Raw genomic sequence first — 57,671 nt, 5'->3', positions numbered from 1 at the left:
CCGGATCTCGACCATCGGTGCTTCCTTGCCGCACGACCCCGGCTTGCGCATCTGGTCCTCGGGTCGCATCACGGTGTTGACCCCGAGTTCGGTCGAGCCGTACACCTCGAACAGCGACTCCGCCGGGAAGTTCGCCACGTACTGCTGCTTGAGGGCGAAGCTCCACGGGGCAGCGTTGGCGATCATCACCCGCATCGTCGACGTGTCGTACCGGGCCTTCGTGGCCTCGTCGACGTTGCAGATCATCCGGATCGGCGTGGGCGCCGCGAAGGTGGAGGTGGCCTCGTACGTGTCGACGAGGCGCAGCCAGTCGACGGGGTCGAACTTGCGCTGGAGCACGATGGTCTGGCCCATCACCAGACCGATCCCCATGAACCCGCCGGGACCGGAGTGGTAGAGCGGCCCGGTCGTGATGTACACGTCGTCCGGTCGGTATCCGATGAACTGGAGCAGCGCACCGGACTGGGCGGTGCTCGCCGCCGATCGTCGGAAGGCGCCCTTGGGCTTTCCGGTCGTGCCCGACGTGTAGATCATCGTGGCCGCCGCCTCGTCGGCCTGTGGCACGTCGGGTGGAGTGTCGGGAGCGGCGGCGACGAGTGCGTCGATCGGCGTCCCCGGACCCTCGCCGTCGAAGACGAACACGTTGATGACCTTCGGGATGTCGGCGCGCACCCGCTCGAACAGTGGCGCGAACTCGGCGTCGACGTACACGGTCGTCGCGTCGCTGTGATCCACCACGTACGCGGCCTCCTCGTCCGACAGTCGGTAGTTCAGTGGGACGGCGGTCGTTCCGATCTTGCGGGCGGCGTTGACCATCGTGACGAGGCCGACCGAGTTCTGGCCGCACCACACGACCTTGTCGCCACGCGTCACGCCGTGGTCCAGCAGTACGTGGGCGAGGCGGTTCGCCTCACGTTCCAACTCGGCATAGGTGAGCCGGCGCACGTCGCCGTTCGCCCGATCGTCGATCACCGCGATTTTGTCGCCCTGGTTCGCAGCGTGGGCGGTGAGGAAGTCAGCTGGGTCGGTGCCGTCGGCCATCGGTCAGATGTAGCAGGTCGACGGATCGAGCGGATCAGCGGGAGAACGCCGCCGCTGCCTGCGCCGAGTCGAGGTATTCATCGATGCGCACCACCTGCTGATCGCGGACCTCGACGAAGATCGCGGCGGGGATCTCCGCACTGCGGCCCTCGTCGAACGTGAGCCGCAGCACGTGGCGCTGGACGAAGCCCGTGTCGCCGATCGTGCGCTGGACGTCGCGGTACTCGATCGACGCCGTCCGCCCGATCATCCACTTCATGACCGCGAGGTTCTGGGCCTTCGTCTGCACGACGCCGTCGTTGTTGTGCCAGACCTCCACGTCGTCGGCCCACATCGACGTGATGGTCTCGACGTCCCCGTCCTCGATCGCGGCGAAGATCCTGTCGGCCAGCGCGTCGATCGACGGTCGGTCGTCGTCGGGCGTCGGCTCCATCCGACCAACGTAGTGACCGCCGGCCGGCGGGCTCCCGTCGGGATCAGGCCGACAGGTCGACGTCGAACGGCGGAATGTCGGTGACCGCGATCTCGGGACCCAACGTCGCGCCCTTCAGTTCCAGACGATCGCCGCTCCAGAACTTGCCGGGGTCGTACCAGTTCGGAGGCCGCTTCGCGTCGAGCAGGCCCATGCGCTCGTAGGTGATCGCGACGACCTCGGCACAGAACAGCGTCTCCAGGCGGGTCCGGCGACGCAGACGGCCCTTCACCCATCCGGTGGCGAGCGACGCCGTGGCGGGGAACGTGCGCCCGTCGAGTTCCGCGACGGTCGAGATGACCGCGTCCTCCATCGCCAACTCCTGCTCGGGCGTCAGGTCGATGTCGATCTGGCGCATCCACACCGCCTGGCCGTACCGATGGTGCCACTGTCCGGCGGCGTCGACGAGTCGGTGGAGTTGCGTCCCACGGTGTGTGATCCCCGCCCAGACGTCGGGGATCGTTCGTCCGAGTTCGGCGTGCCAGATCAGTGGCGGCAGATCGTCGAGCGCGATCACCATGCCGACGTGGTTGACCGGGCTGTTGGTGAACGCCCGGATCGCACGGTCTGCGGTCGACGTCCCTCTGAACAGCCAGACGTCGCCCGTGCGGGCGAGTCCGGCGGCCTCGTCGAAGGTCATCGACGACCGGCCCTGCGACGAATGTTCGGTGTCGGCCATCGGCGTCCTACGGTACCGAGCGATGAACGTGTGGAAGTGGGTCGGTCTCGCCGGCGTGGTGGGCGTCGCAGCGGTCGGTGTCGCCGCCGGGACGGCAACGGTCAAGCGCAGGCGTCGGGACTACGTCGAGGCGAACTCTTCGGACCTCCGCGACCGTCTGCACGCCCGCTTCGACGAAGCCGAGGCCCGCCGAGCAGGCTGACCGGGACACGGCCTCACGGCCACGACCGACCCCTGGAACCGAGGACCCACATGCCCATCGACTCCGATCTCGCGCTCTCCCGATCCGAACAGGACGAGATCCTCCGCACCGAGTGGAACATGCGGATCTCCACCACGTCTCCTTCCGGGCGCAGCAACGTCACTCCGCTGTGGTTCGTGTGGCACGCCGACCAGGTGTGGGCGTACTGCCGCGGCCAGAAGGTCGACAACATCCGGCGCGACCCGCGCTGCACGGTGCTCGTCGACTGCGCCGTCCGGTTCCGGGAACTGCGGGGGATCATGATCCAGGGCGATGCACGCGTCCTCGAGGACGAGGACGCCGAACGGGCCGAGGCGGATCTCGTCGAGGTCCGCCGGCTGTACGGGATCAAGTACCACGGCGGACACGGCGAGGACCCGGGGGCCGAACCCGTCCCGATGGCCGCATCGGCACGCGGCCGGAGTTGGCGCTGGGTGGCGATCACCCCGGTCAGCACGGTCACCTGGGACAACACCAAGCTGCCGTCACGATCCCGCTGAGTCACCGTCGTCGGAGCGGCCGGTGATGACGACACCGTCCGCTCGGAGTCAGTGCCAGGGCAGAGGCTGCACCGACCCGACGGGAGCACCGTGGCCGAGCATCCGGACGGTGACGGCATCGAGCACGTTGCGGTGCTCGCCGTCGACGTCGACGCCCAACTCGCGCAACAACATCGGCGTCACCGCACGCCGTACGTCGTCGGAGCCGTCGGCGATCTTCAGCGCGGCGGCGCGACCATCGGGGAGCCCGACGACCATCACGCCCGCTGCGCCGTCCTTGGCAACGAGGCCCGGAACGGCCTGCATCCAGAGGGTGGTGTCGCGATCGGTGCCGGCCACCATCGAGGGTGCGGCCGACATGGCGGCAGTGACGATCGAACCGGCACGGCGCATCGCTCCGAGCGAACGGGCCACGTCGACGAGGGGCATCACGTGCGTGGGCGCACCGCACCCGTCGACACCGACGTCGACGACCGACCCGCCCGAGCGTCCGGCGAGCGCGTCGATCCGCGCAGTGATCGCCTGCTGGAGCGGATGGTCGCGTTCGAGGTAGGTGTCGATCGGCCAGCCGTTGATCCGGCACGTGGCGAGCATCCCGGCGTGCTTGCCCGAGCAGTTCTGCTGCAACGGCGATGGCTCGACACCGGCGGCGATCGCAGCGACCCGCATGGTCGGTCCGGCCGGACGGTCGGGCGTGTTGGCGAGGTCGGCGACGCTCAGATCGTGACGGGCGAGGATCTCGAGCACGGCGTCGAGGTGACGCTGTTCGCCCGAGTGACTGGCGGCCACGACCGCGAGGAGCTCGGACGGAAGGTCGAGGCCGGCTTCCACCATGGCGTCCGCCTGGAACGGCTTGAGCGACGACCGCGGATACACCGGAACCTCGGGGTCACCGACCGACACCGAGACGGCACCATCCGCGTCGACGACCACTGCGGCGCCGTGATGGAGCGACTCGTCGACGTCGTTGCGCGTCGCGACCGCGATCGGTGCGAACGCCGACGAGTCGAACCGCGTCCCGTCGATCGGGACCGCCCCGCCGTCACCGGTCATCGCCGCCGCCGCAACGTGATCTGCTTGCCGGTCGGTTCGACCACCTCGGTCAGCCGGTTGTCCACGACGTCGTACCGCTGACCCCATCCGGTCACCAGCGCCTGGGCCATGGCGACCGCCGGAAGGGCCAGGACCGCGCCGATCGCACCCAGCAGGGCCGCGCCACCGATGGCCGCGCCGAATGCGAGTGCCGGGTGGAGTTCCATCGTGCGTGACGTGATGCGTGGTGTGAGGAAGAAGTTCTCGATCTGCTGGTACAGCACGATGAAGACCACCACGATGACCGCATCGACGGGCGAGTCGAGCAGCGTCACCAGGATCGGGAGCACGCCGGCGATGTAGGTGCCGACCACGGGCAGGAACTGGCTGAACAGCCCGACCCACAGCGCGAGTGCGATCGGAGCCTGCGTTCCCAACGACTGGAACAGGACCCAGTGCGAGGTCGCCGAGAGCAGCGCCAGCAGTGCTCGCGAGTAGAGGTAGCCGCCCGTCTTGTTGATCGCGATGTCCCACGTGCGCAGCACCACCTCCTGGCGGCTGGGGCGCAGGCGGGAACAGATCGCCCGTCGCAGGCGTGGCCCGTCGGCGACGAGGTAGAACGTGAAGAGCAGGACCGACAGGCCCTGGAAGATCACGCCGACGACGGCCAGCGACAGGCGAACGGCTTCGTCACCCTGGGCCTGGATGAACTCCTGCACACGGCCGTTGGGATCGTTGAACTCGTCGACGACCGACTGCGGGTCGACCTGGGTGCCGAACGTCGAGTTGACCCAGTCGACGGAGTCGGTGATGTAGGTCTCGGACTCGGAGAGCAGGTCGGCGACCTGTCGGCCGACCAGGGAGCCGATCGCGACGACGAAGACCAGGAAGGTCACGAGCACACCGAGGAGGATCGTCGCCGTGGCCGTGCCGCGTCGCCACCCGCGCCGCGCCAGACGATCCACACCGGGCTCGATCGCGAAGGTCAGGAAGACCGAGATCAAGAGCAGCAGCAACAGCCCCGACAAGCGGTGAAACACGTGACGGGCGACCATCGAGAGCAGGAAGCCGAGCCAGAAGAGCACGATCGCCGGCACCGCCCAGCGGGGGAGCATCCGGTCGGTCTGGCGACGGTCGAACGCTCGACCCGTCTCCGGGTCGATCCGCCTGCCCCAGTTGTCCCGCCGCGGGATCGGTCCGGTCGCGTCGTCGTCCCGGCGCCGCCGCCGTTCACCGGTGCCGTCCACGTCGTCCACGTCGTTCACGTCGTTCACGTCGTTCATGACATGTTCGTCCGTGACCGGTGCGTCGGTGGCGAATCCGTCGGTCGACACCGGATCGTCGTCGGGGTGGGCGCGACGGCGGCGGTCGGTGCTGCGGTCATCGCTCGTCACGCCACGGAAGGTACTTCGTGAACGAACGTTCGGGTGGACACGATCGGCGCTGCGCTGAGCAGCGGGCACCGATGTCTGAAATGGTGTGACGATGACGGACGTCGGTTCCGAAGCGAGCGGAGTGCGGGCGTGGCTGGGCGAGCAGGTGCGAAGCCGTGTCGTGGGCCCGCACGCCGACCTGCGCCATGCGGAACTGTTCGACACCGGCGAGCCCGGATGGTTCGTCGACGACGCTCCGATCCGACGGGTCCATGCCGACGCCTCGATGTTCGTCGGCGGGCTCCGTGCGTTGCTGTTCCAGTCACTCCACCCGCGGGCGATGGCGGGGGTGGCCCAGCACTCCGACTACCGCCACGATCCGTGGGGCCGGTTGCAGCGCACGGCGGACTTCCTCGCTGCCACGACCTTCGGTCCGGCGTCGCAGGCCGAGCGGGCGGTCGACATCGTCCACCGCGTCCACGACCGGGTGGTCGGGACGACGAGTGACGGCCGCGCCTACGCCGCCAACGATCCGCACCTGCTGCACTGGGTCCACATCGCCGAACTCGACAGCTTCCTCGCCGCTCACGACCGCTTCGGTGCGCAGCCGCTGGTCGGCGCCGATCGCGACCGGTACGTCGCCGAGTCGGCCGTGGTCGCCCGCGCCCTCGGCGTGATCGAGCCCCCCACGACCGAGCGGGCTCTGCGCAAGCACCTGGCGGAGTTCCGCCCGGAACTGCGTGGCACGCGCGAGGCGCGCGACGCCGCCCGCTACCTCCTCGTGCGTCCTCCGCTCCCCATGGCGGGGCGCGCTGCGTACGGCCTGATCGCCGCGGCGGCGGTGTCGCTGATGCCCGTCTGGACCCGCTGGCCACTTCGCCTGCCGTGGATGCCGGTGAGCGAGGCCACGCTCGGGCGCGCCGTCGGCGATGCGGTCACGAAGACACTGCGCTGGGCGATCGTCCCCGCCGACGTCCACATCGCCGAGTGACCGTCACGCGTCACCCTTCACGCTGACGCGTCCGACCGGGTCGTGCGGCCCCGGGGTCCTCGGTGTCCGGATCGGTCGATCGATCAGCTCACGTGCGAGCCGAGCCTCTCGCTCGAACCCGTGCAGGTCGGCGGTGGCACGCGCCTCCTCGGCGAGCGCGCTCGCAGCCGCTGCGTCACCGGTCGCCGAACGCACACCGGCCAGCAGACGGCGTGCGACCGTTGCTTCGAAGGTCATCTCGAGCTCGTCGGCGTCGCGGATCGCCTCGGTGAGGAGTTCGACCGCCTCGTCCGTGCGTCCGAGAGCAGCGGCCAGCTCACCCAGCGAACGCGAGACCAGACCGACCACCAGCGTTCCCGACGAGGCGATCCCGACGCGTCCACGGTACGGAGCGAGTTCGGCGAACAACCGGGCGCACAGTTCCGTCCGTCCGAGGTGTGCAGCCACCTCCGCCCGGCACTGCATCACGCTCATCCAGAAGTAGCTGCGTCGAATCGGACCCTGCTCGTCGAGGACCCGGCCGGCCGCGTCGTCGTCGCCGGCCATCAGGTGAGCGATCGCCAGACCCGCTCGCCAGGTGTTGGAGTGGGGACCGTCGAGCATCGTCGAGATCACCGGGATCATCGTGTCGAGGCGACCGGACTGGATGGCGATTCCTCCGACCTGGAGCGCCCAGGTCCCGTCGGTGTCGGCGTGGGAGTCGGCGTGGCGAGCGGCGAGCGCGTCGACGCGCTGGGCGAGCTCCGAAGCGCCACGTGCGATGTCGATCGCCAGGATGAACCGTTCGACGAGGAAGTCGAAGTACTCGATTCCCGTCGCGGGGACGAGACGACGGAGTCGGACGAGGCGCACGTGCGCATCCTCGACGCATCCTCGTTCCACCGCGCAGTACCCGGCGAAGAACTCGCCGATGAACTCGATCTCGGCGTCGCCCAGTTCCGATGCCAGGTCGATCAGTCGGTCGGCGATCACTTCACGTCGGTCGAGCGTGCCGGGTTCCCAGCGCGACACGAACTCGGCGTTGAGCGCGATCGCCTCCAGGATCGGCTCGCCGTGTTCGGAGGCGAGCCGGTTCGCTTCGGCGATCAGGTGGACCCGCCGCTCGTGATCGCCGGAGAACGACAGGTTCGAGGCGAGCGCCGCCAGCACCCGAACCCGTGCCGGGTCGTCGGAATCGAGCCGCGCCAACGCCCGCTCGCACACGTCGGTCATCGCCGGATCGACGTTGTCCGCGAGGATGAAGAAGAACCCCTGCACCGTGGTCAGCGACGCCGCCTCGGCCAGCATCAGGTCGTCGCCGCTGGCCTCGGCGATCGCTGCTCCCCGCTCGATCGCCTCGAGGAAGGTCAGGTCTCCGAACGCCCGACCGGCTGCGCCGAGTCCGAGCCACACGTCGGCGTGGTCGCCGTCGTGCGAGGTCGCGTGGCGGCGGTGCTCGGCGATCGCCGTGCGGAAGCGACTGCGCGCCGACGAGTGATCGGGCGACTCCGTCCGTCCGTCGCCCAGGTCCTCTCCGCTCGTTCCTCGGTTCGTGTCGTGGCCCGTCAGTGCCGTGAGGAACGGTTCGCGGGCGATGCGCAGGACCGCCCCGGAGGACACGGCACACACCGATGTCATCGACGCGATGCCGGCGAGCAGCCCGACCTCACCGATCACGGCACCTCGACCGACCGTGCGCAGCGACCGGCCGTTCGACGTCACCTCGAACTCTCCGTCGACGACGACGAAGCACGAGTCGACCCGTTGTCGTTCTTCGACGATCGATGCGCCGGGTTCGACCGGCGTGGTCTCGGCCGCCCGGGCGACGCGCTCGAGCACCGGCGACGGCACCGACGCGAGCATCGGCAACCCCGACATCAAGGCCATCTCCGACACGGGAACGTGGGCCTCATCGTCGGCACGGCGCAACGAGGTGACGCTGAAGACGGCCAGGGCCGCGAGGACCGCTCCGAGTGCGGTCAGTGCCAGGCGGACGTCGCCGAGGGCCAACGTCACCTGCGCCAGCAGCGAGCCGGCGATCTGACCGGCGGCCGCGACGAGACCGATCACTGCGAACAACGGGCCGAGTTGACGCGGATCGGTCGAGCGTTGGAGAAGGGTGCGGCTGAGTGCGTCCATCACCGCCATGCAGACGCCGATCGCCGGGAGGACGACGAACACGACGGGCACCTCGAGGCGCAGCCCGAGGACGACCGTCAACAGGGCCGCGAGCATCACCGCCCCCATCAGTGCCCCACGCAACGCGGTCCGACGAACCACCACGGTGGTGATGACGGTGCTGGCCAACGCCCCGCCACCCACGAGGGCCCCCAGGTATCCCGAACCGCCATCGCCGAGTTCGAGCACCTCGAGCGCCAGCACGACGAGCAGCACGTCGAAGCTGCCGACGACGAGGTTTCGTGCGGCGGCGACGCCCAGCACCCCCTTGGCCCACCCCCGACCGCGCAGCATCGCACCGGCCCGGCCGCGCACTCCGTGGGCGGTCGTCGCGCCGCCGCTGCGTGCCGAGCGGACGACGGTGCCGGGCCGCCAGGTCGTGGCGATCAGGCCGATTCCCGCACCGACCGCTCCCATCGCGAACACCGCCTGTGGGCCGCCGAATCCGGCGATCACCCCGGCCAGCAACGACCCGACCAGCGCGCTGGAACTGTCGCAGTGCGTGACCCAGAGGTTCCCGCCGATCAACGCGTCGGCGCTCCGTGCGACCTTGGGAAGCAGCGCTGCCGTCGTCGGAGGGATCGCAGCCGTGACCGACAACCCGACGATGACGAACGGAGCCACCACCGGCGACGGCGCGCCCAGCGCAGCCACCAACGCGGCGATCCCGTAGGTCCACACCTGGATCGACAGCGCACCGACCCGCACGCTCTGCGTGCGCCAGCGACGCATTGCCGACCCGATCAGGGGCGCACAGACGAGGGGCGGGGTGAGCACGGCCAACGACATCGGGCCGACCGCGTCGGCCCCACCCCAGTTGAAGGCGTGCACGAGGAGTCCGACCGTCGCGGCCCACTCGCCGAGGCTGCTCAGGAAGTGCGTGACCAGCAGTCTGCGGACCGGGGCATCCCGAACTCCCACCGGCCCCCCTCATGGTCGGTCTCCCTCGACCGGCGGTCGTGGTGCGGGACGAAGTTTGCCACGCCACGCTCGGCACCGCCGAGTCCATGGCTCGTCGATCCGCTCACTCGACGTCACGCACGTGGCGCGGATCGCCTCGGCATCGAGCCCCGGTCGCAGCACGCCCGAACCCGGGAACCTGCGCCTGTCCGGCACCGATGTCGCACGACGGCCGGCCGTTCCGGTCGACCTCTTGGCACAATCCAGACGTGAACGACGACGCCCGATCGAAACCCTTCCGCCGGATCCTCGTCTCGCTCGTCGCGATGGTGGTGATCGTGACCGCTGCTGCGGTCGTGTTCGTCCCACAGACTTCGTGGTGGGGTTGCTCCCACGACACCGACCTGCGCAGCGACAGCCGCATCGACTACCGCCGCGAACCCACCGACCTCCCGAGCACGGCATCCGACATCATCGACCAGGTCGAGTCGCTTCCCGGTGTGGACGAGTTCGTCGGCGGAGCAGGGCTGGTCCAGGACGTCGACTCCATCACCTCGGGCCTCGGGGACGACATCGTCCTGTCCGACCAGCAGTACAACGCCGACCGGAGCAACTTCCGCCACATCAGCGTCAGTCCCGACACCGCCACGATCTCCTGGGATCGGGGACAACCCGGCGAGATGGTCGCGCCCAGGCTGATCGGCGACGACCTCGTCACCTTCGGGGCGGTCGGAGGCGACGACTACCGCCTGACGGCGCTCGACCCGGCCGACGGCGACGTCCGCGGCTGCGTCCACATCCCACGCGACTCCAGTGACGACGTCGGCGACGCCACGCTGACGCAATCGCCCGACGATTCCGCCGTGGCCGTTGCGACGCCTGACGGCGACAGCACCGCTCTGACCCGGATCGATCTCGAGTCTCGGGGACGACCGTGGACCTCGGATCTCGCGAATCGTTCCGTCACACGGGCCGACTGGTACGGCGACGTCATCGCCGTGGGCCACCTCCCACGATCCACGGACGATGTCGCCACTCTCTGGAACGCAGCCGACACCAGCGACGGACGCACCTCGATCACCGCGGTGGATGCAGCCACCGGCACGACCGCATGGACCTGGCCCACCCGGACCGGCGACGACGACACGGCCAGACTCGCCACCCTCGTGCCCACCGTCGAACCGACCCGCGCATTCGTCCTCGCGGTCGAGCGAGTGGCCAGCGCCGACAGCGACGAGGTCCGGTTGATCGCGCTCGACCCCGACTCCGGCACCGAGGTCTGGTCGTACGTGTCGCCGGCAGACGACGCCCCGGTCGGTGACGTGACCGCCGTCGGTGACGTCGTGCTGTTCGACAGCGGTGATCGGACCGGCGCCCTCGACGCAGCAACGGGAACGCTTCTGTGGAGTGAATCCGGAGACCCGAGCCGGAACACCGCCGGCGAACTCGACGCGACCGGCCCTCAGGTGTGGGGTGACCAGCTCCTGGTCGAGGCCGAGAGTGGCGGAGTGGTCGTTCTCGATGCAGCAACCGGCGAGCGTTCGGGTGCCGTCGAGTTCGAGCCCGGGCAGAGCGCCCGGTACTGGGTCACCGAAGCGACGCTCACGATCACGATCGACACCCCCGAGGGGCCGTACATGCTCGTGTTCGGTCGCGAGTGACGAACAGGTCCGCCTCGGCGTCGGGACCGGCCGACCGACGCCCGAACTCGGGACCGTGCGACTCCCGGGTGCGCGTCGATCAGGCGAGGCGCTTCTGCGTGGCGTCGAGCCACCGTTCGACGCGCTTCTTGTTGACGTCGAAGTCCTTCTGCCCGTAGCGGGCCCGCGAGAAGACCGCCAGGGTCGAGCCACCGTCGGGCAGGTCGACGAAGCGAACCGAGACGTAGTCGGGGAACTGCATCAGCTTGCTGCGCTGCACGTAGGTGACGTGGCCCTCGGCGGCGGAGCCGGCGACGACGGCGACCCGCTCGTCGCCCATCGCCACAGCGTCGAATGCGGCGCCGAGCTGGGAAGCGGACGCTGTGAACGTGGGCGGGTGGGCGTCGCGATCCGGGTGACGGTCGACGGTCGAGTCGGCGGGCACGACCCGATGCCAGTTCGGCGTCTTCGGATTCGCGGAGGTGAGCGGGTCGACGTGCCACACCGCAGGATCGTCCTTCGCCTTCACGACACCGAGTCGGATGCCCACTCCGATGGCGACGGCGACGAGTACGGCAGCGATGGCAATGATCATGGGTCGACTCTACGACGCCGTCGCAGCGAGCAGCGCAGGAGCGAGATCGCCGTGGTCGCTCACATGGACGCCCGCATCGAGGCCGAGCCAGCCGGCCATCAGGTCCAGTTCGGCGAGGAGTTCGGCGCCGACGTACGACTCGTCGATCCCCGGCTGGCCGAATGCGCCCTTCACCAGCAGACGGCCGGTCGAGCGATCCGCCTTCAGATCGACGCGGGCGACCAACTCGTCACCGAGCAGGAAGGGCAGCACGTAGTAGCCGTACACGCGCTCGGGCCGGGGGACGTAGATCTCGATCCGGTAGTGGAACCCGAACAGCCGCTCGGCGCGATCACGGAACCACACGACGGGGTCGAACGGGCTGAGCAGCGCTCGGGCCCGAACCCATCGCGGGAGGTGAGCGTCGGGATGCATGTACGCCGGTTGCGTCCAGCCCTCGACGGAGGCGGCGACGAGGCGACCCTCCTCGACCAGTTCGGCGAGCAGCGCCCGAGTGTGGACGAGACGGTGGTAGTCGGCGAGGTCGGCGGCGGTACCGACCCCGTGGTACTTCGCGGCGAGGACCAGCAGTTCCTTCTTGGCGTCGGCCTCGCTCGGCGTCGGCGCGTCCAACACGGCGGCGGGGATCACCCGCTCGGCGAGGTCGTACACGCGGGCGAAGTCGTTCGGTCGCCGCGACGCCGCGACCTCGCCGGTGCGGAAGAGGTGCTCCAGTGCGTGCTTGCCGTCGTCCCAGTCCCACCACTGACCCTTCGGCCGGTTGCGCATCTGCAGGTCGCTCGCCACCAGCGGCCCCTCGTCGCGCAGTCGTTCGAGCACGGAGCCGATCAGGTCCTGGCGTTCGGCGGCGAAACGACGCATCGACGTCCAGCGCGGATGACCCTCCATCGCCCACCGGTACAGCGGCCGTTGCTCGACGGGGACGTGGCACGCCTCGTGGACCCAGTACTCGAACAGTTCCCCCGCCGCCGTGGCGTCGGCGATGAGCGTGCGGGGATGCGGGCCGAGGCGCGCGAACAACGGCAACTCCTGGCTGCGCACCAGGACGTTCACCGAGTCGATCTGGATCAGCCCGATGTGGTCGAGCACCTTGCGCAGGTGCCGCCGGTCCACGCGTCCCGACGGCCGCTTCGCACCGAACCCCTGCGCGTACAGCGCGACACGCCGCGCCTGCGACGCCGAGAGTTCGTCGGCCACGTCGTCCACCGTATCCGTGCGGCACCTCACGCGCCGATGGCCATGAGGTCGCCGTGGCTTCGGCTGCGGTCGCGGGTCGGCTTCGTGTCCCGGCCGGCGGCTCAGGCGTGCGTCACGTGATGGCCACCCCGGTGGCCCACACGACCGCGGCCAGGAGTGTCGAGGTCAGCTCGAGCAACATCGACACACCGACGGCACGAACCGCCGCCTTGGTCGACGGCCACGCCGCAGGCGAGCCGACGCGCTCGACCTCCGACGCGTAGACGCCGAGGACGAACCCGATGACCACGCCCAGGACGGGGACGACGAAGAAGCCGACGATGGCCGCCAACCCGCCCACGACCAGCGAGCGGTTGGGGACACCGGCGGCGCGCAGTCCTCGACCGGGAATCGTGTACTTCAGGACCTGACCGGCGACGATCAGTGCGGTTGCCACGCCCACGACCGCCCAGGCGGTGCCGGTCCCGACGGTGAAGCCCCACACGACGATCGCCGACCACGCGAGGAGAGCGCCGGGAAGCAGAGGAACCACGACGCCCACCAGCCCGACGACCACGGCGACGGCGACGAGCACCTCCACACCGGTCATCTCCAGCGACCTGCCAGCCCCAGGAACCGGCGTCGCCACACCCGATCGGTGAGCACCCATGCGCAGACCACGAGGATCAACCCGATGATCGCGTCGAGCCAGTAGTGGTTGGCGGTGGCGACGATCGCCAGGAGCGTGATCGCCGGATGAGCGAAGGCGAGGGTGCTCGCACGGGTGCGCTTCACCGACACGAAGACCACTGCGACGATCACCGCCCACCCGAAGTGGAGTGACGGCATCGCCGCGAACTGGTTGGCGAACGAGTCCGACGGGTCTGCGCTGTAGAGATCCACGCCGTGTTGTCGCAGCGTGTCGACGAAGCCGTACCCCCGCATCATCCGGGGCGGTGCGAGCGGATAGGTGACGTGGATCAGGAGACCGACCGCGGTCACCGAGATCAGGAGCGTCCGGGCACGGCGATACCAGTCACGATGGCGGACGAGGAGCCAGACCACGAACACCGCGGTGAGCGGCAGGTGCACCCTCGCGTAGTACTGGTTGAGGAACCAGACGAACGCGTCGCTGTGGAGGACGAAGCGCTGCACGGCGCGTTCGTTGAACAGGTCGAGCGCCCGCTCGAAGCCGATGACCTGTCGCGCATTCGAGAACGCCTCGCCGGCCTGGTCGCGCGTCAGATGCCGAACCTGGCGGTATCCCAGCCACAGACCGAGGACGAGCACGATCTCGCCGACGAGTTCGAAGCCGACCCGCTGGCGTCGCGCGACCGGGTCGACGGGTTCGGATCCCGACGGAGGAGGTTGCGTCAGTTGTTCCATGCGAAGCACGTCGTTCGTACCGGCGACGTCCGACCACCCCGGCCGCCCGGTGCGCAGGGTGGTGGACGAACCGCCGGGTCGAGGTTCAGTCGGCGGTGGTGATGGTGACCGAGTTGATGACGACGTCGTCCTTGGGCTTGTCGCCGCGTGCCGTCGGAACGTTCTGCATGGTGTCGAGCACGTCGAGACCCTTCACGATCTGGCCGAAGAGGCTGTACTGCGGCGGCAGGCCGACGCCCGATGCACCCGACACGAGGAAGAACTGCGAACCGTTGGTGTTCGGACCGGCGTTCGCCATGGCGACCGAACCGATCTGGTACTCGCGGGGCTTGGGCAGTTCGTCCTCGAACTTGTAGCCAGGGCCGCCGGTGCCGGTGCCGGTGGGGTCGCCGCCCTGGCACATGAAGCCGGGGATGATGCGGTGGAAGATCACGCCGTCGTAGTAGTGGTTGAGCGCGAGGAACACGAAGTTGTTGACCGTCTTGGGCGCCTTGATGGCGTCGAGCGCGATCACGATCTCGCCGAGAGTCGTGTCGAGGGTCGCGGTGTAGCGCTTGTCGGTGTCGATCCCCATCTCCGGCGGACCGGAGAACTTCTGGGACTTGGGAGCGGAGCCGTCGAACGGCGGGAATGCTGTAGCCATGGCGCCGCAGGGTATCGGCGAGCGGGTTCGGCGTCTCGTCGCCTCGAGACCGGGTCGCGGTGAGTCTGCGTCGCCCACGGGGCGACCAAGACTCACCGAACGATGAGGCGACGCCGCAACCGGCGTCATCGGTGCGGCTCCGTCGGCCACCGGGCGACGAAGACTCACCACCACCGGGGCTGGCTGACGGGCGGACGTTGACGTCGGGTCAGTTCAGGCGGTTGTAGTTGGCGATGAGCGCGTCGGCTGCAGCATCGGTCTCGGCGAGGATGGCGGTGATGTCGGCACCCGCCGGGTCCGCGTAGACGCGAGCGATGGCATCGGCGACGAGCTGGCGGATCTCGCGCTGCGGGCCGATCACCGGCCGTGAGGCGGTGGCCTCGTCGCCGACCGCGAGGAGTTGGTCGTAGGCGACCCGGAACCGTGGATCGGACACATAGGTGGAGGCGATCGGATCGAGGTCGACGGCGTCGGCGCGCACGGGGATGTACCCGGTGGCGTCGGCCCACGTCGACTGGGTCTGGGCGGACGCGAGGAACCGGATGAAGTCCCACGCTGCTGCGGCCTCGGCGTCGGACTTGCCCGCCGGGATCCACAGCGCGCCGCCACCGATCTGAGCGCCCGGCGAATCGGACGGCCCGGGCATGAACGCCACGCCCACGTCGTCGGCGGTGAGCCCGGGGATGAGGCCGCCGCCGAGCGCGGCGAGCACGGTGGTCAACGCCGCCGAGGTCTCGATCGCCATCGCTGCGGGCGCCGCGGCGTCGGCCAGCTTGAGCAGGCCCGCCTGGCCACCGGCGTTCTCGCCGACGGACACCGCGAGGCCGGAGTCGACCAACCCGGCCATGAAGGTGAGGATGTCGAACGCTTGCGGGTCGTCGAGGAACACCTGACTGGTGGGGGCCAGACGCCCGTTGCCGTTGTCGGCGAACGGCACCCCTGCTCGGCCGTACCACTGTTCGAACGAGGCGCCACCGGTGCCCGAGTCACGAGCGTTGTCGACGACCAGCCCATGCGCAGCAGCACCCGAGTCGACCAACTGCTGCGACACGGCGCGCAGCTCGTCGAACGTGAGCGGCGGGTCGTCCGGGTCGAGGCCGGCTGCCTCGAACATCAGGCGGTTGTAGTAGAGGACGGGGTTCGATGCGTTGAACGGCATCCCCCACTGGGTGCCGGAGAGCGCATAGGCGCCGAGCGCACCGGGCAGGAACGAGTCGATCGGATACTCGTCGGCCGCGATGCACGACTCGACGGGGATGAACAGTTCGGACTGTGCGAAGGACTGCACCACGTACTCGGGTGCGAGGATCAGTTCGGGTCGCTCGTTGATCCCGAACTGGACGAACTTGTCGACCACCGACTCGTAGTCGGTCTGGTTCTGCACGTCGACCACGACGGCGTCCTGGCTCGCGTTGTACTCCGCAGCGAGGCCTTCGAGCACGCCCGGAAGGTCCCCCGCCAGACCGAACCACATGGTGACCTCGATGGGTCCCGTCGCGTCGTCGAGCGCGTCGACGGGACATGGCGGCAGGTCGGCGAGCGGCGTGACCGTGGTCGGAGGCGCGGGCACCGTGGAGGCGACCGCGTCCGTCACGGTCGGATCGGCTGCGGTCGGCGAACCGTCGTCGCCCACGGGTTCGCCGTCGGCGGGAGCGTCGGTCGTGGACGGCGTGGTCGCGGTCGGTGCCGCCTCCGGTGGGTCGATCGGGTCGAACCCGGCATCGGTGACGGACTTGCCGCTGCCACACGCTGCGACCAGTCCGCCGGCCACGGCGAGCACGGCGACGGTCCGCGCGACGGGAGATCGACGGCGTGACCGAGACATCGGCATCAGCCTTTCACCGCACCGGCAGTGAGGCCGCGGACGAGTTGACGTTGGAAGAGCACGAGCGCGACGAGGATCGGCAATGCGGCGATCACGGTTCCGGCCATGACCAGGTTCGGTTCGTCGAGTGCCGACCGACTCAGCAGGCGCAGCCCGCTCTGGACCGTGTGTTGATCGGCGTCGCTGATCACCAGGCGCGGCCACAGGTACTGGTTCCAGGTGCTGAGGAAGCTGAACAGTGCGAGAGCACCCAGCGTGGGGCGCACCAGCGGCATCGCGACCCGGCGGATGAATCCGAGGTGACCCAGCCCGTCGAGGCGCGACGCGTCGATCAGGTCCCGAGGTAGGTCGAGCAGCGCCTGACGCACGAGGAACGTGCCCACCGCCGTGGCGAGGAAGGGCATCGCGAGACCCTGCAGGCTGTTCAACCCGCCGAAGATGCTCGACTCGTCGCCGAGCCACTGGACCGTGTCGAGGTTGACCACGACGGTGGCTTCGAACGGCACGAGCAGGGTGGCGAGGAACAGGTAGAAGACCCCGTTGCGGGCGGGGAACCGGAGATGCGCGAACGCGTACCCCGACAGCATCGACGTGACCAGTTGGAAGAGCGTGACGACCAACGCCACGACCGCCGAGTTGGCGAGGTAGCGCCCGAGGCGACCCTCGGTCCAGGCGTTGCGCACCACGTCGAAGGTGAGTTCGCCGGGCAGCAGCCGGTTCTCGAGCACCCGGTTGCTGGGCGTGAATGCTCCGAGCACCGTGGTGTAGACGGGGAAGAGGACGAGGAGCGTGATCACCACGAGCAGCCCGTAGCGCATCGCGAGGCGGGCACCCGTCGGTTCGTCCCACGCCGTGCGGCGAACCGAGGTGATGCGTTTCGTCGACGAGACGTTCGGATCGTCGATCGCAGCCGCGGCGGTGGTGTCAGCGGTTGACATCGGCCCTCCTCCCGAACGCCCGCACCTGCACGGCGGACAGCACGAGCAGCAGGAGGAAGATCAGCACCGAGCCGGTGGCCTGGAGACCGGGGTCCGACGACACGGGTGTCTCGCCGTACACGAGGTAGGCGAGCGTGGTGGTGGATTCCTGCGGGCTGGGGCCCCCGTTGGTGAGCAGGTCGACCTCGCCGTAGGCCTGGAAGGCGCGGGTCGTGAGGACCACGACGAGGAACAGCAGGGTCGGGGCGATGATCGGCACCGTGATCCGCCAGAACCGGATCGTGCCGGTGGCCCCGTCCACGGCAGCGGCCTCGTGCAGTTCGCGAGGGATCGACTGGAGCGAGGCGGTGACGAGGATGAACGTGAAGCCGAGACCGGCCCACACGCTGGACAGCGCCACGGCACCGAGTGCGGTGCCGGGGTCCTCGAGCCAGCCGGGATTCTTGACCGCCGGGAACAGCGAGTTGAACCAGCCGACGTTGGCGAGCGACCCGATCGACGGTTGCAGCAGGAAGAACCACATCAGGCTGGCGACGGCCACCGACGTGGCGATCGTCGAGGAGAACACGGTGCGGAAGACGGCCACCCCGCGGAGGTACTTGTCGGCCAGTGCGGCCAGACCGACACCGAGACCCAGTCCGAGCGGCACGGTGATCAGGGCGAACTTGACGGTGACGAACAGCGAGTTCTGGAACTCGATCGAGCGGAACACGTCGACGTACTGGTCGAACCCGCTCGACGTACACCGGGTACCCGCCGCGTTGCAGCGTTGCTGGCCGAGCCACACGGCCCGACCGAGCGGGTACAGGATGAACAGCCCGAGGATGATCGCCGAGGGTGCGAGCATCGCCACGCCGAGACCGGTGTCCTTCCACGTCCACGAACGGCGCTTCTCCATCACCACCCCACCGGTCGTCGCGTCACCCGTCGTCGACCCCACGCACGAACCGTAGCCCGCCCCCGTTCCTCCAGGGTGAAGCCGGCACGAACTCTGGCCGACGCGCAGGTGTCGTGGATCGCCACCGTCCACCCGGCGACGAATATCCGCCACACCGGACCAGCGATCGCGCGTACCGTTGCGCCGGACGCACTCCGTGCGTCGATCGACTTCCGGGAGGATCCATGAAGCACCACATCCGCCACCTCGCCATCGCCGCGACGCTCGTCGTCGGAGGCGGGCTGATCGCCGTTCAGTCCGGGATCGGTTCGGCGGCGGTGCCGACCGACTCCGCGAGCGGATCGATCATCTCGACCGGGCCCCGCACCCTGTTCGTACCGATCAGTTCCTACCGTGCCTACGACTCGCGCACCGACGCGGCCAGCGGCAAGATCGATGCCCGCCACGCCGGTGACGTCGGCCGCAATCAACGTCCCGTCTTCGCCGCGTTCGAGAACCAGAGCGGTCCCAGCCTGTTCGAGTCGGTGCCGGGTGACGTGGTCGCCGTGGCCTACAACGTGCAGGCGGTCCAGACCGAGGGCAGCGGCTTCATGCACGTCGACGGCTTCTTCTACGCCGACGGATCCGCGTCGACCCTGGTGTGGTCGGGATCCGGTGAACAGGTGTCGAACAGCGGGGTGGCGTACCTCACCTCGGCGTTCGACGAGCCCGGAGCGCTCGGCGTGTTCGTCGGCGGTGGAGTCGGTCGCGCTCACGTGATCATCGACATCACCGGCTTCTACGTCGACGCCGCGACGTGACGGACGCGGCCAGCGCCGGGACGATCCGGACGCCGCCGAGCCGGTGGCTCACACTCGGACGATCCTGCAGTCGACGGACATCCTGACGCCGACGTCGGAGGCCAGGACCGTGACCTGCACCCCTCGACCCTCGAACAGCGACTGCGTGAGGCTGATCCGGTCGAGCTGACGTCGTCCGGTGAACGACCGGAGCCGTTCGAAGTCACAGTTCCCGCTGTCGAGGGAGTACGTCCCCGGAGCGATGTGGTCACCCACGACGTGCGTGCCACGTGCGACGTTCAGATCGACCGGAGCGAATGCCCCCGGCTCGTACGGGAGGAGTGGCGTGCAGTCGTAGCCGTCCCACCGCACGAAGCGATCCGTCGGCAGCACGTCGATGATCAACCGCGAGTTCTGGAACGAGAACGCGTCGCCCCGGGAGCCGTCGTCGGCGCTGAAGAGGTCGCCGAAGAATGCGTACTTGAACACGTCGCACCGACCGAACTGGTCGGCCTCGATGCCCGTGCCGACGTAGCGACCGGGTGGCATCTGGAACTCGCCCACCAGTTGGTGAGCGTCCTCACGGACCCCGGACGTCGAGACGTACGCAGGGAACTCGAACGGACAGTTCTCGCCGGTGTCGGCCGCGACCGGGCCGGTGAAGTACCCGGCGACGTCGACGATCATCTCGGTGAACGCCGAGGTGAACATGCAGATCTCACCGTTGCCACCGAGCTTCGCGACGACCGAGTTGGCGATCACCTCACCCGCCGCATGGTTGAGGTTGGCGGCGTTGGGCCGAGTCGAGTTGCGGGGATGCACGGTGACGAAGCCTCCGGTCTGCGCCCGCGCGACAGTGACGTTCAACACGACAGCGGTCGCATTCGCGGGAACCCCTGCCCGACCGGCGATGGGCAGCTGCAGGGTCGTGCCGGGCCGACGGGCGAGCGTCTTCTCGGCGACGTCGTCGACGGTCTCGCCGTTCGGACGCGAGTCGTACACACGTGCCGGCGCCTGCAGTGCGGCGTACGCGCCCTCGGCCAGCGTGCCGGTGGCGTCGACGAGCAGATTGGTCGTCGAGGACGTGAAGATGCACGTCCGGCCCGCAGCGTCCAGGCGGGCGACCACGGAGTTGGCCACCACCTGACCAGCGGCGTAGTTGACGTTCGAGGCGTTGGGGAGGCGCTGGTCGCACGGGTGCATCGTGATGAATCCGCCGCCGTCCGGAGCGATCGCCGCCACGTTCAGCACGGCGATCGTGGCGTCGGCGGGAATCCCCGCTCGCCCGGCGACCTGCAACGTGAACGTGTCTCCGGCGCCCAGTCGCCCGGTCTTCTCGAAGCGGGCGTCGTCGTCGAAGGCCTCGCCGATGGGGCGCGTGTCGAGCAGTCGCGCCGGGGCGGCGAGGGTTGCGAACGAGTCGCCGGGGAGCGAACCGGTCACGTCGACGACCAGTTGCGCCGTGGCCGAGGTGTGGATGCACGTCCGTCCGCTCGGATCGAGGCGGGCGAACACGGCGTTCGCGATGACCTGCCCCTGGCGGTAGTTGATGTTGGATCCGTTCGGCAACGGCTGATCGCACGGGTACACCGTGACGAAGCCGCCGTTCTGCGAGCCGAGCACGGTCACGTTGAGCACGACCGCCGTGGCGTCCGAGGCGACGCCGGCGCGTCCGGCGACCTGCAACTCGAGGCGCCGTCCGGCCGCCACCGGGCCGGTCTTCTCGACCCGACCGTCGACCGTCTCCCCCACCGGGCGCGTGTCGGCGATCCGCTGAGGTGAGGCGAGAGGCGCGAACGCTTCGCCGGCACCCGTCACGGTGGCCGGAGCAGCGCCGACACCGATCAGCACCGATGAACACACGACGACGCCCGCCGCCAGGAGACCTGAGATCCTTGCCATGCCGCGGACACTAGACCCGCACCGGTAACAGATCGACAACAACCGTCAGCAGCGTTGCGCTCGCCCGTGCGTCACCTTCGCCCGTCTCCTGGTGTCGTCCACCACCCGTTCACGCACGGTTCACGGGCGTCTGATCGAATCGTCCAATGCGCCTTCACCGTCCGTCGTCCCGCCGTCGCATCGCCGTGTACGTCGCGGCCGCAGCACTCGCCACCACAGCCGTGACCGTCGCGGTCGCCACCACCACGTCGGTGTCGGCTCAGACCACGGGGTCGGTCGCGTCGTCGGTCGTGACCGTCGACCCGACCCGCGTGCTCGACACCCGCACGGCAACGGGACTCCCCGGACCGATCGCGACGAACACGAACACCAGCCTGCGACTGACCGGAGCCGTGCCCACCCGGGTGGGCGGGACGACCGGCACCGACGTCGTCGCCCAGGTCATCCCGACCGGGGCGACCGGTGCGCTCCTCAACGTCACCGTCCTCGGTCCCTCGACCGGAGGATTCCTCTCCATCCGGCCCGGCACCGCCACCGGCGAGCCCTCGTCGAGCAACCTCAACGCGGCTGCGGGACAGGTCATCCCCAACGCCGTCACCGTGAACCTGCCGACGACCGGACCCGCGGCCGGCACCATCGACATCTGGTACGGCACCGCTGCCGGCACCGTCGCCACCACCGGACTCCTCATCGACGTCATCGGCTACACCACACCCGCCGAAGCCGCCACCGTCGGTCCCCCAGGACCGAAGGGCGACCCCGGCGACCCCGGTGACCCCGGCATCCCCGGTCCCCCCGGTCCGGCCGGAGCCGACGGCGACGACCTCTACGACCGGATCATCGTCGTGAACGGCGACCTCTCGGCCGTCGAGAACGGCACGGCACTGCGCAGCGCCGTCGCTGCCTCCACCGGGGCCACCCAGACCGATCCCCGAGCGATCTACCTCGAGCCCGGCACCTACGACATCGGGACCGGGAGTCTCACCCTCCCCGACGACGTCTCGCTGCTCGGCAGCGGCCGGAGCAACACCACGGTCACCGGCTCCGCCACGGACATGCTGTTCGTCGGAGATCGTGCCACCGTCGCCGACGTTCATCTCGTCGGCACGACGACCGACAACAACGCGGCCGTCCTGATCGTCTCGGAGGGTGTCGACGTCGAGGTCCGCTCCGTTGCGATCACCGCGGACGGGTTCGGTGGATCGACCGGAACCCATGGAGTCCGCCTCACCATGGGATCACACCGTGCTCGCATCGTCGACAGCGTCGTCGACGTCGCCGGCGACGGCGTCGTCGTGGTCGCGTCGCTCGATGTCGTCATCGAGAACAGCGACGTCATCGGCGTTGCGACGGCGATTGCCCTCGGCGGAACCGGGGTCACGACCGTCCGCATCACGGGCTCGCACCTGGAGAACATCACAGGGGGCAACTTCGATTACGGAGTGGTGCGCGTCTACAACAACACCGGCACGTTCACCGTCGACGTACGGCACTCGACGATCGTGTCCGCGCAGTCTGCATCCTTCCGGCCCACCTCGGGCGACGTGGCGGGGCCGACTGCAGACACCTTCCGGATGTACCACTCCCACGTCGACGTCGCCGACCCCTTTCCCGCCCTCGGCAACACGACCGCCCACTGCTCCCTCCTCACCTCGCCGGCCGGTTCGTCCTTCGACACCTGCATCTGACCCGATGAGGTCGGGCTCGTCCCGAATCGGTGGTCGATCGGGTTCGACGGCGAGTCGCACCCGAGTGCGTATTCCCGGGTTGTTGCCGAAAGCTGTCACGCCCATCGACCGGTGAGTGCGAGACCCCGCCGGTAGGGTTCATCACCAAGTCTTCCAACGCCCTCAGGGCAACAGGGAAAGGGCACGCCGATGTTCGAACGCTTTACCGATAGGGCCCGCAGGGTCGTGGTGCTGGCGCAGGAGGAGGCGCGCCTCCTCAACCACTCCTACATCGGAACCGAGCACATCCTGCTCGGCTTGATCCACGAGGGTGAAGGCGTCGCCGCCAAGGCCCTCGAATCGCTCGGCATCTCGCTCGAGGCGGTGCGTAGTCAGGTCGAGGAGATCATCGGCACCGGTGGCTCGTCGCCGTCGGGCCACATCCCCTTCACCCCGCGTGCCAAGAAGGTGCTCGAGCTGTCTCTGCGTGAAGCACTCCAGCTCGGCCACAACTACATCGGCACCGAGCACATCCTCCTCGGCCTCATCCGTGAGGGCGAAGGCGTTGCGGCCCAGGTGCTCGTCAAGCTCGGGGCCGACCTCAGCCGGGTCCGCCAGCAGGTCATCCAGCTCCTCTCGGGGTACCAGGGTCCCGCCGGTGCATCGGGCAGCGGTTCGGGTTCGGGCTCGTCGTCGGGTGGCGGTCGTGAAACCGCCGGCGCCGGTGTCGGTAAGGGCTCGGGCGAGGACGAGAAGGGCGGCAACTCCCAGATCCTCGACCAGTTCGGCCGCAACCTCACCGAGGCCGCCCGCCTGGGTCAGCTCGACCCGGTCATCGGTCGCTCGAAGGAACTCGAGCGCACGATGCAGATCCTCAGCCGTCGCACCAAGAACAACCCGGTGCTGATCGGTGAACCCGGCGTCGGCAAGACGGCGATCGTCGAGGGCCTCGCCCAGAAGATCGTCAACAACGACGTTCCCGACACGCTCACCGGCAAGCAGCTCTACACGCTCGACCTCGGCTCGCTCGTGGCCGGATCGCGCTACCGCGGTGACTTCGAGGAGCGCTTGAAGAAGGTCCTCAAGGAGATCAAGTCGCGTGGCGACATCCTCCTGTTCATCGACGAGATCCACACCCTCGTCGGAGCGGGTGCCGCGGAAGGCGCCATCGACGCTGCGTCGATCCTCAAGCCGATGCTCGCTCGTGGCGAGCTCCAGACCATCGGCGCCACCACGCTCGACGAGTACCGCAAGCACGTCGAGAAGGACGCCGCCCTCGAGCGCCGCTTCCAGCCCGTGAAGGTGGAGGAGCCGTCGCTCGCTCACACCATCGAGATCCTCAAGGGCATCCGCGACCAGTACGAGAAGCACCACCGCGTCACCATCACCGACCAGGCCCTCGTCGCTGCGGCCAACCTCGCCGACCGGTACATCTCCGATCGCTTCCTGCCCGACAAGGCGATCGACCTGATCGACGAAGCCGGCTCACGTCTGCGCATCAAGCGCATGGCCGTTCCGCCGGACCTCAAGGAGCTCGAGACCAAGCTCGCAGACGTCCAGGAAGCCAAGAAGACCGCGGTCGAGGACCAGCAGTTCGAGGAGGCCGGTCGCCTGCGCGACGAGGAGAAGAAGCTCCTCGAGGAGAAGGCGGTCAAGGAGACCGAGGTCAAGGACTCCGGCGTCGACCTGTTCGACGAGGTCGACGAGGAGGCCGTCGCCGACGTGCTGTCGATGTGGACGGGCATCCCCGTCTACCGCCTGACCGAGGAGGAGACCGAACGTCTGCTCCACATGGAGGACGAACTCCACAAGCGGATCATCGGTCAGGAGGACGCGATCAAGGCGGTCAGTCGATCGATCCGTCGTACCCGGTCCGGCCTCAAGGATCCGAAGCGCCCGTCGGGCTCGTTCATCTTCCTCGGCCCCACGGGTGTCGGCAAGACCGAGCTCGCCAAGACCCTCACCGAGTTCCTGTTCGGCGACGACCAGTCGATGATCACGCTCGACATGAGCGAGTACATGGAACCCCATGCCGTGTCTCGCCTCGTCGGGTCGCCTCCCGGCTACGTCGGCTACGAGGACGGCGGCCAGCTCACCGAAGCGGTGCGTCGCAAGCCGTTCTCCGTGGTCCTCTTCGACGAGATCGAGAAGGCCCACCCCGACGTGTTCAACACGTTGCTGCAGATCCTGGAGGAAGGTCGCCTGACCGACAGCCAGGGCCGCTCGGTCGACTTCCGCAACACGGTGCTGATCATGACCTCGAACCTCGGTACGCAGGATCTGCGCAAGGCCAACGTCGGCTTCACGCAGGACGACACGGCCATGAGCTACGAGCGGATGAAGGAGAAGGTCAACGACTCGTTGAAGGGTCACTTCCGACCCGAGTTCCTGAACCGCATCGACGAGACCATCGTCTTCCACGAGCTCGCCCGTCACGAAGTGCTGCAGATGGTCGACATGCAGATGGAGCGTCTGGTCAAGCAGCTCGAAGGTCAGGGTCTGGGCATCGAACTCAAGCAGGCTGCCAAGGAACTGCTCGCCGACCGGGGCTACGACCCCACGCTCGGCGGTCGCCCGCTGCGTCGTGCGATCCAGCGCCACATCGAGGACTCGCTGTCGGAGAAGATCCTGTACAAGGACTTCTCGGCCGGTGAGATCATCGTGGTCGACGTCGAGGAGGATCCCGACGAGAAGGACGGCAAGAAGTTCACGTTCACCGCGGTGGAGGGCTTCGTGCCCCCGTCCTCGGTCGAGCTCGAACTGACGGCGGTCGACCCACCGTCGGTCCCCGAGGCCGGTGGCGAACTGCCTCCACCCGAGGCCGCCGCCGACTGAACCCGACGAGGGCCCGTCGCTTCCTCCGGGACGCGGCGGGTCCTTTCGTCGTTTTCGAGCCGTACCGGTGAGTCTGCGTCGCCCCCACCCCGACACAAACTCACCACCACCCGGATCGCCCCCACACCGGTGAGACTGCGTCGGTCCGTGGGCGACACAAACTCACCACCATCCGGAACCACCCGCACCGGTGAGACTGGGTCGGTCCCACCCCGACGCAGACTCACCGGCGGGATCGACATCGGGTGCTGGATGCTCGGGCTCCGACCATTCCCGCGCCTCGTGCGTCATACTTGAGCAGTGATGACGGCGGATTCGGGACCACCACGACCCCCTCGACCCCCTCGACGGATGTCGGAGTGGCTTCGATGGATCGTTGCCTCGATCGGAGTGATCGCACTCGCCGGGTGCCAACTCGATGTCGCTGCCGATGTCGTGGTCGACGCCGACGGAACGGGCACGATCACCGTGACCGCCGAGGCCGACGCGGAACTCGTCGCCCAGGTGCCCACCATCGCCGACGACCTCGTGCTCGATGACATCGTCGCCGCCGGCTGGGTCGTCGACGGACCCACCGCAACCGACGCGGGCGGCCTTGTGCTCACGCTCACCCACGACTTCGAGAGCGACAAGGAGGCGACCAACCTCCTGCTGAGTCTGGGCCCACCGTTCAACGGCGCCGACATCCGTCGCGGCCAGACGGGCGACACGGCCAACAACACGGCGAACATCGCGCTCGGCCTGCCGAACGGCTTCGCGTCGTTCGCCGACGACGAGTTGATCAGCGCGGTCGGAAGCGTCCCGTTCGAGGACCGCTTCGCCGAGTCCGGCGTCGACCCGGCCACCGCCATGAGCGCGGTCTTCCGCCTCACCCTTCCGGGAGAAGTCGTCGACGACGACACGAACGGAGAGCTCCTCGACGACGGTCGCCTCCAGTGGACGGTCCCGTTCGACGGCTCGGTCCTCGAAGCCATCGCGCGAACCGAGCAGGCGCCGTCCGAGGGCGGTGTGTGGGCCCGTCCCGTGTCCACCCTGGCGCTCATCGCGTTCTTCGCCTGGATCTCGTTCATGACGCTGTTCATCGCGTACGTGGCCGTCGCACGGTCCCGGCGGTCACGCCGGTACCGACGACGCGCCCTGCCCTGACGAGCACCGGCGACGTCGATCTCGGATGGATGTGACCCCGTGTCGACGTCTGCGTCGCCGCCGTGCCCGACAACTCCGTGACACCCCCACGTCATACTCGGGTCATGGCTGCGAAGTCCCCCCGGATCAAGACCGTGTACGCATGCTCGGAGTGTGGCGCCCAGGCCCCGAAGTGGGCGGGACGGTGCGCCGAGTGTGGCGACTGGAACACGCTCGTGGAAGAACTGGTGGGCGGCCCCGGGGCGGCGTCCGATCTGCCGTTGGCGCCCACGAATCGATCGGGGCCCAGCCGGATCGGCGAGGTCCGCACGGACACGGCCCGACCGATCTCGACGGGCATCGACGAACTCGACGTGGTGCTCGGCGGCGGCCTCGTGTCCGGATCGGTCACGCTGCTCGGAGGCGAGCCCGGCATCGGCAAGAGCACGCTGCTGCTGCAGTTGCTCGCAGCCCGCGACGACACGACGCTCTACGTCAGCGCCGAGGAGAGCGCCACCCAGGTCCGGCTGCGTGCCGAGCGACTCGACGCCATCCGCCCCGACCTCTGGCTGCACGCCGAGACGTCGCTCCCCCACGTCATCCGGGCAATCGACGAGACCCAGGCTCGACTGGTGGTGATCGACTCGATCCAGACCATGGTCGACCCCGACCTCACGTCTGCTCCCGGGTCGGTCGGCCAGGTTCGCGGCTGCGCCCACCGACTGGTGAACGAGGCCAAGGAGCGCGACATCGCGATCGTGCTCGTCGGTCACGTCACCAAGGACGGCAACCTGGCCGGTCCGCGCGTCCTGGAACACGTGGTCGACACGGTGCTGCAGTTCGAAGGCGACCGGCACCACGCCCTTCGCCTGCTGCGCGCCGTGAAGCACCGCTTCGGACCGACGAACGAACTCGGCCTGTTCGAGATGGTCGGAGCCGGCCTCGTCGCGGTGCCCGACCCGTCCACGATGTTCCTCGCCGATCGGCGCACGGGGGTGGCCGGCTCGGCCGTCGTCCCGACCATGGAGGGTCGCCGCCCGATCGTGGTCGAGTTGCAGGCGCTCACGTCGAAGGGCCTGGAGAACGTGCCGAAGCGGCGCAGCGCGCAGGGGATCGACGGCGGACGTCTGTCGATGCTGATGGCGGTACTCGGACGGCGAGGCAGGATCGGGGTGGCCGACCAGGACGTGTACGCATCGGCGGCCGGTGGGGCCAAGCTCAACGAACCGGGCCTCGACCTGGGAATCTGCCTCGCCGTCGCGAGCTCGATGTGCGATCGGCCGCTCCCGGCCGACATGGCCGTGTTCGGCGAGGTCGGTCTGGGCGGTGAGGTGCGTCAGGTGAGCCACGCTCCTCGTCGGGTCACCGAGGCCGCACGCCTCGGCTTCCGACGGGTGATCCTCCCCGCCAAGTCGCCCGACCCCGACGAGGAAGTGGCCGACAAGGTCCGTCTGATCCGCGTCGCCACGCTCGCCGATGCGCTGCGCGAAGCCGGCGTCGGTGCGGGGAACGACAGCTTCTGATGCCCCGGCTCGACCACGCGTGAGCGGACCCGCGCTGGCCGGGCTCGACCCGGTCGACATGGCTGCTCGACGCTCGACGCTCGACGCTCGACGAAGGCTCGCTACCGTCGGGTCGATGACCGACCAGTCGAGCCGACCGACCCACCCGCGCATCGAGCCGATCACCGAGTTCGACGGCGAACTCGCCGAAATCCTCGCGACCGCTCTCACCCGCGACGGCAAGCCACTGAACATCTTCGGCACACTCGGCCACCACCCCAAGCTGCTCAAGCGGTTCAACCTGCTCGGCGGCTTCCTCCTCAACAAGGGCCTGCTGCCTGCGCGTGAGCGCGAGCTCGTGATCCTGCGAGTCGGCGCCAACGCACGGTCCCAGTACGAGTTCGGTCAGCACACCGTGATCGGATTGGACTGCGGCCTCACACAGGAGGAGATCGATGCTCTCGTGAGGGCCCCCGGCGATCACGACTGGTCGGACGGCGATCTCGCACTGATCGCCCTCGCCGACGACCTCCATGCGGACGACTGTGTCAGCGACGGCACCTGGGCGTCGCTCGACGCGCGCTGGAACGACGCCGAACTCGCAGAGCTCCTCGTCGTCGCCGGCTTCTATCGGCTGGTCTCGGGGTTCCTCAACAGCACCGGAGTCCAACTCGACGACGGCGTCCCCGGCTTCCCCCACTGATCATCCTGAGTCCCTCGCACGGCCGGACGAGTCGACGCCCGCCCTCACATTCCGTCGCGGCGATCGCGATCACCGACCCGCACCCGGAGCCCGCCAACTAGACTCGTCGCATGGGAGTGCGATACGGGAGTGCGAACGAGAAGATGCGCGATGCGCTCGCTCGGGTCGCACCGGGCACTCCGCTCCGTGACGGCATCGACCGTGTGGTCCGAGCTCAGGCGGGGGCACTCCTCGTGCTCGACGACGGGCCCGACGTCCTGTCGATCTGTTCGGGTGGGTTCCTCGTCGACGCCCCGTACAGCCCGCAGCGCCTGTCCGAGCTGGCCAAGATGGACGGCGCGATCATCATCTCCCTCGATGGCGGACGCATCGCGCGTGCGAACGTGCACCTCGTCCCCGACCCCACGGTGCCCACGAGCGAGACGGGCACCCGTCACCGCACGGCAGAGCGTGTCGCCCGGTCGCTGGGCGTGCCCGTCGTGTCGGCCAGCGAGGAGATGGGCGTCATCAACGTCTACGCCGGCGGCGGCAAGCGTCAGCTGCAGGAGGTCGGCCGGTTGCTGGAACGGGCGAACCAGGCACTCCAGACTCTCGAGCGCTACAAGATCCGACTCGACGACGCCATCGCCAACCTCACGGCGGTCGAGGTCGAAGACGTCGCCACCCTGCGCGACGTCGCCGCCGTCGTGCAGCGCGGGGAGATGGTGCACCGCATCGCCGACGAGATCGAGACGATGATCGTCGAACTCGGCGTCGACGCCCGGCTGTTGCGTCTCCAACTCGACGAGTTGTACGGCGAGATCGACGACGAACTGGAACTGGTGGTCACCGACTACGTCGCCGACGATCACACCGCTGCGCAGACGCTGGCGGAGATGTCCAGTCTCACCGACGACGAGATCCACGATCTGCGCCTCTCGGCCAACGCCCTGCACCGCATCGCCGAGTCGACCGACCTCGGCCAGTCCGTCGCTCCGCGCGGACTCCGACTCCTCAACCGGACCGGACGGCTCGACGCCGAATCGGCAGCCGCCATCGCACAACACTTCAACGGGCTCTCCAAGCTCCAGCGCGCCACGATCGACGAACTGACAGCGGTGGCGGGAATCGACGCGGCCACCGCCGCCGACGTGCGCGAAACACTCGCCCGGGTGACCGAGTCCGCCATCCTCGACCAGTACAACTGAGCCTCGGCCATGACCCCGTCAGGCTTCGACGAGATCCCGATCGTCAGCCTCGCCGGGATCGGCGGCACCTCCCGGGAGCGGCGTGCCCTCTCCGCGACCGTCGGACGTGCGTGCCACGAGGTCGGCTTCATGGTGGTGACCGACCACGGCATCCCGGACTCGGTCGTCGACGACGTGTTCGACCTGATGCGACGGTTCTTCGCTCTCGACGTGGCGGAGCGTTCGATGATCGACAAGCGCAGGTCTCCGCACTTCCGTGGATGGGAGGCCGTCGGTTCGGAGCTCACCAACAACCGAGTCGACGTGCGCGAGCAGATCGACGTCTGGTCCGAGTGGCCCGTGTCGGACGCGGCACACGGCCCCGTCCACGACCGGCTCCACGGACCCAACCAGTGGATGCCCACCGACCTGCTCGCCGGACAGCGTGAGATCACCGAGCGTTGGATGAGCGAACTCGGGGACCTCGCCGATCGCATCCTGGGGCTGCTCGCCGACCACCTCGCCCTGCGCGACGACTTCTTCGTCGATCTGTTCGGCGATCGACCGATGTCGCTGACGAAGATGATCAACTATCCGCCCACGCCCCCGGGCGGTGCCGGCGTGAACGCTCATCACGACACCGGGTTCCTCACGCTCCTGGCACCCGGGTCCGTCGCCGGTCTCGAGGTCGTGAACCCGGCCGGCGAGTGGATCGCCGTCCCGATCGTGGAGAGGTCGTTCGTCGTCAACCTCGGTGAGATGCTGCAGTCGATGACCGGCAACTACTTCGTGGCGACCAAGCACCGTGTCATCACGACCGAGCCGCGGATGTCGGCTGCGTACTTCCACGGCCCGTCGCTCGACACGTCGCTCGATCCGATCGGTCTCGACCATCGGTTCGCCGATGCCGTCGCGGCGAGCCCCCGCCACTCGTCGGCGGGGTTCATGGCCAGCGCGGCGGAGACGCGATCTGGCGTGAGCGACATGACGAGCATGCACCGTGCGGGTACCTACGGCGAACAGTTGTGGAACTACTTCGTGCGCAGCTACCCGGCGAACGTCGCGCAGCACCACCCCGACGCCGTCGCCGATCGGATCTGATTCGACCGCTCGTACGTGTCGTCCATCGGACCCGGGCCGCCCTCACGATCGACCCCACCGCTTCCACCGCTCGTGGAATCGTGCGAGCTTGTCGGGGTTGACCAGTGCCAACAGCTCGCCGACGCGACCGTCGCGCCAGCCCACGACCGTCAGGAGGAACGGTGCCTCCGAGCGGACGACGTACAACGCCACCTGACCGTTGACCCGCAGCCAGTGCAGTTCGTCGTCGGGTCGCAGGTCGCGCGCGGTCAGGTTGACCAGCAGGCGGGCAACCCGGTCGGGGCCCACCACCGGCCGACGCGCCGCGTGTCGTTCCGCGCCTCCGTCGGAGACGTGGACGACGTCGTCGGCGAGCATCCCCAGCAGCGAGGCGATGTCGCCCTCGACCACCGCCCCCAGGAACGCCGCCGTCCACTTCTCCAGCTCGGCCGGCTCGCTGCTCAGACGCGGTCGGCCGGAACGGACCCGGTCCCGGGCGCGCACGGCGATCTGTCGCGTCGCGGCCGTCGACCTGTCGACCACTGCTGCGACGTCGGCGAACGAGTACCCGAACACGTCGTGCAGGATGAACACGGCACGCTCGACGGGGCCGAGCGTCTCGAGCACCCGCAGCAGGCCGAGTTCGAGCGCCTCGGAGTCGACGGCGGCCAGCGCCGGGTCGGTCGACGATTCGGACCACTCGCTTCCTCGCCCGGCTGCCCCCTCACCCGTGATCGGACCCATCGAGACGGGCTCCGGGATCCACGGCCCCACGTACACCTCGCGGCGGCGTCGTGCCGAGGTCAGCCGGTCGATCGCCAGGCGAGTGGTGACGGTCGTGAGCCACGCGGCCGGGTTGTCGATGTCCTCGACGGCCGCTCCCTGCCACCGAAGCCAAGCCTCCTGCACGACGTCGTCGGCGTCGTCGGGCGTCCCGAGCATCCGATACGCGAGACGGGCCAAGCGGGGACGCTCGGCTTCGAAGGTCGAGATGGCGGACTGCGTCATCGCGCCACGAGACGCCGATCGAGATGGGCGACCGCAGCGAGCGCTGCGTCCTGTGCGCTCGCGAGCACCGCATCGAGCAGGTGGCCACGCGGGCCGACCCAGTCACCGACGACGAACACGCCGGGACGATCGCCGAGCACGCCGGTCGGGCGCCCGGAGAGACCTCCGGCAGCGGCAGTGGCGATCGCGGTCACCGCAGGCATCCGGTGAAGGTGGCGCTCGGTCTCGATCGCGTCGTCCACGATCCCCGCGTACGTGAGGAACGAGCGGAGCCGATCCCGGTCCGGCTCCACGGTCGACCCCAGGTACTCCGCAACGGACACCGACCATCGGTCCGTCGGCGTCATCCCCGACGGGAAGCCGTGGTTGGACAGGTACAGCGGCGGGTCGACGCCGAGCACGAAATCGTGCTGCGGGGGTCGGCTCAGGCCGACGTCGAGCACCGACACCTCGGCCGGCGGGCCGACATCGAATTCCGCACCCGTGAGCGCCGTTGCCGCCCTCGGCCCTCCGGTCGCCACGATCACGCACGGGGCGTCCGGGAGTTCCGTGATCCGTTCGCCCTCCGCGACCTCGACTCCCGGCACCGAGGCCAGTGCGGTCGTGAGCTGCTCCCATCCTCCGTCGAGGTAGAGCACGCCACCATCGAGGGCGAGTTGGACCTGCATCAGCGCGACCTGAGCCGACATGACACCAGGAGCGTTGACGTAGGTGGCGAGCCGGATCACGGCGTGCAGCATCCGGCGCACACGGGGACGATCGGTGACGCCGTCGACCCATTCGTCGACGGTGAGCGATGCGACCGCCGATGGATCCAGACGACCGATTCCGCCCAGCACCCGAGCGAGGCTCAGCTTGTCGCGCGCACCGAGCAGCGGGCTGCGCAGCAGGCTGAACGGCCCGCCGGGCATCACTCCGAACCGTTCGGCGTCCACCATCCGTGCGTCCTTCGTGGCGGGGGAACGTCCCGACGGCGAGATCCCGAGCGACCGGAGGACGCGAGCGCCGTCGCCGTCCGCGTAGAAGGCGTGCGGTCCCCGGTTGAAGCGGTACCCATGGTGATCGTCGGTGGCAGCCTGGCCGCCGAGGCCACGACGACCCTCGTGGACGGTCACGCTTCGACCCGTACGGGCGACGAGCGCCGCGGCGGCCAGACCGCCGAGGCCTCCCCCGATCACGTGGACGTCGGAGGCTCGTGGACGTGAGATGTCGGTGTGGTGGTTCACGAACAGTTCGACGACGCAGCGAGGGCGGATGTGACAGTCGCGCCGTGTGGACTCGTCGTCACTCCCCGACGAGGCCGTCGATCGACTCCCGGATCAGATCCGCATGACCGTTGTGGCGTGCCGTCTCCTCGATCAGGTGGAGCACGATCCACCGCAACGAGAACGCCTCGCCGTGGCTGTCGGTGCGCACCGACAACACGTCGAGCGACTCGGCCGATTCGACCGCGGCACGGCTGCGGTCGCAGGCTGCCCGGTAGAGCTCCGCCAGGTCCGCAGGATCGTCGTCGACTGCGGAGTGGAGTTCCCAGTCGGGATCGGCGTCGAACGGGGCGCCGGCCCACGGTTCGGGCAACGCCTGGCCGAGGAAGTCCTCCTGGAACCAGGAGTCCTCGACGAACGCCAGGTGCTTGGCGAGCGATGCGAGGGTCAACTGCGATGGAGCGAGTCGACGATTCGCCTGTTCGTGGTCGAGTCCTTCGATCCGACTCAGGAAGGTGGCGCGGTGGAAGTCGAGGAACTGGTTCAGCGAGGTGAGTTCGTCCACCTGGAGCTCGGGGTCGGTGCGCTGCATGTCGTCAGTGTGACACGCTCCCGCCGAGTCGTGCCGCTCGCTCGGGGCGGTCACCAGAGGTCGGCGAGCCGGACCCCGTCGAGTGTGTCGAGCACCGTGAGCCCGGGACGGGCCTCGACGTCGACGACGTGGGGCACGGCGATCGTGCGGCACCCCGCCGCCATCGCGGATGCCACGCCGGTCGGCGAGTCCTCGATGGCCACGCACCGTGCCGGGTCCACGTCGACGAGCGCCGCGGCCGCCAGATACGGGTCGGGAGCAGGTTTGCCGTTGGCGACCTCGTCGCCGGTGATCGAACCGACGAACACCCCGTCGGGCGCTTCGGCGAGCACGGCGTCGGCGAACCGGCGCCACGACATCGTGACGAGAACGCACGGAACACCCGCGTCGCGAGCCTCGGTCAACAGTTCCCGAGCACCCGGGCGCCAGGGCAGGTCGATCCGGCACTTGGCGATCACACCGTCGAGCAGGCGATCCACGATCGTCGACGGGTCCAGGTCGACCCCACCGCGATCACGCAACTCGGCCGCGGCGTCGAGCAGGTCGAACCCGACGATCGAGTGGGCGTCGGCGGGGCTCCACGTCCCGCCGAACGACTCCACGAGTTCGTGCTCCGTGGAGATCCAGTACGGCTCGGAGTCGACGATCGTGCCGTCCATGTCGATCAGCAGCGCAGCCGGAAGTGTCACGCCCGCAGTGTGCCGCCCAACCTCTGTTGTTCCGTCCGGGAGCGAACAACAGAGGTTGGTTCGCGGTGTCAGCTGCGGAAGACGGTGATCTTGTCCTCGCCGATGGTGGCGCGACGTTCGGGGTCGTCGATGCCCAGGCCCGCCTCGGGCGAGAGACACAACACACCGAGCTTGCCTTCCGCCTCGTTGTGGTGCACTGCCAGCGCCGCCTCGCCGACCTGTTCGAGCGCGTACGTGTCGGTGAGCAGTGGCTGGATCTTGCCCTCGCACAACAGCTTGTTCGCGGCCCACGACTCGGCGTAGTTGGCGAAGTGCGACGACACGAGCTTCTTCAGCTTCATCCAGAAGTGGCGGTTGTCGAACTCCACCATGTAGCCCGAGGTGGCGGCACAGGTGACGATCGTTCCTCCGCGCTTGGCCGCGAACACCGAAGCACCCATCGTGGAGCGGCCGGGGTGCTCGAACACGATGTCGACGTCCTCGCCGTTGTTCACGGCCCGGATGTCCTTGCCGAAGCGGCGCCACTCCGACTCGTCCTGGGTGTGCTCGTCGGACCAGAACCGGTAGTTCGCGGCCTTGCGGTCGATGACCGCTTCGCAGCCCATCCGGTTCAGGATCTCGGCGCGCTCGGGCGAGGAGACGACACCGATCGGCGTGCCTCCACCGTTGAGCACGTACTGCACCGCGTACCCGCCGATGCCCCCGGTCGCGCCCCAGATCAGAACGCTGTCACCCTGCTTCATCCGGGCCGCGTTGTCACTGACGAGCATGCGGTACGACGTCGAGCTGCACAGTCCGTTGACCGCCGACTCCTCCCATGTCAGGTGGGTGGGCTTGGGCATCAACTGGTTGGCCTTCACGACCGACAGGTCCGCGAGCCCACCGAAGTTGGTCTCGAAACCCCAGATCCGCTGGTTGGCCGCGAGCATCGAGTCGTCGTGCGCGGTCGGGTCCTGGTCGTCGACGTGGTTGCACTGCACGGTGACGCGGTCACCGGGCTTCCAGTTGCGCACCGCCGCGCCGACGCGCAGCACGACGCCCGAGGCGTCGGAGCCGACGATGTGCTCGTCACGCTGGTGGCGCTTCGCGAACTCGGACTCGCGTGCGAGACGGTCGAGGAAACCGAACGTGGAGACCGGCTCGAAGATCGACGTCCACACCGTGTTGAAGTTGATGCTGGACGCCATGACGGCGATGTACACCTCGTCGGGTGCGAGTTCCGGGGTGCGTACTTCGTCGACGTGCAGACTCCTGCGGGGATCCTTGTCCCACGAGTCGACCCCTTCGAACATCGCCGCTTCGTCACGCTTGACGAATGCCGCCCGATAACTCTCGGGAATCGGGAGGTTGGCGATGTCGTCGCCGCTCGCACCAGACTGGATCGCTTCGAGAATCTGCTCCATGGCCAGCGACGTTACCGGCGGGTAACCAGCCGTCGGAAATCGCCGATCACCGCACTCAGCGATGCTGGAACATCACGTCACTCCGGAACAGGAACTGGATGCCCAGTTGGGTGCTCCTGCCGTCGAGTGGACGGGCCACGACGGTCACGACGGATCCCTCGGCGACCGCCGACTCGAGGTCGACGAGTTCGCTCACCGGCTGTTGGATCGAGGCCAGCACGGTGTCGCTCCACAACTCCTCGATGGAGTCGACGGACTCCGCCGCGTCGTCGTCGCTCGCGAACAGGTACACCGCGACGATCGACGCCTCTCCATCGATCTCCGCGCCCCCCACGCCGACGATGCGGAACGGCTCGTCGACGGCCGAACCCTCGAACTCCTCGAGGAGTCGCTCGGCCTGCTCGGGTGTGACGCCGGCACCCAGGATCGCTGCGGGGTCGAACCTGAAGTCTCTCTCGACGATCACGGCCGTCGGCGCGCCCACGCGGTCCATCGCTCGCGCCACCTCGACGAATCGGTCGTCGTCGGCCAGCGACTCTGCGTCGTCCTCCAACCACGACTCGATCGCTGGGGTGAGAGTCGACGTCGCCACCGCGCCGTCACGCTGTCCGAGCCGCAGCGGCAGACCGATTCGTCGCAGCGGTGAGACTCCGTCGACGTCGCGTTCGAAGTCATCGCCGCCGCCGAGTGTCAGCACTCCTCCGCCGATCTCGTCGAGCGACGACGACAGTTCCAGATCGCCCGTGAAGACGGAGAAGCTCGTGGGGAGTGCACTGATGCCCGCGTAGGTCTCGATCGCACCGATGTCGAGGCCGATCTCGGATTCGAAGTCGTCGGGACGTGCGGTCGCCGGCGAGGGATCGATCGACCACACGGCAGCCACCTGTGAGGTGTCGGCAGGTCTCCCGCCGGTCAGTTCGACGAGGGAATCGAGGACCTCGTCGGAGTCTCGGCCCGGTGCCGGAACCTGCAGGTCGAGGAGTTCGCTCATCGCCACGAAGTCGCTGATCTCGATGACAGGAGACGATCCGTCCGCATCCCGGTACACCGACGACGGGATCTGCTCGAGTCCACGCTCGATCGCACCGGTGTCGACCTGGTCGTCGCCGCAACCGACCAGTGCGACGACGAGAGCAACGCCGACGGCGGCGGTGGACCGGATGTGCGACCTGTGCATCGCCCGAGTCTGGCATCTCCTCGCCACGCGCTCCGGACGGCTCCACGACACACCCACAGCGTCGGCATCGTCGGGCATTGTCGCCGCCCGGCAGGGCGCGGCTACCTTTCGAGCATGACTCAAGGTTCGTACATCATCGCAGGCGCCCGCACCCCGATCGGCAAGATGAGTGGGGCACTCGCCTCCTTCTCCGGTGCCGACCTCGGTGCCATCGCGATCGCCGAGGCGCTGTCGCGTTCGGGCGTCGCTCCCGAGGACGTGGACCACGTGATCATGGGTCAGGTGCTGATGGCCGGCGCCGGCCAGGTGCCCGCCCGGCAGGCCGCGAGCAAGGCGGGCATCCCGATGAGCGTGCCGTCGGTCAACGTGAACAAGGTCTGCCTGTCGGGCCTGAACTCGATCTACCTCGCGCATCAGATGGTCGCGATGGGCGACGCCGACATCGTGGTCGCCGGCGGCATGGAGTCGATGACGAACGCCCCGTACCTCGCCGACGGTGCCCGCAGTGGCTTCCGCTACGGCAACACCGAGTTGCGCGACGCGATCATCGCCGACGGTCTGTGGTGCTCGTTCGACTCGTGCCTGATGGGTCTGGGCACCGAGCGGTACACGGGTGAGACATCGATCACCCGCGAGCAACAGGACGAGCTGGCCGCGGCGTCGAACCAACGGGCGGCCGCCGCGATCGACTCGGGGAAGCTGGCCGAGGAGATCGTGACCGTCAGCGTTCCGCAGCGCAAGGGCGACCCGGTCGTGGTCGAGCACGACGAGGGCGTGCGTGCCGACACGACGGTCGAGTCACTCGCCGGTATGCGACCTGCCTTCGACAAGGACGGCACGATCACCGCGGCGAACGCGTCGCAGCTCTCCGACGGTGCGTCGGCGGTGGTGGTGATGTCGAGGGCCGAAGCCGAGAGGCGCGGCGTCACCCCGCTCGGCGAGTTCGTGTCGTACGGCATGGTCGCCGGTCCGGACAACGCGTCTCTGCTGACCCAGCCGAGCCGTGCGGTGATGCGGGCCGCCGACAAGGCGGGAATCTCCATCGCCGACATCGACCTGTTCGAGCTGAACGAGGCGTTCGCCGCCGTCGGGATCGCTTCGATCGCGGATCTCGGCATCTCCGACGAGATCGTCAACGTGAACGGCGGCGCGATCGCCCTCGGGCACCCGATCGGGATGAGTGGGAACCGGTTGGCGCTGACGCTCCTGCACGAACTGCAGCGACGCGGCGGCGGCACCGGTGCGGCCGCCCTGTGCGGCGGCGGCGGACAGGGCGACGCGATCATCCTCAAGACGGTCTGACCGGTTCTCGACCCGACGACGAACCCTCGATGCATGATCGAGAGTTCGCGCACGCTCGGTCTCTCGCAACCGCCAGACGTCGAGATCTCGGCCGATTTCACCACCGCCGGTGACTGTCCCGTGACTTTCCGTCGCCTGTTGACGGACGAGCTGACTTTTCTTGCGAGAGGTTGACTTTCGATTTCGACATTCGTAATGTAATCGCAACAACTTGATCGCTCGGTCGGGAGCCCCACGGCAACCGGTCGACAGCCTCTGAGGCATCATCGAAACGAACCGGCCCGTCCGCCCGCTACCGGTTCGTCGAGATGGTGCCTCAGTTCATTTTCCGGTCGCTGTCGTCCGGTCGCCACTCGACCGGACGATTCACGGCCAACCGACGAGCATGGCGATCCCGAACGCCACGAACAGCACGGCCGACCCCCAGCGGAGGACGGACGGCGGGATCCGGTCTCCGACCAGTGACCCCGCCGCCACTCCGAGCGATCCGCTCGCGACTTCGCCGGCGGTCGCCCCGAGCCACGTACCGACCGGGTTCGACCGAGCTGCGAGGGTCGCGGTGGCGATCTGGGTCTTGTCACCCATCTCGGCGACGAAGATCGCCACTGCGATCGCACCCACCACCGACGAACGGACCATCGCCCGACGTGCGCCGTCCTCGTCGCCCTCGTCATCGTCGGAGCGGAGCGCGAGCAGACCGAACACGATGAAGATCACACCTCCCACGATCTCGATCGGTCGTTGCGGCAGGTTCGCACCGAGCACACCGCCGACCGTGACGGCCACGAGACTCGCCGCGCCGTATCCGAGCGCCAGACCGGCGACCACCTTGCGGAACGAGTGACGCGATCCGAAGTTCGCTGCGAGCAACTGGGTCTTGTCACCCAACTCGGCGAGGAACACCACACCGAACGCAGCGAGAGTCGCACCGACCAATTCGGACATGTCGTCTGTCTATCCGGTCCCCTCCCGCCGTGGTTCGATGGCCGCCTCGACGGCGATCGAGTCGACGCCGGCGCGACACCGGCGCGCCGACGAGCGGTCAGACGGCTCGGCGACCTTCGAGGGCACGCCCCAGCGTGAGCTCGTCGGCGTACTCGAGGTCACCGCCCACGGGGAGTCCGCTGGCGATCCGGGTCACGGTGAGACCGATCGGCTTGAGCAACCGCGCCAGGTACATCGCGGTCACCTCGCCCTCTGTGTTGGGGTTCGTGCAGAGGATGATCTCCTCGATGCCCTCGGGTTCGATCCGAGCCACGAGTTCACGGATCTTCAGATCCTCCGGGCCGATCCCTTCCAGCGGGCTCATCGCACCGAGCAGCACGTGGTAGCGGCCGCGGAACTCGCCGGTCTTCTCCAGGGCGACGATGTCGCGAGACTCCTCGACGACGCACACCAGGCTCGTGTCACGCCCATCGTCCTGACAGATCGGACACAGCGTGTCGTCGGCGACGTTGAAGCACCGCTCGCAGAATCGGACCCGCGCCTTGGCGTCGGTGATCGCCTCTGCGAGGCGGGCGACGTCGTCGGCCGGGATCTTCAGCAGATGGAACGCGATCCGCTGAGCCGACTTCGGCCCGACTCCGGGCAAGCGACCGAGTTCGTCGATGAGCGTCTGGACGGGGGCGGTGTAGGTGCTGGCCATGATCAGTACTGGTCGTCGACCATCTCGGAGCCGGGGAAGGCATCGGCCAGACGGTCGATCGGGGTCCGCACCGATTCGGGCGGCGCGTCGACGAGGTCATCGAGGTCGACCTCGTCGTCGTCGGGGAGAGTGTCGACCAACCGCTGCAGTTCGGCGTCGGGGTCGGGTGTCGGACCTTCGCTACGTGCCCTGTCGGCGATCGCCCGTCCGTTCAGGACCGGCACGGGCGCGTCGGTCGCCTGCATCACGGCACCGTCAGCGGGCGACCTGCCGTCGTCGCCGGGCTCGCCGGGGAGACGGTCGTCCGTGGCACGGGAACCGGGCGCCGCGACGTCGGGGACCACACTCAGCGACGGCGGCTCCGCGATGGCCGTGGACGACGGGTCGTCGTCGTGGGCGAGCGATCCGCCGACCCCGACCACGACGCGCCCACTCCGCACCGACGAGCCCGCACCGGACCGACCCGAGACGGTCGAACCCTGCGGCGACGAACCCTGCGGCGACGGACCCTGAGGCGTGGAGACCCGGGGATCCGACGAGGTCGCACGAGCCGCGTCGCTGGACCTCGCGCCCGACGGGGCACTGCGGTCGACGGTGTCCGAACCGGGACCCCCGTTGGCGGATTCGCCTCCACCGGTGTCGTCGGTTCCACCGCCACCACCGCTCGGGCCGCCCCCACCGACGACCAGCTCGATCGTGACGGGCGAACCGCTGTGATCGCCCAGCGCCTGCTCGACGGCGTCGCGGTGCTGCTCGCACTTCGCCCGATGCGCATCGTTGGGCGCCGCCAACGTGACGCGTCCCGGAGCCGACGACACGTAGGTGGCCGGCGAGTAGACCGCCCGCGCCATGCCCTTCAGGCGAGGACGAACCGAGTCCCAGTCCGCCGACGAGACCTCGCCGCCGGAGCGGGACCCCGATGCGTCCTGCTCCGAACGGCTCGACGGCATCGGTTCGGCAGGCACGGACTCCGCCGGGGCGACGTCACCGCCTGCCGGTCGATCGGCTCGATCCGCGGCCGGCGGTTCGGACGACTGCGGGTTCGGGTGCGACGTGTCCGCCGCCGGTTCCGTTGGTGCCGTCGGTGAGGGGGCGGTCGGGGGCGTCGGTGCGCCGACGCGGGAACCGAGCCTGGCTCGCCCCGTCGAGGGGTCGACGGCGGGCGCGGCCTGCGCGGCTGAAGCGTCCGACGCCGTCGGGACCGCCGGAGAGGAACCGGCCGACGTGACACCCGATGCGGGCGCGGCCGCCGGTGCCGCAGGGACACCGTCGGCGAGTCTGCGCTCGAGTTTCTGGATGCGTGCGACGAGCCCGGCGATGTCGGCAGCACCCACCTGTTCCGACGTCAACTGCACGGTGGCCACGTCGAGCAGCACCCGCGGGTCGGGGGCTTGGCGCATCTCGGTCAGCGCCTCACCGAGCGTCTCGATCCCGCGCACCAGGCCGGCAGCACCGAGGCGCTGTGCCAGGTCGGTCAGCGCGTCGATCCGCTGCGAGGGCAACTGCACCAGGTCGGGAGCCATGAGCGACAGGAACCCGTTGCGCAGGAAGCCGATCAGTTCCTCGGTCACGGTCCGCGGATCACGGCCGCGGCTGATGGCGTGGGCGACCATCTTCAGTGCACGGCCGGGATCGTGGTCGATCATCGACTCGACGAAATCGTCGAGCGCGATCACCTCGGCGGCGCCACCCCCCGAGTTCGACGCCAACTCCAGGAACGACAGCGTGTCCCGCGGCGACCCGGCACCCTGGGCCACGACCTGCTCGATCGCCTCGTCGGTCACCGTCAGCCCGGCGTCCTCGGCCACCCACCGGACGTGCTGCTCGAGCGTGTCGGGCGCCAGCAGATGGAACTGCAGATGTTGTGTGCGGCTGCGGATCGTGTCCGACATCTTCTGCGGGTCGGTCGTGGCGAGCACGAACACGACGTGGGGCGGCGGTTCCTCGAGCGTCTTCAGCAACGCCGCCTCGGCGCCCTTGGAGAGCATGTGGACCTCGTCGAGGATGTACACCTTGTGGCGACCGGGCGTGCCGAGCGACGCCTTCTCGATCAGGTCGCGCATCGCATCGACACCGTTGTTCGAGGCGGCGTCGAGTTCGTGGACGTCGTAGCTCGTGCCGGCCTCGACCGAGAGGCACGACTCGCACTCGCAGCACGGTTCTCCGTCGACCGGGTCCGAGCAGTTCAGGACCTTGGCCATGATCCGTGCCGTGGTGGTCTTGCCGGTTCCCCGCGGACCGGAGAACAGGTACGCCTGACCTTCGCGACCCTCGGCGACCGAGGTGCGCAAGGCCCGCACGATGTGGTCCTGACCCTTCAGTTCCGAGAATCGGCGGGGCCGGTAGCGGCGGTACAGCGACTTGGTGGCCATCGCCCGTCACCCTACCGAGCGCTCGCGACGCGGCGAGCCGACCGGGCAGCCACGGCGGATCGGCCTAGATTTCGCAGCGATGGCCCGATTCGACAGACCACTGCGCCGCCGAACCCGTCGTCGGGGCACGGCCGATCCCGGGTGCCGGTCGGGCCGGAGGGGTGTCGCCGTCGCCTCGATCGTGGTCACGATGACCATCGCTGCCGTTGGCTGCTCCACCACGTCCGGCACCGGCGAGGCGGGCGAGGACGAGGACGGCGCGCCGACGCTCGACGCCAATTTCTACCCGGCTGCCGTGAGCGAGATCTGTGCGTCAACCGACGAACGTCTCGCCGAACTCCCGTCGCCCGGCGACGGGATCTCCGAGACCGACTGGGCATCGGAAGTGGGCATGGCGTTGGACGCCGAGGCCGAGTCGCTGGGCGACGTCGGCACGATCAGCACCGTGCGCGAGGACCACCGGACCTTCGTCACCAACACTCGCGACCAGGCCGCCCAGTGGAACGCGCTGTCGGAGGCGATCGCGGCAGGCGACGCCACGGGGATCGACGCCGCCCGGACCGAGATCCTCGAACTCTCCCGTGGCCGCATCGAACTCGCTGCGGAACTCGGCATCGGCGGCTGTCGCGAGCGGACCTTCGGATGACGTCGCGCGGCCGCAGCGTCGGGTGGGCCGATGGGACCGATCACACCGTGTGCCGGACGACCACCACTATCCTCGGCGCATCGTGATCCCACCTCTGTTCCCACTCGGCCCAGGCGCAGCGTCCGGCGCCGGCCGGCGATCGTTCGTCCGCGTCCTGTTCGCCGCAGTCGTGTCCGTGATCGTCCTGCTGGGGCTGGCGCCGGGCTCGGCGGCAGGGGCGCCCGCTGCGGAGAACACGGTGGTCAGTTCGTCGCCGGACAACGGCGGATCGATCGGGATGTCGCCTGATGCGATCATCATCGTCTTCGCCGAGGAGCTCGGAGCCACCAACTCGATCTCGGTCACGTGCGACGGAGAACCCGTGACGCTCGCCGGTGGAGCGGAGGTCGTCGACGACACGACGCTCGAGGTCGAGGTCGGCACACCCCTGCCGCAGGGCACCTGTGTCGCCAGCTGGGCGGTGACCGGCACCGAGGACCAGCCCAACGGCAACGGCAACATCACCTTCATCATCGAGAACGACACCGTCACCACCGAGCCGCCTGGAGAGGGTGACGCCGTCGACGACGGCACGACGGTCGATGCGTCCACCCCCGGCGCAGCCTCGACCCCCGATGCCACCACCATCCCCGCACCGACCGTCGATGCCGAGGGCAACCCGGTCGCGACGGTCGCCGCCGACCCGGCCGTGGTGGACCTCTCGGTCGCCGGGAGCGGAAACGCCGCCGTGTGGCTCGGCCGACTCATCTCCACGCTCGGCATCGCGACCCTGTTCGGTTCGCTGCTCGTCATCACCGCTGCCTGGCCGGAAGGCGTGGAGTACCTGGTCACCATCAAGTTCCTGCGCGCGGTGTGGATCGTGGCGATGATCGGCACCCTGCTCTACGTCGCGTTCGCGTCCGCTGCGGTCACACCCGACGGCGGTGGAGGCCCGTTCAGTCCGGGCACCTGGGCCGATCTGCTCGACGCGGGGTGGGCCGGTCGCCTGACGCTGCTGCGACTCGTGCTCCTGATCGCATCGGCCTGGGCCGCATTCCGTCCCGACCGCGCGATCGACCCGACCACACAGCTCGTCGCGCTCGGCATCCCCGGCCTCGCCGCAGCGACGCTCGGCATCTCGCGCACCGTCGGCGATCTCGCAGCGCTCGGCGTGCTGATGGGCGTGCTCCACGCCCTCGCCATGTCGGTCTGGGTCGGCGGTGTGATCCTGCTCGCTCGCGTCGTGCTCGCGGGCCCGGGCGACGAGGACCTGATCCACGCCGTCCGCGGGTTCGGTCGGATCTCGACGCCGGCGATCGTCGTCACCATCGTCACCGGCCTCGTCCAGATGTTCCGACTGGACGGCGGCGAGCTCTTCCAGTCCGGCCACGGACGCGTCGTCGTGTTGAAGACCGTGGTGGTCGCGGTGATGATCTTCGTGGCGTTCTCCGCGCGCCAGTTCGTGGCACAGCGTCTCAACCGGGCCCAGCAGATGAGCGTCGGCCTGTCGTCCCGGCTCCGTCGGGCCTTCGGCGCCGAGGCGGCCATCGGCATCGTCGCCCTGGTCCTCAGCGCCTGGCTGCTCGCGTTCACGCCACCGAACGTCGACGCGGTGTCCCGCGTCGACTACGCGGTCGAACAGACACACACCGACGTGGGTGGGATCATCGACGTCGAGGTCAGCTTCACCGACGACACCGTCGGCACCGTCGGCATGCAGGTCGAGGTCAAGGCACCGCTGGAGGGCCTCACCGGGCTCGACGTCGTGCTGACCGCACCCGACAACCCCGCGCTCGTCGGCTACCGCCAGTCGATCCCGATCACCGGTCCCGGCTTCGCGGTGCGCGACGAGTCCGTCGGGTTCCCTCTCACCGTCGCCGGCGACTGGATCGTCACGGTCGAGGCGAACACGACGAGCGGCGCCGTCGTGAGCACGCCGCAGATCTTCCAGGTGCGCGATGCCGACGGGGCTGCCGTGGAGAGCGTCGTCACGCCCCCGGCCGTGAGCATCGTCGAGGTCCCCGTCACCGAGACCCCCACCACCGAAGCCTGACCGACGTCCTCACGGCGAACGGCGATCCGGTGTGATCGCTGCGTCCTGATCGAACGGTGTGGGTGCGTCGCCTCCAGTTCGGGCGATGCGGGTGGATCGGTCCGGTCGGTCGTGGGCGAGCGTCGTCTCGTTCAGTCCTCGGTGAAGAGGTCGGCGAACCGGACCGGTTCGGCCACGTCGAGCTGCTCCATCCGACAGTCGGCCGGTGCCAGGTCGGGACGCCACTGCACGAACGACACGCCGTGGCGGAAACGGCCACCTTCGAGTTGACCGAACGTCACCTCGGCCACCAGCCCCTCGGCCGCAGTGGTGGCGAGCGGTACGAACGACGTGTCCTTGCCCATGTTCCACCGGCTGCCACCTGCAGCGCGGTCGGTGGCCGACGTCGACTCGCCGGCATCGACCTTGGCCTTGCGGTCGTCCTGCCAGGCCATCCACTCGCTCCACGGATGCTGCTGGTACGCGTCGTCGCCCACTGCGTCGACGGTGCGCGGTGCGAGTTCGTCGAGCAACTCGGAGCGACGCTTCACCGAGAACGACGCGGCGACACCGACCGAACGCAGGTCGTCGTCGTCACCCTCGAAGAGCGCGCACATCAGCGAACCGACACCGTTGCCGTCCTTGTGGACGCGATATCCCGGCACGACGACCACGCCCGTGCGCTGGTGCTTGACCTTGATCAGCGACCGCTTCTTCGGTTCGTAGGTGCCGTCGAGCGGCTTGGCGATGATCCCGTCGAGACCCGCCCCCTCGAACGTCGAGAACCACGCCTCCGCCCGGTCCCGATCGGTCGATGCGGGGGTGACCCGGACGGATTCGTTGGTGGTGACGATGTCGACGAGACGCGTGCGTCGATCACGCATTGGGCATTCCATCAGCGACTCGTCGGCGACGGCCAGCACGTCGAAGGCGACGAACTCGGACGGGGTCTCGGCCGCCAACCTGTTGATTCGTGACTCGGCCGGGTGGATCCGCTGGAGCAGGGCGTCGAAGTCGAGCCCTCGACCCTCGCCGTCGGGAACGACGATCTCACCGTCGACGACGCAACGGTCGGGCAGCGCGCTCGACAGCGGCCCGAGCAGCTCCGGGAAGTACCGGCCGAGCGGCTTGAGCTTGCGGGAGAACAGCTCGATCCGTTCGCCCTGGCGGAACACGATGCAGCGAAAGCCGTCCCACTTCGGCTCGTACAACCAGCCTCCGTCGGCCGCACCGACGTCGGGCGTCGGGATGGCACGCGCCAGTTTCGCGAGCATCGGCTCCACCGGTGGCTGGATCGGCAGGTTCCACGGCGCGTCGTCCACACGACCAGTCTGCCCTGCCCCACCTCCGCCACACCCACCCCCGCACCGCACCGTGTGTGTGAGCCCTCGACCGCGATTTCTCGGTCGACAGCTCACAGCGGACGCGACAGGGCCGCCTGCGTCGACGACTCTGTGGGTCGTCGACCCCGATTTCGTGGTCGACAGCTCACACACGCCGGAGTCGATCGGACCGCCGTGTGGCAATCGGAAGCTTCGGACCGAGACGGGCTAGCTTCGTGCCCGTGAGTATGGACGAGAAGATCAATGACCTCGCAGACCGGCGCGAGCAGGCGTTGCATGCCGGTTCGCAGCGCTCGGTCGACCGCCAGCACGAGAAGGGCAAGATGCTCGCCCGCGAGCGCCTCGACTACTTCCTCGACGACGGCTCGTTCCACGAACTCGACCTGCTCGCCCGCCACCGCGCCCATACCTCGGGCCTCGAGGACCGCCCCTACACCGACGGCGTGATCACCGGCTGGGGCACGGTCGAGGGCCGCAAGGTGTTCGTGTTCTCCCAGGACTTCACCGTGTTCGGCGGCGCACTCGGCGAGGTGTTCGCCGAGAAGATCCACAAGATGATGGACCTCGCCGCGAAGGTCGGCGCGCCGGTGATCGGCCTCAACGACGGTGCCGGAGCGCGGATCCAGGAGGGCGTCGTGAGCCTCGCCTCGTACGGCGGGATCTTCCGTCGCAACGTGCAGGCATCCGGCGTGGTCCCGCAGATCTCCGTGATCCTCGGTCCGTGCGCCGGTGGCGCCGTGTACTCGCCGGCGATGACCGACTTCATCTTCATGGTCCGTGAGACCAGTCACATGTTCATCACCGGACCCGACGTGGTGAAGACCGTCACCGGCGAGGACGTCACGCTCGAAGAGCTCGGTGGTGCGATGAGCCACGCGTCGAAGTCCGGCGTGGCCACCTTCGTGTCGGCCGACGAGAAGGCCTGCCTCGACGACGTGCGATTCCTGCTCGGTTTCCTGCCGTCGAACAACATGGAGGAACCGCCGGTCGAGGACCTCGGTGACGACCCCGATCGCGAGTGCCCCGAGCTCCGAACGATCCTGCCCGACTCCTCGAACCTGCCCTACGACATGATCGAGGTCATCTCGCACTGCGTCGACAACGGGGAGTTCTTCGAGTACTTCCCGCACTGGGCGAAGTCGATCGTGTGCGGGTTTGCCCGCATCGACGGCAAGCCCGTCGGCGTGGTCGGCAACCAGCCCAAGATCCTCGCCGGCGTGCTCGACATCGAGTCCGCCGAGAAGGCCGCCCGCTTCGTGCGGACGTGCGACTCGTTCAACATCCCGCTGATCACGTTTGTCGACGTCCCCGGCTTCCTCCCGGGCGTCGACCAGGAGTACGGCGGCATCATCCGCCACGGCGCCAAGCTGCTCTACGCCTACTGCGAAGCGACGGTGCCGCGCATCTCGATCATCACCCGCAAGGCCTACGGCGGCGCCTACGTGGTCATGGACTCGAAATCGATCGGCTCCGACCTCGCCTTCGCGTGGCCGTCGGCGGAACTCGCGGTGATGGGCCCCCAGGGCGCCGTCGAGATCGTGTACCGCCGCGAGCTCCAGCAGGCCGCCGACCCCGTTGCACGGCGCGCCGAGTTGGTCGCCGACTACACCGAGAAGTACGCCAACCCCTACGCCGCAGCGGAGCGGGGCTACATCGACGACGTGATCGACCCGGCCGACACCCGCAGGAAGCTCGTCGCCGGGCTGCGGATGCTGAGCACGAAGCGCGAAGACCTGCCCAAGCGCAAGCACGGCAACGTTCCACTCTGAACGTCCCGGTACGGGCAGACCGCCGTGCAAGGATGTGAGCGATGAGTTCGGACTTCGCCACCCCGCCCGAACCAACCCCGCCACCTCCACCTCCACCTCCGACACCACCTCCGACACCACCTCGACCACCTGCCGCGCTCGACGTCGCGCCGTCGACCATCCCGGCCGCACCGGGGACACGATCGTCACCACCACCACCCCCACCACCACCGCCGTCCGGGTCGACGCCGAGCCACCTCCGGCAACCACCGCCCTTCGCATCGCCCGTCCCCGGCAGCCCGACGGCACCGCCTGCGCCGCCGGCACCCGTTCCCCCTCCTCCCAGTCCACCGCCCGCCAGTCCACCACCCACCAGTCTCCCGGCAGCCGATCTCCCGCCGGCGAGTCCATCGGTGGCCAGTCCGCCGTCGCCTGCACCCGCGCTGACGCCGATCGCTGCATCGACCCCGTCCACGACGAACCCGCCGTCGTCGCGACACGAAGCCGACCTCGATGACATCCTCGCCCGCCTCGGGGAGGAGGACTGGGAACTCGACGAAGGACCCGCGGCGCACGACTCACCGAGCCGGTCGACCGCGTCGCCGTCCAGCGGGTCCTCGGCCGGATCGACCTCGCCTCCGTCGACACCCCGTGGCCCTGCCGTCGGAGCACGACTGACCGACCCACGCGACCTCGCACGGCCGTCGTCGGCCTCGGGCATCGTGGTCGAGGTCGGCTCGGGGGTCGGGTTCGATCCGACGTTCGCGACGTTCGGCCAGCGCGCGCTCGGGGCGATCGTCGACACGATCGTCGTCACGCTCGCCGTGCTGCCCGGCTTCCTCCTGTTGCGCCTCACCGACGGCGCCGGTCTCGCTCTCCTCGCGCTGCTGCTCATGGTCGGCGGATTCACCGCCGTCGTCGTGCTCGCAGCGAGATCCATCGCCACGAGCGGGAAGTGGATCGGCAACCGGGTCACCGGCACGACCGTCGTCGACGGGATCAACGGATCGTTCGTGGACCCCGGCCGGGCCGGGCTGCGCATGATCGGTCGACATGTCCTGTCGCCCTTCCTGCTCCTCGGCTACCTCGTCGCGCTCCCCGACGGTCAGCGTCGGACGTTCCACGATCGACTCGCCGGCACCGTCGTGATCCGGCGGTCACGCGAGGTGTGGAACGCCGACGATTCGTGACGTGCCGGGCGGACGTCCCGTGCAGCGACGACTTCCGGGTGTCGGGGGCTGACGGGTACGCTCGCAGCGTGTCGCTCGAAGCTCTACCGCCGCCGACCGGGACCTCGGTGTCGCCGGCTCCCACCGACGAGGAAGCAGTGGCGATCATGGCGGCGATGGAAGCCCTGTGGCCCAGGCCGGTCGTCCTCGGAGCAGCGACGAAGGCGACGCCGTCACGGACGTGGCGCTTCTCGGGCCGGTGGTGGAGCGTGCCACTGACCGCACGCCGCGAGCGCCCCTACCGGTGACGGAGTCCCGGATGACGGCCACCGGGTGCGAGCGATCCGAAGAGGGCATCGCCCACGAGTGCAGCCCGATGGAGGCGGTCCGGACGACGACGATCGACGTCACGACCGTCACCGACTCCGGTGCCGTCGTCCACGTCACGCCCGATGCCGCTGGCGCAGCCGTCGTCGTCCACCGCATCGACGGGCTCGAACCCGAGTCCGAGACCGTCGTCGAGCTCCCCGATCCGACCGACCCCGCGACGGTCCACCAACTGGTGATCCGCACGCTGGCACGGCCGAGCGGTGACCGACGCTGCGTGTTCGCAACGGTCAACGACGTCCACTTCGGCGAACTCGGTGCCGGTCAGATCGACGATCTCGAGCAAGGGCCGATCCGTCGGGCGGCTCCCGGCGCCGAGCCCTATCCCGAGGTGATGAACCGGTCGGCGGTCGCCGAGATGCAGGCGATCGACCCGGACGCAGTGATCGTCAAGGGCGACCTCTCCCTCGATGGCGCCGAGGAAGAATGGGCCGCTTTCGAGAAGTGCTACCGCGAGCCGTTCGGCGACCTCCTGCACGTCGTGCGTGGTAACCACGACAGCTATCGCCACCAGGACGCCTACGCCGGCGACCAGCGGATCGACCTGCCCGGCATCACGATCGCACTGCTCGACACCGCCATCCCCGGGGCGACCACCGGGAACATCACGTCGGAGCAGATCGAGTGGCTCGACGCGCTGGCTGCGGAGGCGACGAATCCGGTGATCACCATGGGCCACCATCAGCAGTGGATCGCCGGAACGAGCGCCGACCCCACCGAATCGCGTCGCAGCGACGACTACTTCGGTCTGCACCCCGACGCCAGCGATCGACTCGACGAGGTGTGCGCCCGACGGACGTCGATCCTCGCGTACACCGCCGGCCACACCCACCGTCACCGGGTCCGCACCATGACCCGCTCGGGCGCGCCGAGCATCGAGGTCGGGTGCACCAAGGACTTCCCGGGGACGTGGGCCGAGTACCGCGTCTTCGACGGCGGGATCATGCAGGTCGTGCACCGCATGTCGTCACCCGAAGCGCTCGCCTGGAGCGAGCCGTGTCGGGCCCTGTACTCCGACTTCGGCGTCGACTACGGGTCGTACGCGCTCGGAGCGCTGACCGATCGCTGCTTCGTCATCCCGCTGCGCTGAACCGCAGCCACGTCCCTCCGGACTCGACGCGTCCGCTGCGCGAGGCCGCACCTCACTTGGCGTCGGTCGGCGCGGGGTGGCCGGGGAGCACGGCAAGTATCGTCTGTCGGTCATGATCCGTCGTTGGACACCGGTGTTGCTCGCGGCAGGCCTGGCGGTCGCATCGTGCGGAGGCGGTGAGGACGACCCCACGCTCGTACTCGCCGCCTCGTCGCTCACCGATGCGTTCCGGGAGATGGAGACGGCGTTCGAGGCGGCCAACCCCGACATCGACATCGAGGTCGCATTGGCCGGCAGCAGTTCACTGCGACTCCAGATCGACCAGGGTGCACCCGCGGACGTGGTCGCCGTCGCGAACGAACAGGTGATGACCGAACTCGCCGGCGAGGGCCACGTCGAGGTGCCCACCGACTTCGCGACCAACCGACTCGTGATCGCGGCGCCCGTCGACGGCGCCGCCGAGGTGACCGGGCCCGAGAGCCTGGCCGACCCCGACCTCCTGGTCGGACTGTGCGCCGCACAGGTGCCGTGCGGTCAGTACGCCGAGGAGGCGCTCGCTCTCGCCGGCGTCGAGGCGAGCGTCGACACCTACGAGGACGACGTCCGCTCGCTGACCACGAAGCTGGCGCTCGGCGAACTCGACGTCGGGGTCGTGTACGCCACCGACGTGGCCTCGCGGCCCGACGACATCGTGGTGGTCGCGCCGCTCGACGGGGCCGACGTCCGCTATCCGATCGCGCCGCTCACCGATGCACCGAACGCCGACGAGGCTGCCGCTTTCGTCGCGTTCGTGCTCTCCGCCGAGGGCCAGTCGATTCTGGAGGCGGCGGGGTTCGGCCCGTCGTGACCACCCCCCGGCGCCGGCCCCCGGCCGTGCTCGTGGGGCTCGGAGCGCTCGGTGCCGCCCTCTTCCTCCTGCCGCTGGTGGGACTGCTCGGCGTCACGCCATGGTCGCGTCTCGGTGACCTGGCCGTCGACGACGTCGTCCTCGACGCCCTCCGACTGTCGCTGATCACGTCGCTCGCGGCCGCCGCACTCGCGACGGTGCTGGGGGTGCCGCTGGCCTGGGTCCTGAGCCGGGTCGCGTTCCCGGGGCGTGGCCTCCTGCGCGCGATCGTCACCCTCCCGATGGTGCTCCCACCGGTCGTCGGCGGAGCCGCACTGCTCTTCGCTCTCGGGCGCCGCGGGGTACTCGGTGAGCCGCTCGCCGACGCGACCGGCCTGGTCCTCCCGTTCTCCACGTGGGGCGTCATCATCGCCAACACCTTCGTGGCGATGCCGTTCCTCGTGGTCACGGTCGAGGGTGCGCTCTCGTCGGTCGACCGCCGCCGCGAGCACGCCGCCGCCGTTCTCGGCGCCTCACCGCTCACCGTGTTCCGTCGGGTGACCCTCCCGATGATCGCGCCGTCACTGCGCGCCGGCGTCGTGCTCGCCTGGGCGCGCGCACTCGGTGAGTTCGGTGCCACGATCACCTTCGCCGGCAACCTGCAGGGCAGGACCCAGACGTTGCCGCTCGCCGTGTTCGTGTCGCTGGAGGCCGATCGTGACGCAGCGATCGCGATCAGCCTGCTGATGGTCGTGCTGTCGGTCAGCGTGTTGACCGCGCTGCGCGGGCGCTGGTGGACTGCGGGGACGGGGCGATGAGCGCGCTCGAGGCCCGCATCGTGCGTCGCATCGGTGGACTCGACCTCGACGTGTCGATGCGCATCGAGCCGGGACAGACCGTGGCGCTGCTCGGGCCGAACGGGGCGGGCAAGTCCACGACGGTGGGTGCTCTGAGTGGGGCCGACTTCGACGGAGCCACCAGCGGGACCGAGATCGTGCTCGGCACGCGCACGCTCGAAGGCGTCGACGGATTCGTCCGTCCGGAACGGCGGAGGATCGGTGTGGTGTTCCAGGACGCTCTGCTCCTCGAGCACCTGTCCGTGGTCGACAACATCGCGTTCCCGGTGCGGTGCAGCGGCGCGTCGAAGCGCGCCTCGCGATCCACGGCGCACTCGTGGTTGGAGCGGCTCGGGATGTCGGCCGTGGCCGAGCGCCGACCCGCCGACCTGTCCGGTGGCGAGGCCCAACGGGTCGCGATCGCGCGCGCGCTCGCAGCCGAGCCGGAGATGCTGCTCCTCGACGAACCGCTGTCGGCGCTCGACGTGTCGTCGCGCTCGGAGGTACGCCGGATGCTGCGAACGCATCTCGACGCGTTCGGCGGTCCCCGCCTCCTCGTGACCCACGATCCGTCCGATGCGTTCCTGCTCGCGGACCGCCTCGACGTCCTCGAGGCGGGTCGGATCACCCAGTCCGGCTCGCCCGACGACATCCGGCGGGCGCCGGCGACGCCGTACGTCGCCGCCCTGGCCGGCACGAACATGTTCACCGGTCGGGCCGAGGCGGGTTCGGTCCTGATGGTCCACCACGACCACACCCTCACGATCGCCGACACCACCCTGCAGGGCGACGTACTCGTCACCGTCCACCCGACGGCGATCTCGCTGCATCCCGAGCGTCCGAGCGGAAGTCAGCGCAACGTGTGGCAGACCACCGTCGATCTGATCGAGCCGCTGGGAGACACCGTCCGCGTCACCCTCGCGACGCCGATGCCGGTGGCCGTCGACGTCACCCCCGGGGCGATCGCGTCGCTGCGACTCACCGAGGGTGCCACCGTCTGGGCGGCGGTCAAGGCCACCGAGATCAACGCCGTCGAGGCGTGATCCGAAGCGTGTGCCGTCAGGCGAGGGCGTCGAGCATCGCCCATTCGTCGTCGGTGACCGCGTCGACGAGATGCGCCGACGACACGTTGTCGACCAGGTGCGTCATGGTCTTGGTGCCCGGGATCGGCACCATGGTCGACGAGCGGTGCAGGAGCCAGGCGAGCGCGACGCCGTGACGGGTCGCGCCGTGTGCGTCGGCGACGGTGTCGAGCGCCTCGACGGCATCGCCCAGATCGTCGGAGCCGAGCGGGAACCACGGGATGAACGCGATGCCGTCCGCAGCGCACGCATCCACCACGTCGGACCACTCGCGGTCACCGACGTTGAACCGGTTCTGCACGGCGGCGACGTCGCACAGTCGTTGCACCTGGCGCAACTCGTCGACGGTCACCTCCGACACACCGATCATGTCGATCTTGCCTTCCTCGCGCAGTTCGAGCATCGTGCCGATGGACTCGGCAACGGGAACGTCGGGGTCGATCCGGTGCAGTTGGTACAGCGGGATCCGGTCGAGCTTCAGACGTTCGAGACTTCCTTCGCACGCCTGGCGGATGTGTTCGGGGCGACCGTCGGGTTGCCAGTCGCCCGGTCCGGGGCGCACGAGTCCGGCCTTGGTGGCGATGACCACGTCGTCGGCGTACGGGGCGAGCGCCTCTCCGATGAGGGTTTCGCTGACCTCGGGCCCGTAGGAGTCGGCCGTGTCGATGAAGTTGACGCCCATCTCGACGGCTGATCGCAGGACCGCGATCGCGCCGTCGCGATCCTCCGGGACGCCCCAGACCCCCTCGCCGGTGAGTTGCATGGCGCCGTAGCCGAGTCGGCGGATCGAGGTCGCGCCGCCGAGATCGAACGTGGTGGTGTCGTGGATCGAGAGGTCGGGGGTTCCGGTCGTCATGCGGGCGGCCTACCCACCGCCCGACCCCGGAAACGGCCGCGTGCCGCATGCCACGTGGAGATCCGGTCGTGCCGATCCGCCGACGACGGCCCGTCGGACCTCGGATTCGGAGGGGTCCGCGAACTCTGGAGTACCCCCACGTCAAGATGGTCCCATGTTGCTCGCCTCCCTGTTCCTCGTCGCCGTCCTGGCACTCGCCACGGTCGCCGCCGTGGCGTTCGTCGTCGCCACGCGCCGTGCGGACCATCAGCACACGCTGTCCACCGAGCGGGCAGTGGCGGAACGAGCCGAGAACCTCGCCGCCACCCACGAGTCCGTCCAGGCCGCCGTCGATGCGGCGGTCACCCGGGCGGTCACCGAGGCACGCCTCCACGCCAGCGCCGAACGCGACGCGGCGGTGTCCGCTGCGCTGCAACAGGCCGCCACGCTCCAGCGCGAGCAGTTCGATGCCACCATGAAGCGCCAGGAGGCGCAGCTCGCGTCCACCACCAGTCAGGTCAAGCAGCAGCTCGACACGACCACGGCGCACATGCGCGAGCAGTTGGCGGGAACGAGAGCGCAGCTCAAGGAGCAGACCTCGGCCGATCTCGGAGCGAAGAAGGACGTCATCGACAGCCGTCTCGATCAGGTGCATGCGGAAATGCGCAGCGAGTTGGCCAAGGTGTCCGAGTTGCTCGCCACGCTCGGCGAGACCAACGCCCGCCGCTTCGGTGAAGTCGACTCGTCGCTCAAGGCGCACATGGAGATCGCCAACACGCTGTCGGAGTCCACGCAGGCGTTGAAGTCGGCGCTGGCCAACCCGCAGGCACGGGGCCAGTGGGGTGAACGGATGGCCGAGGACGTGTTGCGCCTCGCCGGCTTCGTCGAACACGTCAACTACACCAAGCAGACCCAGATCGACGGCGGTGCGGGCCGGCCCGACTACACGTTCAACATGCCCAAGGGCCAGACCCTGTTCATGGACGTCAAGTTCCCCATGGCGGCGTACCTGCGGTACCTCGAGGCCGGCACCGACGCCGAGCGCGACGCACACCTGAAGCGCTTCCTCCAGGACGTGCGCGCACGCGTCAAGGAACTCGCCAAGCGCGAGTACGCGGTCGAGGGCGGCGGGTCGATGCTCGACAACGTCCTGCTGTTCATTCCGAACGAGCAGCTGAGCGGGTTCATCCACGAGCACGACCCGGCACTGATCGAAGACGCCATGGGTCAGCAGATCGTGATGTGTTCGCCGATGACGCTGTTCGCCTTCCTCGGCGTCATCCGCCAGGCCCACGACAACTTCACCATCGAACGCACGAGCGACGAGATCCTGTCCCTGATCGGCAAGTTCGGCACGCAATGGACGAAGTACGCCGACCAGATGGAGAAGATCCAGCGACGTTTCGAAGGCGTCGAGAAGGACTTCGACGAGCTCACGGGTCGCCGCCGACGAATGCTCGAGAAGCCCCTCCGCGATCTCGAAGCCATCCGTCAACAGCGCAACCTGCCCGTCGACGGCGAGTTGTTCGCACTCGAACCCATCGAGGACGACGACACCCCTCCGGCCGGCAACGTCCGCCATCTGGGCGGCGGATCGCGGGCCTGACGCCGGGAGCGGTCACCGCGTGTCGCATGATCGACGTTTGCTGGCAGGCTGAAGCGCGTGTCCCAGCCTGCGTTCGAGTTCGACGATCTGCCCGTCGACGAACCCGGTGACCTGACCTTCACGGTCGGCGAACTGGCGGACGCGATCGACGAACGGCTGCGTTCGGGCTTCCGCGACGGCGTGTGGGTACGCGGCGAGATCAACGGACTCAAGCGCAGCGGCCAGCACATCTACTTCTCGCTCGTCGAGAAGGACCGCCGCTCCGAAGCCAAGCTCGACGTCAAGCTGTTCGCGAACAAGCTCGCTCGGCTCACGCCCAAACTCCGGTCGAACCGGCTCGAGATGCGCGACGGGATGAAGGTCCGGATCCACGGCCAACTCGACTTCTACAAGCAGCGCGGTGCTCTCAGCATCGTCATGGACGACATCGACCCCCGCTACACGCTCGGCGAGATCGCACAGTCGCGTGAGGAGATCCTGAAGCGACTCGTCGCGAGCGGACTCACCGGTGCCAACAAGCGCCACGTGCTGTCACCGATCCCGCTTCGGATCGGCGTCGCCGCGAGCGTCGGATCGGCTGGGTTCGCCGACTTCCACAGCGAACTCGCCAGGAGCGGGTTCGGATTCCGCCTCGTCGTGGCCGACACCCGGGTGCAGGGTGACGGCGCCGACCGGATGGTGGCCGGCTCGATCGGCACGCTCGCTCGCGGCGCGCGCAAGGGTGTGCTCGACGCGATCGTCGTCATCCGCGGCGGAGGAGCGAAGAACGAACTCGCCGTCTTCGACAGCGAGCGCATCGCCACCACGATCGCGATGGTGCCGTGCCCCGTGCTCACCGGCATCGGGCACGAGATCGACCGGACCATCGCCGACGAGGTCGCACACACGGCACTGAAGACCCCGACCGCGTGTGCCGGCGAACTGATCGGACGGGTGGCCGCCTACGTCAACGACACCGAGATGGCATTCGAGGCGATCGCCCGCCGAGCACTCGTGCTCACCGACGCTGCCGACCACCGCCTCTCCCACACCGCTCGCAGGCTCGCAGGGCACACCACGACCGCCGTCGAACGAGCCGACGAGCGACTCACGATGAGGCGCGCCCGCCTCGTCGCGCTGGCCCCGTCGGCGCTCGCGCGAGCAGTCGAACGACTCGACGCCACGACCGCCCGCGTGCTCGAACGGTCGAGGAGCGCCGTCGAACGTGAGTCGGGTCGCCTCGACGTGCTCGCGGCGCGAGTCTCCGCGGTCGACCCGGCGGTGCAGCTCGCGCGGGGCTGGTCGATCACCCGGAACAGCGCCGGAGACGTCGTCCGGTCCACCGATGAAGTCTCGGCCGGGTCGACTCTCACCACCGATTTCGTCGACGGACGTGTCACGAGCACGATCACCGGCGTCACCACCACCACTCCCGGCACCGCCCCCCCCGCCCCCCCCCCCGCCCCCGCCCCCG

The 57,671-nt window shown here is 68.9% G+C and carries 50 protein-coding genes (1 of these 50 running past the window's edge); 24 read left to right on the top strand and 26 right to left on the bottom strand.

Annotated features, from left to right (window positions below; genetic code table 11):
• The 3 genes in view from ABJK40_RS01200 to ABJK40_RS01190 are tightly spaced (at most 43 nt apart) and all read right to left on the bottom strand, a layout consistent with a single transcriptional unit that may run on beyond the window.
• Positions 1-1,041, bottom strand: partial view of an AMP-binding protein gene (locus tag ABJK40_RS01200; protein ID WP_348478710.1) — the 5' portion only. Its footprint begins 522 nt before the window's first position; 1,041 of the gene's 1,563 nt are visible here — the first part of the coding sequence; it begins with the start codon at positions 1,039-1,041; the stop codon falls past the left edge of the window.
• Between the two features lie 34 nt (positions 1,042-1,075).
• Entirely contained in the window at positions 1,076-1,474 is a 399-nt protein-coding gene (locus ABJK40_RS01195; RefSeq protein ID WP_348478711.1) for a nuclear transport factor 2 family protein, read from the bottom strand.
• 43 nt (positions 1,475-1,517) lie between these two features.
• A complete protein-coding gene (locus tag ABJK40_RS01190) occupies positions 1,518-2,192 on the bottom strand; it encodes a hypothetical protein (protein ID WP_348478713.1) in 675 nt (224 codons plus the stop codon).
• A 22-nt stretch (positions 2,193-2,214) separates the two neighbouring features.
• Here ABJK40_RS01190 and ABJK40_RS01185 point away from each other — a divergent pair, with 22 nt between their 5' ends.
• Both ABJK40_RS01185 and ABJK40_RS01180 read left to right on the top strand, forming a co-directional pair.
• Positions 2,215-2,394 carry a hypothetical protein gene (locus tag ABJK40_RS01185; protein ID WP_348478714.1) on the top strand — a complete coding sequence of 60 codons (180 nt, stop codon included), beginning with the start codon at positions 2,215-2,217 and terminating at the stop codon, positions 2,392-2,394.
• Between the two features lie 50 nt (positions 2,395-2,444).
• Positions 2,445-2,933, top strand: coding sequence for a pyridoxamine 5'-phosphate oxidase family protein (locus tag ABJK40_RS01180; RefSeq protein WP_348478715.1), 489 nt, complete (start codon positions 2,445-2,447; stop codon positions 2,931-2,933).
• Positions 2,934-2,981: 48 nt separating this feature from the next.
• On the opposite strand, the gene ABJK40_RS01175 is transcribed toward ABJK40_RS01180, so the two are convergent.
• Together ABJK40_RS01175 and ABJK40_RS01170 are read right to left on the bottom strand one after the other, a co-directional pair.
• Positions 2,982-3,986, bottom strand: a complete 1,005-nt coding sequence (locus ABJK40_RS01175) for an asparaginase (protein ID WP_348478717.1) — start codon at positions 3,984-3,986, stop codon at positions 2,982-2,984.
• Positions 3,983-5,359: an AI-2E family transporter gene (locus ABJK40_RS01170; protein WP_348478718.1), complete on the bottom strand. Its 1,377-nt coding sequence runs from the start codon at positions 5,357-5,359 to the stop codon at positions 3,983-3,985. The genes ABJK40_RS01175 and ABJK40_RS01170 overlap by 4 nt, the downstream gene beginning before the upstream one ends.
• Before the next feature lie 91 nt (positions 5,360-5,450).
• Between ABJK40_RS01170 and ABJK40_RS01165 the strand changes: the two genes are divergently transcribed.
• Positions 5,451-6,329 carry an oxygenase MpaB family protein gene (locus tag ABJK40_RS01165; RefSeq protein ID WP_348478719.1) on the top strand — a complete coding sequence of 293 codons (879 nt, stop codon included), beginning with the start codon at positions 5,451-5,453 and terminating at the stop codon, positions 6,327-6,329.
• Positions 6,330-6,332: 3 nt separating this feature from the next.
• On the opposite strand, the gene ABJK40_RS01160 is transcribed toward ABJK40_RS01165, so the two are convergent.
• Entirely contained in the window at positions 6,333-9,407 is a 3,075-nt protein-coding gene (locus tag ABJK40_RS01160; protein ID WP_348478721.1) for an MFS transporter, read from the bottom strand.
• 248 nt (positions 9,408-9,655) lie between these two features.
• Here ABJK40_RS01160 and ABJK40_RS01155 point away from each other — a divergent pair, with 248 nt between their 5' ends.
• Entirely contained in the window at positions 9,656-11,047 is a 1,392-nt protein-coding gene (locus ABJK40_RS01155) for a PQQ-binding-like beta-propeller repeat protein (protein ID WP_348478723.1), read from the top strand.
• 79 nt (positions 11,048-11,126) lie between these two features.
• On the opposite strand, the gene ABJK40_RS01150 is transcribed toward ABJK40_RS01155, so the two are convergent.
• The 8 genes from ABJK40_RS01150 to ABJK40_RS01115 all read right to left on the bottom strand — a co-directional run bounded on the left by ABJK40_RS01150 (position 11,127) and on the right by ABJK40_RS01115 (position 18,529).
• Positions 11,127-11,621, bottom strand: coding sequence for a DUF1499 domain-containing protein (locus tag ABJK40_RS01150; RefSeq protein ID WP_348478725.1), 495 nt, complete (start codon positions 11,619-11,621; stop codon positions 11,127-11,129).
• Positions 11,622-11,630: 9 nt separating this feature from the next.
• Positions 11,631-12,818, bottom strand: a complete 1,188-nt coding sequence (locus ABJK40_RS01145) for a crosslink repair DNA glycosylase YcaQ family protein (protein ID WP_348478726.1) — start codon at positions 12,816-12,818, stop codon at positions 11,631-11,633.
• A gap of 112 nt (positions 12,819-12,930) precedes the next feature.
• Positions 12,931-13,407 (bottom strand): DUF456 domain-containing protein, encoded by a 477-nt coding sequence (locus ABJK40_RS01140; RefSeq protein ID WP_348478727.1) that lies wholly within the window; start codon positions 13,405-13,407, stop codon positions 12,931-12,933.
• Positions 13,404-14,183, bottom strand: coding sequence for a phosphatase PAP2 family protein (locus ABJK40_RS01135; RefSeq protein ID WP_348478728.1), 780 nt, complete (start codon positions 14,181-14,183; stop codon positions 13,404-13,406). Before ABJK40_RS01135 ends, ABJK40_RS01140 begins: the two co-directional genes overlap by 4 nt.
• Positions 14,184-14,268: 85 nt before the next feature.
• Positions 14,269-14,826 (bottom strand): peptidylprolyl isomerase, encoded by a 558-nt coding sequence (locus ABJK40_RS01130; protein ID WP_348478729.1) that lies wholly within the window; start codon positions 14,824-14,826, stop codon positions 14,269-14,271.
• A gap of 208 nt (positions 14,827-15,034) precedes the next feature.
• Entirely contained in the window at positions 15,035-16,651 is a 1,617-nt protein-coding gene (locus tag ABJK40_RS01125) for an extracellular solute-binding protein (protein ID WP_348478730.1), read from the bottom strand.
• Positions 16,652-16,656: 5 nt separating this feature from the next.
• On the bottom strand, positions 16,657-17,589 hold the full coding sequence (locus ABJK40_RS01120; RefSeq protein ID WP_348478731.1) for a carbohydrate ABC transporter permease: 933 nt from the start codon (positions 17,587-17,589) through the stop codon (positions 16,657-16,659).
• Positions 17,576-18,529, bottom strand: a complete 954-nt coding sequence (locus ABJK40_RS01115; protein ID WP_348478732.1) for a sugar ABC transporter permease — start codon at positions 18,527-18,529, stop codon at positions 17,576-17,578. Before ABJK40_RS01115 ends, ABJK40_RS01120 begins: the two co-directional genes overlap by 14 nt.
• Before the next feature lie 182 nt (positions 18,530-18,711).
• On the opposite strand from ABJK40_RS01115, the gene ABJK40_RS01110 reads away from it, so the two are divergent.
• The gene (locus ABJK40_RS01110) at positions 18,712-19,287 is read left to right on the top strand and encodes a hypothetical protein (protein ID WP_348478733.1); all 576 of its coding nucleotides are present in this window, start codon (positions 18,712-18,714) and stop codon (positions 19,285-19,287) included.
• 48 nt (positions 19,288-19,335) lie between these two features.
• Here the strand turns inward: ABJK40_RS01110 and ABJK40_RS01105 are convergent, their stop codons facing one another.
• Positions 19,336-21,168: a hypothetical protein gene (locus tag ABJK40_RS01105; RefSeq protein WP_348478734.1), complete on the bottom strand. Its 1,833-nt coding sequence runs from the start codon at positions 21,166-21,168 to the stop codon at positions 19,336-19,338.
• Between the two features lie 146 nt (positions 21,169-21,314).
• Between ABJK40_RS01105 and ABJK40_RS01100 the strand changes: the two genes are divergently transcribed.
• The 7 genes from ABJK40_RS01100 to ABJK40_RS01070 all read left to right on the top strand — a co-directional run bounded on the left by ABJK40_RS01100 (position 21,315) and on the right by ABJK40_RS01070 (position 31,267).
• Positions 21,315-22,856: a hypothetical protein gene (locus ABJK40_RS01100; protein ID WP_348478736.1), complete on the top strand. Its 1,542-nt coding sequence runs from the start codon at positions 21,315-21,317 to the stop codon at positions 22,854-22,856.
• A gap of 189 nt (positions 22,857-23,045) precedes the next feature.
• A complete protein-coding gene (locus ABJK40_RS01095) occupies positions 23,046-25,670 on the top strand; it encodes an ATP-dependent Clp protease ATP-binding subunit (RefSeq protein WP_348478737.1) in 2,625 nt (874 codons plus the stop codon).
• 351 nt (positions 25,671-26,021) lie between these two features.
• Positions 26,022-26,816, top strand: a complete 795-nt coding sequence (locus ABJK40_RS01090) for a hypothetical protein (RefSeq protein WP_348478738.1) — start codon at positions 26,022-26,024, stop codon at positions 26,814-26,816.
• Positions 26,817-26,920: 104 nt separating this feature from the next.
• Positions 26,921-28,318, top strand: a complete 1,398-nt coding sequence (gene radA / locus ABJK40_RS01085; RefSeq protein WP_348478739.1) for a DNA repair protein RadA — start codon at positions 26,921-26,923, stop codon at positions 28,316-28,318.
• A 115-nt stretch (positions 28,319-28,433) separates the two neighbouring features.
• Entirely contained in the window at positions 28,434-29,000 is a 567-nt protein-coding gene (locus ABJK40_RS01080) for a carboxymuconolactone decarboxylase family protein (protein WP_348478741.1), read from the top strand.
• A 110-nt stretch (positions 29,001-29,110) separates the two neighbouring features.
• Positions 29,111-30,187 (top strand): DNA integrity scanning diadenylate cyclase DisA, encoded by a 1,077-nt coding sequence (disA, locus tag ABJK40_RS01075; RefSeq protein WP_348478742.1) that lies wholly within the window; start codon positions 29,111-29,113, stop codon positions 30,185-30,187.
• 9 nt (positions 30,188-30,196) lie between these two features.
• A complete protein-coding gene (locus ABJK40_RS01070) occupies positions 30,197-31,267 on the top strand; it encodes a 2-oxoglutarate and iron-dependent oxygenase domain-containing protein (RefSeq protein WP_348478744.1) in 1,071 nt (356 codons plus the stop codon).
• A gap of 42 nt (positions 31,268-31,309) precedes the next feature.
• On the opposite strand, the gene sigJ is transcribed toward ABJK40_RS01070, so the two are convergent.
• The 6 genes from sigJ to ABJK40_RS01040 form a co-directional block, all read right to left on the bottom strand.
• Entirely contained in the window at positions 31,310-32,254 is a 945-nt protein-coding gene (gene sigJ / locus ABJK40_RS01065) for an RNA polymerase sigma factor SigJ (RefSeq protein ID WP_348478745.1), read from the bottom strand.
• On the bottom strand, positions 32,251-33,480 hold the full coding sequence (locus ABJK40_RS01060; protein ID WP_348478746.1) for an NAD(P)-binding protein: 1,230 nt from the start codon (positions 33,478-33,480) through the stop codon (positions 32,251-32,253). The genes sigJ and ABJK40_RS01060 overlap by 4 nt, the downstream gene beginning before the upstream one ends.
• Before the next feature lie 58 nt (positions 33,481-33,538).
• Complete coding sequence (locus ABJK40_RS01055) at positions 33,539-34,051, bottom strand: DinB family protein (RefSeq protein WP_348478747.1); 513 nt, start codon at positions 34,049-34,051, stop codon at positions 33,539-33,541.
• 50 nt (positions 34,052-34,101) lie between these two features.
• Positions 34,102-34,740, bottom strand: a complete 639-nt coding sequence (locus tag ABJK40_RS01050) for an HAD family phosphatase (protein WP_348478748.1) — start codon at positions 34,738-34,740, stop codon at positions 34,102-34,104.
• Between the two features lie 68 nt (positions 34,741-34,808).
• On the bottom strand, positions 34,809-36,143 hold the full coding sequence (ccrA, locus tag ABJK40_RS01045; protein WP_348478749.1) for a crotonyl-CoA carboxylase/reductase: 1,335 nt from the start codon (positions 36,141-36,143) through the stop codon (positions 34,809-34,811).
• Positions 36,144-36,198: 55 nt separating this feature from the next.
• Positions 36,199-37,320, bottom strand: a complete 1,122-nt coding sequence (locus ABJK40_RS01040) for a hypothetical protein (RefSeq protein ID WP_348478750.1) — start codon at positions 37,318-37,320, stop codon at positions 36,199-36,201.
• Between the two features lie 114 nt (positions 37,321-37,434).
• Between ABJK40_RS01040 and ABJK40_RS01035 the strand changes: the two genes are divergently transcribed.
• Positions 37,435-38,622, top strand: coding sequence for an acetyl-CoA C-acetyltransferase (locus tag ABJK40_RS01035; protein WP_348478751.1), 1,188 nt, complete (start codon positions 37,435-37,437; stop codon positions 38,620-38,622).
• 366 nt (positions 38,623-38,988) lie between these two features.
• Here ABJK40_RS01035 and ABJK40_RS01030 read toward each other — a convergent pair whose 3' ends face one another.
• The 3 genes from ABJK40_RS01030 to dnaX form a co-directional block, all read right to left on the bottom strand.
• The gene (locus ABJK40_RS01030) at positions 38,989-39,567 is read right to left on the bottom strand and encodes a TMEM165/GDT1 family protein (RefSeq protein WP_348478752.1); all 579 of its coding nucleotides are present in this window, start codon (positions 39,565-39,567) and stop codon (positions 38,989-38,991) included.
• A 97-nt stretch (positions 39,568-39,664) separates the two neighbouring features.
• Entirely contained in the window at positions 39,665-40,267 is a 603-nt protein-coding gene (gene recR, locus ABJK40_RS01025) for a recombination mediator RecR (protein WP_348478753.1), read from the bottom strand.
• Between the two features lie 2 nt (positions 40,268-40,269).
• Positions 40,270-42,639 carry a DNA polymerase III subunit gamma/tau gene (gene dnaX / locus ABJK40_RS01020; RefSeq protein ID WP_348478754.1) on the bottom strand — a complete coding sequence of 790 codons (2,370 nt, stop codon included), beginning with the start codon at positions 42,637-42,639 and terminating at the stop codon, positions 40,270-40,272.
• Between the two features lie 190 nt (positions 42,640-42,829).
• On the opposite strand from dnaX, the gene ABJK40_RS01015 reads away from it, so the two are divergent.
• Together ABJK40_RS01015 and ABJK40_RS01010 are read left to right on the top strand one after the other, a co-directional pair.
• Positions 42,830-43,285 (top strand): hypothetical protein, encoded by a 456-nt coding sequence (locus ABJK40_RS01015; RefSeq protein ID WP_348478755.1) that lies wholly within the window; start codon positions 42,830-42,832, stop codon positions 43,283-43,285.
• An 82-nt stretch (positions 43,286-43,367) separates the two neighbouring features.
• The gene (locus ABJK40_RS01010; RefSeq protein ID WP_348478756.1) at positions 43,368-45,317 is read left to right on the top strand and encodes a CopD family protein; all 1,950 of its coding nucleotides are present in this window, start codon (positions 43,368-43,370) and stop codon (positions 45,315-45,317) included.
• A gap of 131 nt (positions 45,318-45,448) precedes the next feature.
• Here the strand turns inward: ABJK40_RS01010 and ABJK40_RS01005 are convergent, their stop codons facing one another.
• A complete protein-coding gene (locus ABJK40_RS01005; protein WP_348478757.1) occupies positions 45,449-46,618 on the bottom strand; it encodes an ATP-dependent DNA ligase in 1,170 nt (389 codons plus the stop codon).
• Between the two features lie 248 nt (positions 46,619-46,866).
• Between ABJK40_RS01005 and ABJK40_RS01000 the strand changes: the two genes are divergently transcribed.
• The 7 genes from ABJK40_RS01000 to ABJK40_RS00970 all read left to right on the top strand — a co-directional run bounded on the left by ABJK40_RS01000 (position 46,867) and on the right by ABJK40_RS00970 (position 53,738).
• Entirely contained in the window at positions 46,867-48,408 is a 1,542-nt protein-coding gene (locus tag ABJK40_RS01000; protein ID WP_348478762.1) for an acyl-CoA carboxylase subunit beta, read from the top strand.
• 392 nt (positions 48,409-48,800) lie between these two features.
• A complete protein-coding gene (locus tag ABJK40_RS00995; protein ID WP_348482993.1) occupies positions 48,801-49,577 on the top strand; it encodes an RDD family protein in 777 nt (258 codons plus the stop codon).
• Positions 49,578-49,645: 68 nt separating this feature from the next.
• On the top strand, positions 49,646-49,864 hold the full coding sequence (locus ABJK40_RS00990) for a hypothetical protein (protein WP_348482992.1): 219 nt from the start codon (positions 49,646-49,648) through the stop codon (positions 49,862-49,864).
• A gap of 11 nt (positions 49,865-49,875) precedes the next feature.
• Positions 49,876-51,033 (top strand): metallophosphoesterase, encoded by a 1,158-nt coding sequence (locus ABJK40_RS00985; RefSeq protein WP_348482991.1) that lies wholly within the window; start codon positions 49,876-49,878, stop codon positions 51,031-51,033.
• Between the two features lie 112 nt (positions 51,034-51,145).
• Positions 51,146-51,880, top strand: coding sequence for a molybdate ABC transporter substrate-binding protein (modA, locus tag ABJK40_RS00980; RefSeq protein ID WP_348482990.1), 735 nt, complete (start codon positions 51,146-51,148; stop codon positions 51,878-51,880).
• A 26-nt stretch (positions 51,881-51,906) separates the two neighbouring features.
• Positions 51,907-52,677, top strand: a complete 771-nt coding sequence (locus tag ABJK40_RS00975; RefSeq protein WP_348482994.1) for an ABC transporter permease — start codon at positions 51,907-51,909, stop codon at positions 52,675-52,677.
• On the top strand, positions 52,674-53,738 hold the full coding sequence (locus tag ABJK40_RS00970; protein ID WP_348482989.1) for an ATP-binding cassette domain-containing protein: 1,065 nt from the start codon (positions 52,674-52,676) through the stop codon (positions 53,736-53,738). Before ABJK40_RS00975 ends, ABJK40_RS00970 begins: the two co-directional genes overlap by 4 nt.
• 16 nt (positions 53,739-53,754) lie before the next feature.
• On the opposite strand, the gene ABJK40_RS00965 is transcribed toward ABJK40_RS00970, so the two are convergent.
• A complete protein-coding gene (locus ABJK40_RS00965; protein ID WP_348482988.1) occupies positions 53,755-54,633 on the bottom strand; it encodes an aldo/keto reductase in 879 nt (292 codons plus the stop codon).
• Positions 54,634-54,787: 154 nt separating this feature from the next.
• On the opposite strand from ABJK40_RS00965, the gene rmuC reads away from it, so the two are divergent.
• A complete protein-coding gene (rmuC, locus tag ABJK40_RS00960; protein WP_348482987.1) occupies positions 54,788-56,218 on the top strand; it encodes a DNA recombination protein RmuC in 1,431 nt (476 codons plus the stop codon).
• 57 nt (positions 56,219-56,275) lie between these two features.
• Positions 56,276-57,671 (top strand): exodeoxyribonuclease VII large subunit (gene xseA, locus ABJK40_RS00955; RefSeq protein ID WP_348510121.1); only part of this gene is annotated, 1,396 nt, incomplete at its 3' end.

It is taken from the genome of Ilumatobacter sp., from assembly GCF_039969435.1.
In the GTDB taxonomy this organism is placed as follows: domain Bacteria; phylum Actinomycetota; class Acidimicrobiia; order Acidimicrobiales; family Ilumatobacteraceae; genus Ilumatobacter_A.
Note: the sequence above shows the minus strand (reverse complement) of the source record. Positions and strands in the feature narration are given on the sequence as shown.

Coding starts and splice junctions, on each gene's coding strand:
- ABJK40_RS01195 (WP_348478711.1), bottom strand. CDS start 1,474: ATGGAGCCGACGCCCGACGACGACCGACCGTCGATCGACGCGCTGGCC.
- ABJK40_RS01190 (WP_348478713.1), bottom strand. CDS start 2,192: ATGGCCGACACCGAACATTCGTCGCAGGGCCGGTCGTCGATGACCTTC.
- ABJK40_RS01185 (WP_348478714.1), top strand. CDS start 2,215: ATGAACGTGTGGAAGTGGGTCGGTCTCGCCGGCGTGGTGGGCGTCGCA.
- ABJK40_RS01180 (WP_348478715.1), top strand. CDS start 2,445: ATGCCCATCGACTCCGATCTCGCGCTCTCCCGATCCGAACAGGACGAG.
- ABJK40_RS01175 (WP_348478717.1), bottom strand. CDS start 3,986: ATGACCGGTGACGGCGGGGCGGTCCCGATCGACGGGACGCGGTTCGAC.
- ABJK40_RS01165 (WP_348478719.1), top strand. CDS start 5,451: ATGACGGACGTCGGTTCCGAAGCGAGCGGAGTGCGGGCGTGGCTGGGC.
- ABJK40_RS01150 (WP_348478725.1), bottom strand. CDS start 11,621: ATGATCATTGCCATCGCTGCCGTACTCGTCGCCGTCGCCATCGGAGTG.
- ABJK40_RS01140 (WP_348478727.1), bottom strand. CDS start 13,407: ATGACCGGTGTGGAGGTGCTCGTCGCCGTCGCCGTGGTCGTCGGGCTG.
- ABJK40_RS01135 (WP_348478728.1), bottom strand. CDS start 14,183: ATGGAACAACTGACGCAACCTCCTCCGTCGGGATCCGAACCCGTCGAC.
- ABJK40_RS01130 (WP_348478729.1), bottom strand. CDS start 14,826: ATGGCTACAGCATTCCCGCCGTTCGACGGCTCCGCTCCCAAGTCCCAG.
- ABJK40_RS01125 (WP_348478730.1), bottom strand. CDS start 16,651: ATGTCTCGGTCACGCCGTCGATCTCCCGTCGCGCGGACCGTCGCCGTG.
- ABJK40_RS01120 (WP_348478731.1), bottom strand. CDS start 17,589: ATGTCAACCGCTGACACCACCGCCGCGGCTGCGATCGACGATCCGAAC.
- ABJK40_RS01110 (WP_348478733.1), top strand. CDS start 18,712: ATGAAGCACCACATCCGCCACCTCGCCATCGCCGCGACGCTCGTCGTC.
- ABJK40_RS01105 (WP_348478734.1), bottom strand. CDS start 21,168: ATGGCAAGGATCTCAGGTCTCCTGGCGGCGGGCGTCGTCGTGTGTTCA.
- ABJK40_RS01100 (WP_348478736.1), top strand. CDS start 21,315: ATGCGCCTTCACCGTCCGTCGTCCCGCCGTCGCATCGCCGTGTACGTC.
- ABJK40_RS01095 (WP_348478737.1), top strand. CDS start 23,046: ATGTTCGAACGCTTTACCGATAGGGCCCGCAGGGTCGTGGTGCTGGCG.
- ABJK40_RS01090 (WP_348478738.1), top strand. CDS start 26,022: ATGTCGGAGTGGCTTCGATGGATCGTTGCCTCGATCGGAGTGATCGCA.
- radA (WP_348478739.1), top strand. CDS start 26,921: ATGGCTGCGAAGTCCCCCCGGATCAAGACCGTGTACGCATGCTCGGAG.
- ABJK40_RS01080 (WP_348478741.1), top strand. CDS start 28,434: ATGACCGACCAGTCGAGCCGACCGACCCACCCGCGCATCGAGCCGATC.
- disA (WP_348478742.1), top strand. CDS start 29,111: ATGGGAGTGCGATACGGGAGTGCGAACGAGAAGATGCGCGATGCGCTC.
- ABJK40_RS01070 (WP_348478744.1), top strand. CDS start 30,197: ATGACCCCGTCAGGCTTCGACGAGATCCCGATCGTCAGCCTCGCCGGG.
- sigJ (WP_348478745.1), bottom strand. CDS start 32,254: ATGACGCAGTCCGCCATCTCGACCTTCGAAGCCGAGCGTCCCCGCTTG.
- ABJK40_RS01055 (WP_348478747.1), bottom strand. CDS start 34,051: ATGCAGCGCACCGACCCCGAGCTCCAGGTGGACGAACTCACCTCGCTG.
- ccrA (WP_348478749.1), bottom strand. CDS start 36,143: ATGGAGCAGATTCTCGAAGCGATCCAGTCTGGTGCGAGCGGCGACGAC.
- ABJK40_RS01040 (WP_348478750.1), bottom strand. CDS start 37,320: ATGCACAGGTCGCACATCCGGTCCACCGCCGCCGTCGGCGTTGCTCTC.
- ABJK40_RS01035 (WP_348478751.1), top strand. CDS start 37,435: ATGACTCAAGGTTCGTACATCATCGCAGGCGCCCGCACCCCGATCGGC.
- ABJK40_RS01030 (WP_348478752.1), bottom strand. CDS start 39,567: ATGTCCGAATTGGTCGGTGCGACTCTCGCTGCGTTCGGTGTGGTGTTC.
- recR (WP_348478753.1), bottom strand. CDS start 40,267: ATGGCCAGCACCTACACCGCCCCCGTCCAGACGCTCATCGACGAACTC.
- dnaX (WP_348478754.1), bottom strand. CDS start 42,639: ATGGCCACCAAGTCGCTGTACCGCCGCTACCGGCCCCGCCGATTCTCG.
- ABJK40_RS01015 (WP_348478755.1), top strand. CDS start 42,830: ATGACCATCGCTGCCGTTGGCTGCTCCACCACGTCCGGCACCGGCGAG.
- ABJK40_RS01000 (WP_348478762.1), top strand. CDS start 46,867: ATGGACGAGAAGATCAATGACCTCGCAGACCGGCGCGAGCAGGCGTTG.
- ABJK40_RS00985 (WP_348482991.1), top strand. CDS start 49,876: ATGACGGCCACCGGGTGCGAGCGATCCGAAGAGGGCATCGCCCACGAG.
- modA (WP_348482990.1), top strand. CDS start 51,146: ATGATCCGTCGTTGGACACCGGTGTTGCTCGCGGCAGGCCTGGCGGTC.
- ABJK40_RS00970 (WP_348482989.1), top strand. CDS start 52,674: ATGAGCGCGCTCGAGGCCCGCATCGTGCGTCGCATCGGTGGACTCGAC.
- ABJK40_RS00965 (WP_348482988.1), bottom strand. CDS start 54,633: ATGACGACCGGAACCCCCGACCTCTCGATCCACGACACCACCACGTTC.
- rmuC (WP_348482987.1), top strand. CDS start 54,788: ATGTTGCTCGCCTCCCTGTTCCTCGTCGCCGTCCTGGCACTCGCCACG.